Source organism: Luteimonas abyssi, assembly GCF_001482195.1.
Lineage (GTDB): Bacteria > Pseudomonadota > Gammaproteobacteria > Xanthomonadales > Xanthomonadaceae > Luteimonas > Luteimonas abyssi.
In genome coordinates, this window is record NZ_KQ759763.1 from 3,916,811 (window position 1) to 3,959,745 (window position 42,935).

Annotated in this window: 47 protein-coding genes and 2 pseudogenes (1 of these 49 cut by a window edge); 24 read left to right on the forward strand and 25 right to left on the reverse strand. The window is 67.6% G+C overall.

Annotation, left to right across the window (positions count from 1 at the left end; genetic code table 11):
• From RG19_RS16770 to RG19_RS16790, 5 genes and pseudogenes are all read right to left on the reverse strand, one after another.
• Positions 1 to 402: pseudogene (locus RG19_RS16770) on the reverse strand (YihY/virulence factor BrkB family protein); its annotated part reaches 444 nt to the left of the window's first position; the annotation flags it as partial.
• A gap of 91 nt (positions 403 to 493) precedes the next feature.
• On the reverse strand, positions 494 to 988 hold the full coding sequence (locus RG19_RS16775; protein WP_058836267.1) for a GNAT family N-acetyltransferase: 495 nt from the start codon (positions 986 to 988) through the stop codon (positions 494 to 496).
• A complete protein-coding gene (locus RG19_RS16780) occupies positions 988 to 1,434 on the reverse strand; it encodes a GatB/YqeY domain-containing protein (RefSeq protein WP_058836268.1) in 447 nt (148 codons plus the stop codon). The genes RG19_RS16775 and RG19_RS16780 overlap by 1 nt, the downstream gene beginning before the upstream one ends.
• A gap of 168 nt (positions 1,435 to 1,602) precedes the next feature.
• Complete coding sequence (gene rpsU / locus RG19_RS16785; RefSeq protein ID WP_024889019.1) at positions 1,603 to 1,818, reverse strand: 30S ribosomal protein S21; 216 nt, start codon at positions 1,816 to 1,818, stop codon at positions 1,603 to 1,605.
• 95 nt (positions 1,819 to 1,913) lie between these two features.
• Positions 1,914 to 2,579, reverse strand: coding sequence for a hypothetical protein (locus RG19_RS16790; protein ID WP_058836269.1), 666 nt, complete (start codon positions 2,577 to 2,579; stop codon positions 1,914 to 1,916).
• Between the two features lie 115 nt (positions 2,580 to 2,694).
• On the opposite strand from RG19_RS16790, the gene tsaD reads away from it, so the two are divergent.
• The 5 genes from tsaD to RG19_RS16815 all read left to right on the forward strand — a co-directional run bounded on the left by tsaD (position 2,695) and on the right by RG19_RS16815 (position 7,106).
• Positions 2,695 to 3,732, forward strand: a complete 1,038-nt coding sequence (gene tsaD / locus RG19_RS16795) for a tRNA (adenosine(37)-N6)-threonylcarbamoyltransferase complex transferase subunit TsaD (protein ID WP_058836270.1) — start codon at positions 2,695 to 2,697, stop codon at positions 3,730 to 3,732.
• 44 nt (positions 3,733 to 3,776) lie between these two features.
• Complete coding sequence (folB, locus tag RG19_RS16800) at positions 3,777 to 4,133, forward strand: dihydroneopterin aldolase (RefSeq protein WP_058836271.1); 357 nt, start codon at positions 3,777 to 3,779, stop codon at positions 4,131 to 4,133.
• 57 nt (positions 4,134 to 4,190) lie between these two features.
• Entirely contained in the window at positions 4,191 to 5,510 is a 1,320-nt protein-coding gene (locus RG19_RS16805) for a mechanosensitive ion channel family protein (RefSeq protein ID WP_082672752.1), read from the forward strand.
• Between the two features lie 162 nt (positions 5,511 to 5,672).
• The gene (gene folK / locus RG19_RS16810) at positions 5,673 to 6,200 is read left to right on the forward strand and encodes a 2-amino-4-hydroxy-6-hydroxymethyldihydropteridine diphosphokinase (protein ID WP_058836272.1); all 528 of its coding nucleotides are present in this window, start codon (positions 5,673 to 5,675) and stop codon (positions 6,198 to 6,200) included.
• A 75-nt stretch (positions 6,201 to 6,275) separates the two neighbouring features.
• Positions 6,276 to 7,106 carry a DUF6159 family protein gene (locus tag RG19_RS16815; protein ID WP_058836273.1) on the forward strand — a complete coding sequence of 277 codons (831 nt, stop codon included), beginning with the start codon at positions 6,276 to 6,278 and terminating at the stop codon, positions 7,104 to 7,106.
• A 1-nt stretch (position 7,107) separates the two neighbouring features.
• Here the strand turns inward: RG19_RS16815 and RG19_RS16820 are convergent, their stop codons facing one another.
• The gene (locus tag RG19_RS16820; protein WP_058836709.1) at positions 7,108 to 7,860 is read right to left on the reverse strand and encodes a pteridine reductase; all 753 of its coding nucleotides are present in this window, start codon (positions 7,858 to 7,860) and stop codon (positions 7,108 to 7,110) included.
• A 152-nt stretch (positions 7,861 to 8,012) separates the two neighbouring features.
• On the opposite strand from RG19_RS16820, the gene RG19_RS16825 reads away from it, so the two are divergent.
• From RG19_RS16825 to RG19_RS16840, 4 genes are all read left to right on the forward strand, one after another.
• A complete protein-coding gene (locus tag RG19_RS16825; protein ID WP_058836274.1) occupies positions 8,013 to 9,197 on the forward strand; it encodes a class I SAM-dependent methyltransferase in 1,185 nt (394 codons plus the stop codon).
• 11 nt (positions 9,198 to 9,208) lie between these two features.
• Positions 9,209 to 9,592, forward strand: coding sequence for a VanZ family protein (locus tag RG19_RS16830; protein WP_238376665.1), 384 nt, complete (start codon positions 9,209 to 9,211; stop codon positions 9,590 to 9,592).
• 111 nt (positions 9,593 to 9,703) lie between these two features.
• Complete coding sequence (locus RG19_RS16835) at positions 9,704 to 10,720, forward strand: aminoglycoside phosphotransferase family protein (protein ID WP_058836276.1); 1,017 nt, start codon at positions 9,704 to 9,706, stop codon at positions 10,718 to 10,720.
• Positions 10,721 to 10,794: 74 nt separating this feature from the next.
• Positions 10,795 to 11,628, forward strand: coding sequence for a DUF72 domain-containing protein (locus RG19_RS16840; RefSeq protein WP_058836277.1), 834 nt, complete (start codon positions 10,795 to 10,797; stop codon positions 11,626 to 11,628).
• A 34-nt stretch (positions 11,629 to 11,662) separates the two neighbouring features.
• Here the strand turns inward: RG19_RS16840 and RG19_RS16845 are convergent, their stop codons facing one another.
• The 3 genes from RG19_RS16845 to bla (RG19_RS16855) all read right to left on the reverse strand — a co-directional run bounded on the left by RG19_RS16845 (position 11,663) and on the right by bla (RG19_RS16855) (position 13,888).
• Positions 11,663 to 11,980, reverse strand: a complete 318-nt coding sequence (locus tag RG19_RS16845) for a hypothetical protein (RefSeq protein WP_058836278.1) — start codon at positions 11,978 to 11,980, stop codon at positions 11,663 to 11,665.
• Between the two features lie 149 nt (positions 11,981 to 12,129).
• Positions 12,130 to 13,002: a class A beta-lactamase gene (gene bla / locus RG19_RS16850; RefSeq protein WP_058836279.1), complete on the reverse strand. Its 873-nt coding sequence runs from the start codon at positions 13,000 to 13,002 to the stop codon at positions 12,130 to 12,132.
• A gap of 16 nt (positions 13,003 to 13,018) precedes the next feature.
• Positions 13,019 to 13,888: a subclass B3 metallo-beta-lactamase gene (bla, locus tag RG19_RS16855; RefSeq protein WP_058836710.1), complete on the reverse strand. Its 870-nt coding sequence runs from the start codon at positions 13,886 to 13,888 to the stop codon at positions 13,019 to 13,021.
• A 119-nt stretch (positions 13,889 to 14,007) separates the two neighbouring features.
• On the opposite strand from bla (RG19_RS16855), the gene RG19_RS16860 reads away from it, so the two are divergent.
• A complete protein-coding gene (locus RG19_RS16860) occupies positions 14,008 to 14,892 on the forward strand; it encodes a LysR substrate-binding domain-containing protein (protein ID WP_058836280.1) in 885 nt (294 codons plus the stop codon).
• A 36-nt stretch (positions 14,893 to 14,928) separates the two neighbouring features.
• Here the strand turns inward: RG19_RS16860 and RG19_RS16865 are convergent, their stop codons facing one another.
• Both RG19_RS16865 and RG19_RS16870 read right to left on the reverse strand, forming a co-directional pair.
• A complete protein-coding gene (locus tag RG19_RS16865; RefSeq protein ID WP_058836281.1) occupies positions 14,929 to 16,197 on the reverse strand; it encodes a multifunctional CCA addition/repair protein in 1,269 nt (422 codons plus the stop codon).
• Positions 16,198 to 16,219: 22 nt separating this feature from the next.
• Entirely contained in the window at positions 16,220 to 18,178 is a 1,959-nt protein-coding gene (locus tag RG19_RS16870; protein ID WP_058836282.1) for a lytic transglycosylase domain-containing protein, read from the reverse strand.
• A 194-nt stretch (positions 18,179 to 18,372) separates the two neighbouring features.
• Here RG19_RS16870 and RG19_RS16875 point away from each other — a divergent pair, with 194 nt between their 5' ends.
• The 3 genes from RG19_RS16875 to RG19_RS17750 all read left to right on the forward strand — a co-directional run bounded on the left by RG19_RS16875 (position 18,373) and on the right by RG19_RS17750 (position 21,743).
• The gene (locus RG19_RS16875) at positions 18,373 to 19,167 is read left to right on the forward strand and encodes a sulfite exporter TauE/SafE family protein (RefSeq protein WP_157515314.1); all 795 of its coding nucleotides are present in this window, start codon (positions 18,373 to 18,375) and stop codon (positions 19,165 to 19,167) included.
• Positions 19,168 to 19,419: 252 nt separating this feature from the next.
• Positions 19,420 to 19,887, forward strand: coding sequence for a GNAT family N-acetyltransferase (locus RG19_RS17390; RefSeq protein ID WP_202905358.1), 468 nt, complete (start codon positions 19,420 to 19,422; stop codon positions 19,885 to 19,887).
• Between the two features lie 461 nt (positions 19,888 to 20,348).
• Positions 20,349 to 21,743: a hypothetical protein gene (locus tag RG19_RS17750; protein WP_157515315.1), complete on the forward strand. Its 1,395-nt coding sequence runs from the start codon at positions 20,349 to 20,351 to the stop codon at positions 21,741 to 21,743.
• A 436-nt stretch (positions 21,744 to 22,179) separates the two neighbouring features.
• Here RG19_RS17750 and RG19_RS18540 read toward each other — a convergent pair whose 3' ends face one another.
• Entirely contained in the window at positions 22,180 to 22,455 is a 276-nt protein-coding gene (locus RG19_RS18540; protein WP_157515316.1) for a hypothetical protein, read from the reverse strand.
• Positions 22,456 to 22,972: 517 nt separating this feature from the next.
• Here RG19_RS18540 and RG19_RS16880 point away from each other — a divergent pair.
• From RG19_RS16880 to RG19_RS16915, 8 genes are all read left to right on the forward strand, one after another.
• Positions 22,973 to 23,638 carry an XAC0095 family protein gene (locus tag RG19_RS16880; protein ID WP_157515317.1) on the forward strand — a complete coding sequence of 222 codons (666 nt, stop codon included), beginning with the start codon at positions 22,973 to 22,975 and terminating at the stop codon, positions 23,636 to 23,638.
• Between the two features lie 232 nt (positions 23,639 to 23,870).
• The gene (locus tag RG19_RS16885) at positions 23,871 to 24,638 is read left to right on the forward strand and encodes a glutathione S-transferase family protein (RefSeq protein ID WP_238376666.1); all 768 of its coding nucleotides are present in this window, start codon (positions 23,871 to 23,873) and stop codon (positions 24,636 to 24,638) included.
• 3 nt (positions 24,639 to 24,641) lie between these two features.
• Positions 24,642 to 24,890: a DUF1272 domain-containing protein gene (locus tag RG19_RS16890; protein WP_058836284.1), complete on the forward strand. Its 249-nt coding sequence runs from the start codon at positions 24,642 to 24,644 to the stop codon at positions 24,888 to 24,890.
• A gap of 24 nt (positions 24,891 to 24,914) precedes the next feature.
• Entirely contained in the window at positions 24,915 to 25,658 is a 744-nt protein-coding gene (locus RG19_RS16895; RefSeq protein WP_058836285.1) for a DUF6624 domain-containing protein, read from the forward strand.
• Positions 25,659 to 25,783: 125 nt separating this feature from the next.
• Positions 25,784 to 26,086: a hypothetical protein gene (locus RG19_RS16900; RefSeq protein ID WP_058836286.1), complete on the forward strand. Its 303-nt coding sequence runs from the start codon at positions 25,784 to 25,786 to the stop codon at positions 26,084 to 26,086.
• A gap of 58 nt (positions 26,087 to 26,144) precedes the next feature.
• Positions 26,145 to 26,477, forward strand: coding sequence for a hypothetical protein (locus RG19_RS16905; RefSeq protein ID WP_082672757.1), 333 nt, complete (start codon positions 26,145 to 26,147; stop codon positions 26,475 to 26,477).
• A gap of 3 nt (positions 26,478 to 26,480) precedes the next feature.
• Complete coding sequence (gene gloA2 / locus RG19_RS16910) at positions 26,481 to 26,888, forward strand: SMU1112c/YaeR family gloxylase I-like metalloprotein (RefSeq protein ID WP_058836288.1); 408 nt, start codon at positions 26,481 to 26,483, stop codon at positions 26,886 to 26,888.
• A 278-nt stretch (positions 26,889 to 27,166) separates the two neighbouring features.
• Positions 27,167 to 30,040: a TonB-dependent receptor gene (locus tag RG19_RS16915; protein WP_058836289.1), complete on the forward strand. Its 2,874-nt coding sequence runs from the start codon at positions 27,167 to 27,169 to the stop codon at positions 30,038 to 30,040.
• 121 nt (positions 30,041 to 30,161) lie between these two features.
• On the opposite strand, the gene RG19_RS16920 is transcribed toward RG19_RS16915, so the two are convergent.
• The 3 genes from RG19_RS16920 to RG19_RS16930 form a co-directional block, all read right to left on the reverse strand.
• On the reverse strand, positions 30,162 to 30,953 hold the full coding sequence (locus RG19_RS16920; protein ID WP_058836290.1) for an endonuclease/exonuclease/phosphatase family protein: 792 nt from the start codon (positions 30,951 to 30,953) through the stop codon (positions 30,162 to 30,164).
• 331 nt (positions 30,954 to 31,284) lie between these two features.
• On the reverse strand, positions 31,285 to 32,118 hold the full coding sequence (locus RG19_RS16925; protein WP_058836291.1) for a thiol:disulfide interchange protein DsbA/DsbL: 834 nt from the start codon (positions 32,116 to 32,118) through the stop codon (positions 31,285 to 31,287).
• A gap of 32 nt (positions 32,119 to 32,150) precedes the next feature.
• Positions 32,151 to 32,795 carry a thiol:disulfide interchange protein DsbA/DsbL gene (locus tag RG19_RS16930; RefSeq protein ID WP_162267099.1) on the reverse strand — a complete coding sequence of 215 codons (645 nt, stop codon included), beginning with the start codon at positions 32,793 to 32,795 and terminating at the stop codon, positions 32,151 to 32,153.
• A 4-nt stretch (positions 32,796 to 32,799) separates the two neighbouring features.
• Here RG19_RS16930 and RG19_RS17950 point away from each other — a divergent pair, with 4 nt between their 5' ends.
• Entirely contained in the window at positions 32,800 to 32,979 is a 180-nt protein-coding gene (locus RG19_RS17950; protein ID WP_162267100.1) for a hypothetical protein, read from the forward strand.
• Between the two features lie 232 nt (positions 32,980 to 33,211).
• Here RG19_RS17950 and RG19_RS16935 read toward each other — a convergent pair.
• Positions 33,212 to 33,985 (reverse strand): annotated as a pseudogene (locus RG19_RS16935) (c-type cytochrome); the annotation flags it as partial.
• Positions 33,986 to 34,126: 141 nt separating this feature from the next.
• On the opposite strand from RG19_RS16935, the gene yihA reads away from it, so the two are divergent.
• Positions 34,127 to 34,771, forward strand: coding sequence for a ribosome biogenesis GTP-binding protein YihA/YsxC (gene yihA, locus RG19_RS16940; protein WP_058836712.1), 645 nt, complete (start codon positions 34,127 to 34,129; stop codon positions 34,769 to 34,771).
• Positions 34,772 to 34,968: 197 nt separating this feature from the next.
• Here yihA and RG19_RS16945 read toward each other — a convergent pair whose 3' ends face one another.
• Together RG19_RS16945 and RG19_RS16950 are read right to left on the reverse strand one after the other, a co-directional pair.
• A complete protein-coding gene (locus tag RG19_RS16945; protein ID WP_157515319.1) occupies positions 34,969 to 35,250 on the reverse strand; it encodes a hypothetical protein in 282 nt (93 codons plus the stop codon).
• Positions 35,251 to 35,425: 175 nt separating this feature from the next.
• Positions 35,426 to 36,421, reverse strand: a complete 996-nt coding sequence (locus RG19_RS16950; RefSeq protein ID WP_058836294.1) for a trypsin-like serine peptidase — start codon at positions 36,419 to 36,421, stop codon at positions 35,426 to 35,428.
• 415 nt (positions 36,422 to 36,836) lie between these two features.
• On the opposite strand from RG19_RS16950, the gene RG19_RS16955 reads away from it, so the two are divergent.
• Positions 36,837 to 38,201, forward strand: a complete 1,365-nt coding sequence (locus tag RG19_RS16955; RefSeq protein WP_058836295.1) for a glutamate--cysteine ligase — start codon at positions 36,837 to 36,839, stop codon at positions 38,199 to 38,201.
• Positions 38,202 to 38,359: 158 nt separating this feature from the next.
• Here RG19_RS16955 and RG19_RS17765 read toward each other — a convergent pair whose 3' ends face one another.
• The 7 genes from RG19_RS17765 to RG19_RS18070 form a co-directional block, all read right to left on the reverse strand.
• Positions 38,360 to 39,076 (reverse strand): M949_RS01915 family surface polysaccharide biosynthesis protein, encoded by a 717-nt coding sequence (locus tag RG19_RS17765; protein WP_157515320.1) that lies wholly within the window; start codon positions 39,074 to 39,076, stop codon positions 38,360 to 38,362.
• Positions 39,077 to 39,141: 65 nt separating this feature from the next.
• The gene (locus tag RG19_RS16970) at positions 39,142 to 39,699 is read right to left on the reverse strand and encodes a hypothetical protein (RefSeq protein WP_157515321.1); all 558 of its coding nucleotides are present in this window, start codon (positions 39,697 to 39,699) and stop codon (positions 39,142 to 39,144) included.
• Positions 39,700 to 39,941: 242 nt separating this feature from the next.
• On the reverse strand, positions 39,942 to 40,514 hold the full coding sequence (locus tag RG19_RS17400; protein WP_082672760.1) for a lysozyme inhibitor LprI family protein: 573 nt from the start codon (positions 40,512 to 40,514) through the stop codon (positions 39,942 to 39,944).
• A gap of 434 nt (positions 40,515 to 40,948) precedes the next feature.
• Positions 40,949 to 41,185 carry a hypothetical protein gene (locus tag RG19_RS16975; protein WP_157515322.1) on the reverse strand — a complete coding sequence of 79 codons (237 nt, stop codon included), beginning with the start codon at positions 41,183 to 41,185 and terminating at the stop codon, positions 40,949 to 40,951.
• 48 nt (positions 41,186 to 41,233) lie between these two features.
• Positions 41,234 to 41,788: a hypothetical protein gene (locus RG19_RS16980; RefSeq protein ID WP_157515323.1), complete on the reverse strand. Its 555-nt coding sequence runs from the start codon at positions 41,786 to 41,788 to the stop codon at positions 41,234 to 41,236.
• A complete protein-coding gene (locus RG19_RS18345; protein ID WP_338037923.1) occupies positions 41,775 to 42,404 on the reverse strand; it encodes a type VI secretion system Vgr family protein in 630 nt (209 codons plus the stop codon). The genes RG19_RS16980 and RG19_RS18345 overlap by 14 nt, the downstream gene beginning before the upstream one ends.
• Before the next feature lie 54 nt (positions 42,405 to 42,458).
• Positions 42,459 to 42,935: hypothetical protein (locus RG19_RS18070; protein ID WP_202905359.1), on the reverse strand; the 477-nt coding region annotated here is incomplete at its 5' end.

A 42,935-nucleotide genomic window follows, 5' to 3' on the forward strand; every position in this document is an offset into this window, starting at 1 on the left:
GCCGCCGGAGGTATGAAAGATCAGGTTCAGCACGGTCTGCAACTGCGCGAAGACCGTGGTCGCGCCGACGAACAGCAGCAGGGTGCCCCACAGACCGGCCAGCGAGCCCATGTCGGGCTGTTCCCGCGCATTGCGGATCACCGTGCCGGCGACCTCCTGTGCGCTGGTGCCGGCCAGCTCCCCGATCTGCTCGAGCAGCTCCGCCTGCGCTTCCGGATACAGCGAGGCCGCCAGCCACAGCAACAGGATCAGCAGCGGCGCCAGCGACAACAGTGCGAAGAACGACAGCGACGCGGCGTGGTTGATCAGGTCGATCTCGACGAACCGCTTGCCCAGTTCCACCGGCAGGCTCTGTTGCAGACGCTCGATGCGGCGTTTCAGCTTCGGGGACGGGCTGGGCATGGCGCGAGGATGAACGGGGTCGCAGCCAGCATGCCAGAGCCGCGTTGCCGCGCCGTGAGCGGGCGCACGGTCCGGGTGAGTGCGCGACGGCTCAGGCCGCGGCGGCGAGCCGGTGCAGCGCTTCGCCGTCCGCCCGTTGCACCGCCCAACCGTCCATTCCCACGGCGCCAAGGCTGCGGTAGAACGCCAGCGCGTCCCGGTTCCAGTCCATGACCGACCACTCGAAGCGCGCGCATCCGCGGGTCATCGCCAGTTGTGCCATGTGCCGCATCAACGTGCGACCGAGGCCCAGGCCGCGATGCGCCGGACGGACGTAGAGGTCCTCGAGGTAGAGGCCCTGGCGACCGGGGGAGGTCGAGACACTCTGGAAAAACAGTGCGAAGCCAGCCGCGGCGCCCTCGACGTCGGCGATCACCGCCTCGGCGGCGGGTCGCTCGCCGAACAGGCTGTCGGCCAGCACCGCCGCGTCCGCGACCCCCTCGTGCTCGAGTCGCCCGTCGTCGGCGAGCTCGCGGATCAGCGTCAGCAGTTCCGGCACATCGTCGCGGACGGCCGGGCGCAAGACCGCGGCGGCGGGTGCCGCCATCAGCCCGCCAGCCGCTGTTTGACCAGCTTCGACACCAGGCCCATGTCGGCCTGGCCGGCCAGCTGCGGCTTGAGCACGCCCATCAGCTTGCCGATGTCGGCAGGGCCGGCCGCGCCGGTCTGGGCGACGGCGGCGTCGATCGCCGCCAGGATCTCGGGCTCGCCGAGCTTCTCGGGCAGATAGCGCTCGATCACCACGATCTCGGCGCGCTCCACCGCGGCCAGATCCTCGCGGCTGGCGGCCTCGTACTGGGTGACCGAGTCCTTGCGCTGTTTGACCATCTTTTCCAGCACTGCCAGCACGGCGGCGTCGTCGAGTTCGATACGCTCGTCGACTTCGCGCTGTTTGATGGCGGCATTGATCAGCCGGATCACCCCGAGCGTGGGTTTGTCGCCGCCCTTCATGGCGGCCTTCATGTCGTCGGTGAGTCGCTGCTTGAGGCTCATGGAAAGCTCCTGTTCCGGGCGCCCGTCGGTGGGCGGCAAGAGAGCGACGGGGGCGGACCCCCGGACGCGAAAAACGCAGAAAAGCCGGTCACGCTCGCGCGTGCCGGCTCCTCTTCGGCGCTGCGGTGCGCGCGTGTGGACGCGCGACAACCGGCAGGGCGAACTGCCTCAGTACAGGCGCTGACGCTTGGTCACGTCGCGCGACACGCGACGGGCCTGACGCTTCACAGCGGCCGCGGCCTTGCGCTTGCGCTCCTGCGTCGGCTTTTCGTAGTACTCGCGCTTGCGGGTTTCGGCCAGCACACCGGCCTTCTCGCAGGTGCGCTTGAAGCGACGCAGGGCAAACTCGAAGGGCTCGTTTTCGCGGACTTTGACGCTGGGCATAGGAATCTCTGGAATGGGGTTGACCGGCCGGCGGGGCCGGCGCCTCCCTCGATCACGGCATCCGTGACGGCATCTGCCTTCGGGAGAGCCGCGCATCATAGCCGCTGATCTGGCCCCGATGCAAGATCGACGATTGCGGAGCCTGTTGCGGGGCCCACCGTCTCGCGCCGACGGGCGGCACGGTGCGCGACCCGCGTGAGCCAGCCGCCCATGGCCTGCCACGCGATGGGGGCCAGCAGCAGCGACCAGGGGGCATGCAGCAGAAAACCCGGCAGGCCGAGCAGCAGAAGCCAGCGCGTGCGGATCGTCTCCGGGCGCCCGTCGGCGGCGGCTGCCATCAACCCCAGGGTGCTCACGGTTCCAGCCAGCGTCATTGCGGAGACCAGCATGAACACGGGACCGAATCGGAGGAAGGCCGGCGCCAGGACCAGCACGTAGACCAGCGCGAACGCCGCCGCGCAGGCCAGCCCCAGGCGGTAGCGTGCAGGCTGAGGGAGGCCGCGCTCGTGCAGCACGGCGAGCAGGTGTTCGGACTGCGCGGGCGGTAGCCGGTCGGGCTTGACGAGGCCCTGGACGCCACGCTGGACAAGAAACGTCCGGCCGTCGTATGCCAAGCGAAGCGCGTTGGCGCGATCGGGTGTGCTTCGGAGGCCGAACCTGCGCCATTGGACTGCGGGGTCGATGCCGGATTCGCGCAGGCGTCGGATCAGGATGTCGAGCTGGGCCAGGTCCCAACGTGGCGAGACGTAGCGTCCGTGCATGGTGCGTCCTCCTTGGTCGTGAACGCGCATGGTAGCGGCCCGGTGCGATGTCCGACCGCGAGTCGCCATGCCGCCGCGCTTGCCTTGTCGCCGCGCAGTCCCCACCCTGCGCGTCATGCGAGTCCTCGGCATCGAAACCTCCTGCGACGAAACCGGCGTCGCCGTCTACGACACCGCCCTGCGCGGCGCCGATGCGCTGCGCGCGCAGGCGGTGTACAGCCAGATCGCGCTGCACGCCGAGTACGGTGGCGTGGTGCCGGAACTGGCCAGTCGCGACCATGTGCGCAAGCTGGTGCCGCTGGTCCGGGAGACGCTGGCCGAAGCCGGGATGACCCCGGCCGATCTGGACGGCGTGGCCTACACCGCCGGGCCGGGTCTGGTCGGTGCGCTGCTGGTGGGCGCGGGCGTGGCGCGGTCGCTGGCGTGGGCGCTGGACGTGCCGGCGCTTGGGGTGCACCACATGGAAGGGCACCTGCTGGCGCCGCTGATCGAGGACGACCCACCCGAGCCGCCGTTCGTGGCCCTGCTGGTGTCCGGCGGCCACACCCAGCTGGTGGCGGTGGAGGCGATCGGCCGCTACCGCCTGCTCGGCGAGACCCTGGACGACGCCGCCGGCGAGGCCTTCGACAAGACCGCCAAGATGATGGGCCTGCCGTATCCCGGTGGCCCGCAGCTGGCGGCCCTGGCCGAGCGGGGCACGCCGGGCGCCCACCGGTTCTCCCGGCCGATGACCGATCGGCCCGGTCTCGATTTCAGCTTCAGCGGCCTCAAGACCCAGGTATTGCTGGCTTGGCGCGACAGCGACCAGAGCGACGCCACCCGCGCCGACATCGCCCGCGGCTTCGAGGATGCCGTGGTCGACACCCTGGCGATCAAGTGCGCACGCGCGCTGGACGCGGCCGGCAGCGACACCCTGGTGGTCGCCGGCGGCGTCGGCGCGAACCGCCGCCTGCGCGCGCGCCTGACCGAGATGTGCGCCCAGCGCGGTGGCCGGGCCTGTTTCCCACGGCCGGCGCTGTGCACCGACAACGGCGCGATGATCGCCTTCGCCGGCGCCCTGCGCCTGCAGGCCGGCCAGCACGACGATGCCGCCGTGCGTGCGGTGCCGCGCTGGGACATGGCCAGCCTCTCGCCCCTGACGGCGGCGCCCTGAGCGCCCTGCACGTCAACGCCTCCACATCGCGGATCGACATCGTCATGGACAAGGTTTTCATCGAAGGGCTCGAGATCGAGGCCCTGATCGGCATCTACGACTGGGAGCGCCGGATCCGCCAGCCGTTGCTGTTCGATCTCGAGATGGCGTTCGACAACCGGGTGCCCGCGGCCAGCGACGACATCGCCCATACCCTCGACTACAAGGCGGTGAGCAAGCGCCTCATCGCCTTCGTGTCGGCATCGGATTTCGGCCTGGTGGAAACCCTGGCCGAACGGTGCGCGGCCTTGGTGATCGAAGAGTTCAACGTCGATTGGGTACGATTGAAGCTCAGCAAGCCGGGTGCGGTGCGCGGCGCGCGCGCGGTCGGCGTGATCATCGAACGCAGACGCCAGGGCTGATCCGCGGCCTGGCGCCGTGCCGTCCGCGGCGCGCCAGACCACAGGAGACCCCGCACGATGGAAACCCAGCTCGAACGCCTTCGCGACCTGCTCGCGCCTTACCCCTGGGCCTACACCCTGACCGTCCTCGCCGGCCTGATCGTGCTGGCCTGGCTGGCCAACTTCATCACCAAGCGGGTCCTGCTGCGCGGTCTGAAAAAGGCGCTGCAGCGCACCCCGCTCGGCGGCGCCGAGCACGATCACGATGTCCGCCTGCAGGTGATCCCGCGACTGGCGAACGTGGTGCCGGCGCTGGTGATCTCGGCCGGCGTGTCGGTGGTGCCCGATCTGCCGCCGCAGCTGGTGACCGTGGTCAAGGCGCTGTGCCAGGTGTTCGTGGTGGTCACCATCGCCCTGGCGGTCTCCAAGGCGCTGGATTCGATCAACCGCGTCTACGAACGCCGGCCCGATGCGCACAACAAGCCGATCAAGGGCTACTTCCAGGTCGTCAAGATCATCATGTTCGTGCTGGTCGGCATCTCGGTGGTGGCCACCCTGATCGGCGCCGAATTCCTGCACATCATCACCGGCCTGGGTGCGATGACCGCGGTGCTGATGCTGATCTTCCAGGACACCATCCTGTCGCTGGTGGCCAGCGTGCAGATCAGCAACGACGGTCGCGTGCGGATGGGCGACTGGATCGAGATGCCGGGCCAGAATGCCGACGGCGACGTCATCGACATCGCGCTGCATACGGTGACGGTGCGGAATTTCGATCGCACCGTCACCACAGTGCCGACCAAGAAGCTGGTCAGCGATTCGTTCAAGAACTGGCGCCAGATGTCGGAAGGCGGTGGGCGCCGGATCAAGCGCTCGCTGCTTCTGGACCAGCGCAGCGTCAGGTTCCTCGAACCCGACGAAATCGCGGAATTCCGCCACTTCACCGTGCTCGACGACTATCTCGACCGGAAGGCTAGCGAGTTGCAGGCATGGAACGCGAACCTGGCCGAGCGGGGAGCCGAGCCGATCAATCATCGCCGCGTCACCAACCTCGGCACCTTCCGCGCCTACATCGAGCACTACCTGCGCAACCATCCCGGCATCAACCAGGAGCTCACGCTGCTGGTGCGCCAGCTGCAGCCTACGGAAATGGGGATCTCGCTGGAGATCTACTGCTTTACCGCCGACACCCGGTGGGTTGTCTACGAAGGTATCCAGGCCGATATCTTCGACCACCTGCTCGCCATTCTTCCGGAGTTCGATCTGAAGGTGTTCCAGGGGTGCAGCGATGCGCCGGTAGATGTGAACCTGCGCCGGGTCGAGGCCGGGGATGATGGCGGCGGTCGCCCCCGGCCATTGCGTGCGCCACCCCCGGTGCCCGCCCCCGACGCTGGCTGAGCCGCATGGCATGGGCCGGGTCCGCGTGTCGCAGGCCCGGCCGCACGCTCGCGCCATTGGCGCGGGCGTCGCGAATCTCATCCTGATCCGCCGCCGGGCCGATCCACGGTCGCGCAGACCCGGCCGCTGCGCGATGATGGGCTATCACTGGAGACCCCGTCGATGTCGCACACCGCGTGCCTCAGCCTGGGCAGCAATCTCGATCCGGAGCGCCACCTGGCCGCCGCCGCCCGGGCGCTGCACGAGCGCTTCGACGATGTCGTGCTGTCGGCGTTCTATCGCACCCGCGCGATCGGTTTCGACGGGCCCGATTTCGTCAATGCCGCGGCCCTGATCCGGACCGATCTCGACGTGTACGCGCTCGACGCCTGGCTGCACGCGCTGGAAGACGCCCACGGCCGCGACCGCAGCGGGCCGCGCTACGGCAACCGCAGCCTCGACATCGACATCGTGCTGTTCGACGACCTCGTGGTCGACGGCCCCGGCCATCTACGCCTGCCGCGGTCCGAGTTGCGGCACGCCTTCGTGCTGCGGCCGCTGGCCGAGATCGCACCCGACCGGGTGGAGCCGGTCAGCGGCCGGACCCTGGGGGCGCTGTGGGCGGAGTCGCCCGAGCGCGAGGTGGCGATGGCGGTCGTGGCGGTCACATCCCACGCCCCGCCACGTCCTGGAATGACTTCCGGCGCTTGAGTGGCGCGCCCGGCCGGGAGCACGCTCCCGTGCAGGGGCATTCCGGCGCGCGTCGACCCGAGGAGGCGGTAGGCCATGTTCGAGACATTTTCCCGCAGCTGGACACTGGTGAAGGCCAGCGCATCGGTCCTGCGTTCGGACAAGGAGTTGATGCTGTTCCCGGTGATTTCCGGCGCCTGCACGCTGGCGGTGCTGGCGACCTTCGTCTTGCCGCTGTCGCTGCTGGGCGGCTTCTCGCAGGGGTTCGGCGGGTTGATCGCGGTCGGCCTGCTGTTCTACTTCTGCCAGTACACGGTGATCATCTTCTTCAATGTCGCGCTGGTCGCCGCGGCGATGATCCGCCTCGACGGCGGCGATCCGGACCTCGGGGACGGTCTGCGCGCCGCGCGCGCACGCCTGCCGGCGATCCTGGGGTACGCGGCCATCGCCGCGACCGTGGGCCTGCTGCTGCAGTCGCTGCGCAACCGCGAGGGCAATGTCCTGGTCCGCCTGGTCGGCGGTGCGTTGGGGGCCGCCTGGACGCTGGCCACCTTCCTGGTGGTGCCGGTGCTGGTGAGCCGGGACATCGGCCCCATCGAGGCGCTGAAGGAGAGCGTGCGCCTGCTCAAGCGCACCTGGGGCGAGAACGCCATCGGCAACGTCGGCATGGGCGCGGTGTTCGGTGCGATCAGTGCAGCGGTGGCGCTGATCGGCTTCGGCCTGGCCGTGCTCGCGGCGCAGGTCTGGTTCGGGCTGGGGATCCTGATCGGCGGCGTGTTCGCGATCGCGCTGCTGCTGTTGAGCGTGTTCCAGGCCGCACTGGGCGGGGTGTACTCGGCGGTGCTCTATCGCTATGCCAGGACGGGCGATGCGCCGGCCGGCTTCCAGCCCGCCGTCCTCGAGCACGCGTTCGAGCCGCGCCGCTGACTCAAGCGCCCACCAGCCGTCCGCCGTCCACGCGCAGGCTCTCGCCGGTGAGGTAGGTGGCATCGCGCAGCAACCACAGCACGGTGCCGGCGATCTCGTCGGGGGTGCCGGTACGCGCGAGCGGGGTGCGCGCGAGCATCGAGGCCTGGCGCGCGGGATCGTCGTCGCCGGCGCCCTCGCCCCACAGGATCGCCCCGGGCGCCACGCTGTTGACGCGGACCTCCGGCGCGAGATCGACCGCGAGCGAGCGGGTCGCGGCTTCCAGCGCGGCCTTGGCCATGCAGTAGAGCGCGTGATCGCGGCGCGGGTGGCGGGCGTAGATGTCGGTCATGTTGACGATGGCCCCGCGCGCCGCGCGCAACTGCGGCGCCGCGGCCTGGGCAAGGAAGAACGGCGCCCGCGCATTGCTGGCGAACAGCCGTTCCCAGTCGTCCGCGGTGGCCTCGCCCACCGGTGTGGCGAAGTAGGACGAGGCGTTGTTGATCAGGGCGTCCAGGCGCCCGAAGCGTTCGACCGTCGCGGCGACGAGGGTCGGCAAGCGGGCGACGTCGGCCAGTTCCGCCTGGAGACACAGGGTGCTGCCCGGGCGCGCCGCTTCCAGGCCGGCGACGAGCGTTTCGAGCTCCGGTCGCGCGCTGCGGTAGTGCAACGCCACGTCGTAGCCGGCCGCGTGCAGCCGCTGCGCGATGGCGTGACCGAGACGGTGCGCGGCGCCGGTGATCAGGGCAACGGGTGCGGGCGGGGCGTCGGACATGGGGCGGCCTTTCGGAAGCTGGACCGCCACGATACCGCCGCGCCGGTGGCGGGCGCGCATGCGCGCACGACGACATGCGGCGGATGCGCGTCGCAGGCGTCCGGTGTCGCCGGTCGCTTATCCTGTACGTCGTTTTCCGCGCTCGAAAGCCCATGTCCGACCGCACGCCCCTGCCCGACGAAGCCCTCGCGCTCAGCGCGCGCCTGGAGGCCCTGATCCGCGACGAGATCCGCGCCGCCGGTGGCGCGATTCCGTTTTCGCGCTTCATGGAGCTGGCGCTGTACGCGCCGGGGCTCGGCTACTACAGCGCCGGTATGGCGAAGTTCGGCGCCGACGGCGATTTCGTCACTGCGCCGGAGCTGGGCACGCTGTTCGCCGGCAGCGTGGCCGAGGCGGTGGCGCCGGTGTTGCGCGAGCTCGGCGAGGACGCGCAGTTCGTCGAGATCGGTGGCGGCAGCGGCCGTTTCGCCGAGTACGCGATCAAGCGACTGATGACGCTCGATGCGATGCCGGCGCGGTACGCCATCCTCGAGCCCAGCGCGGACCTGCGCGCGCGTCAGCGCGCGCATCTGCAGCAGCGGTTGACGCCGCCGGTGTTCGACCGCGTGACCTGGCTGGACGGGCCTGTGGCCGAGCGCTGGACCGGGGTGGTGTTCGCCAACGAAGTGATCGATGCGCTGCCCACGCCGCGTTTCGCCCTGCACGAGGGCGAGGTGTTCGAAGAGCACGTGACGCTGGATGCGCAGGACGGCTTCGCGATCGCCGACCGTCCGGCCGACGCGCTGCTGGCCGCCGCGGTGCGCCATGTCGAGCGCCGGCTCGAGACGCCGTTGCCGGACGGCTACCGTTCGGAACTGCTGCCGCAGCTGCCGTACTGGATCCAGGCCGTGATCGGCGGCCTCGATGCCGGGGCGATGCTGTTCGTGGACTACGGGCATCCGCGCGGCGAGTACTACATGCCCCAGCGCGACACGGGCACCTTGCGCGCCTTCAGCCGGCACCGGATGGGCGAGGACGTGCTCGGATTCCCGGGATTGCAGGACATCACCGCTTCGGTCGATTTCACCGCGCTGGCCGAGGCGGGCACCGGGGCCGGCTTCGATTTCGCGGGTTACTGCGCGCAGGGCGCGTTCCTGCTCGGCAACGGACTGGACCGGTTGCTGGCGGAGCTGGAGGCGCGGGCGCCGGACGAGGCCGCGCGCTACCGGCTGCGCCAGGAAGTGAAGCAACTGACCCATCCCGACCGCATGGGCGAGCGCTTCCAGGTCATGGGGTTCGCGCGCGACGTCGAATTCGGGCATGCGTTCCTGGCCGGCGATCTGAGCTATCGGTTGTGAGTCGAGGGGGCGTGCTCAAGCCGTTTCGGCGGCCGTCGTGGTGGGTCGCGTTGTGGGCGACGGCGATCGCGGTGACGGTGGGGTTGTCGTTGAGTCCGCCACCGCCGATGCCGCCGGTCGACGGCGGCGACAAGATCGGGCATTTGGTCGCATATGGCGCGCTGGCTGCCGCGGCGGTGCAGTTGTTCGCGCGCTGGCGCGGGGTACTGACCGCGGGTATCGGGCTGGTGCTGCTGGGGGTCGGCCTGGAGGTGGCGCAAGGCGCGCTGACCGAGACCCGGATGGCGGACCCGATGGACGCGCTGGCGAACACGCTGGGGGTCCTTATGGGCCTGGCGACCCGGTGCACGCCGTGGCGCGATCTTCTCCTGCGGCTGGATGCGCGCTGGCGATAGCGCAGGTTCCTGCAACGGCGACGGTATGCACGCAGGCGCCGTACCGTCCGCACCGCGGCCGCGATGGCGGCGCCTGATACCCTGCGTGCCTTTCCCGGACCCATCGCCCGCATGCTGCCGCCCCCTGCCGTCGTCGCCCATGTTCCCGATGCACTGCGGGTCGCACAGCGCCTGGCCTGGGCGCGCGAGGCGACCTGCGAGCCGGCGCTGACGCTGGAGCGCGCGTCGGTGGACGCGGGCTTCCGCAGTTACTGGCGTGCCCCGACCACGCAAGGCAGCCGGATCGTCATGGACTCGCCACCGGATCTGGAAGACGCCCGGCCCTGGCTGCGCCTGCGCACGCTGCTCGATGCGCACGGCATCCGGGTGCCCGCGCTGCTGGCCGAGGATGCGCAGGCCGGGTTCCTGCTGCTGGAGGACCTGGGGCCGTCGACCGCATTGCAGGCGCTGGCGCACGTCGATCGCGACACGTTGCTGGAGACCGCATTGCGCACCCTGGTGCGATTGCAGGCGATCCCGGTGCCCGACGATCTGCCGCGCTACGACGCGGCGATGCTGCAGCGCGAGCTGGACCTGTTCGAGGCATGGTTCCTCGGCCGCCATCTGGGCGTGACCTTGTCGGAGATCGAGCGCGTCGGCCTGCACGACGTGCAGGCGCGGCTGATCGACAACCTGCTCGCGCAACCGCAGGGCTTCGTGCATCGCGACTACATGCTGCGCAACCTGATGCCGGTGGGCGACGATCTGGCGGTGATCGACTTCCAGGGCGCGGTGCACGGGCCGCTGGCCTACGATCCGGTCAGCCTGTTCCGCGATGCGTTCCACAGCTGGCCGGACGCGGTGGTGGAGACGGGGCTCGATCGCCATCACGCGCTCGCCCGCGCCGCCGGCCTGCCGCTGCCGGCGCTGGTCGATTTCCGACGGGATGCGGATTTCGCCGGCATGCAGCGGCACTTGAAGATCCTCGGGCTGTTCGCGCGGCTGCACTATCGCGACGGCAAGCCGAAGTATCTGGCCGATGCGCCGCGCTTCGTGGGGTATCTGGACCGGGTGCTGCCTCGGTATCCGGAACTGGCGCCGCTGTCGGCGCTGCTCGACCGCCACGTGCGCGCGCACGTTCCGGCGTGATGCCGCGTGCGTCCACGCGCGCCTCACGGGCGGATGCAGGATCGTCGGTGCGCGTCTTCGAAACCGGAGCTCCGATGAACGATCTGTTCGCCAGTCCGCCGCCGCGGCCCGTGCATGGCATCCGCACCGGCATCGGGGGCTGGACGTTCGCGCCGTGGCGCGACAACTTTTATCCGAAGGGCCTGGTGCAGCGGCGCGAGCTCGAGTTCGCCAGCCGCCAGCTGACTGCGATCGAGATCAACGGGACCTACTACGGTGCGCAGACACCGGCCACGTATGCGCGTTGGCGCGGCGAGACGCCGGAGGGCTTCGTGTTCTCGGTGAAGGCGCCGCGTCGGATCGTCGAGGCGCGCCAGCTCGCCGCGGTGGCCGCGCGCGCCAAGGGGTTTCTCGAAGGCGGCCTGGCCGAACTGGGCGACCGTCTCGGGCCGGTGTTGTGGCAGTTCACGCCACGGCGCGCATTCGACCACGACGACCTCGCCGCGTTCCTGGATGCGCTGCCGCGCACGCTCGACGGTCGCGCGTTGCGCCATGTGCTGGAGGTGCGCCATCCCAGTTTCATGGACGAGGCGTACCTGGCGCTGGCGCGGACGCACGCGATCCCGACGGTGTTCACCGATTCGCCGGACTATCCGTCGTTCGCCGACCTGACCGGCGATTTCGCCTACGCGCGGCTGATGCGCAGCCGCGAAGACAGCGGCACCGGCTATCCCGGCGACGCGCTCGACGCCTGGGCCGGCCGCGCGCGTGCGTGGGCCGACGGCGGCGCGCCGGACGATCTGCCCTACGTAGGCGCGCCCGCCGATGGCACTGGGACGAGACGCGAGGTGTTCGTGTTCTTCATCGGCGCCGGCAAGGCGCGCAATCCCGCCGCGGCGATGGCATTGCAGGCGCGGCTGGCGGCCTGAGTCGCATCGGGCAGGCGTCCGACGCGTGCCGCGATCAGTCCGGCGCCACGCCGCACCACGCCGCGTAGGCATCCGCATCGTTGTCGAAGCCTTCGCGTTCGGCGAGTTCCCACGGACGCTCGCACTGGGCGGTGCGTTCGCACCAGCTGTAGCCGGCGGAGCCGATGCAACCGTGCGCATCGCGATCCGCGCCGGGCATGGCCGGCGGCGCGGGTGCGCCTGCGGTATCGGCTGCGGGGGCAGGCGCCGGCGCGGCCGGCTCGGCGGCATCCTGGGATGGCGCCGACGGCGTGCAGGCGGCCACCCCGAACACGAGACACGACGACAGCACGGCACGGGCAAACATTCGCATGGGTGCGCTCCGAAAGGGTCGTGCGCGCAGCTTGCCACGTCGCATGCGTGGACGCGCTCACAACTCGGGCATGCGCGTGGCGGTCCGCCGACAAGATATCGTTGGCTAGCCCGTGTCACACAGCCATCGCACGTCGCACGGGCGCCGCGTCAGACCAGCAGCCGCCGCGCGATATCGGCCTGCAGCGCGTCCAGCGGTGCGCCGGAGATCGCCGCGCCGTGTGCGTAGATGGCCAGCAGCAGCGGCGCGCGCTCGGGCGGATAGAGGACCGCCACGTCGGCTGCGGTGCCGCTGCCGCAGGTGCCGGTCTTGTCGCCGACGGCCCAGCCGGCCGGCGTGCCGGCGCGGATGCGCGCATCGCCGGTGCGATTGTCGATCAGCCAGCCGGCCAGCACCGCGCGGGAGGGCGCGCGCAACGCATCGCCGAACAGCAGGGCATGCAGGCTGTCGACGATGGCGCGCGGACTGGTGGTGTCGCGCGGGTCGCCGGCGGCGGCCTCGTTGAGCTCGGGTTCCCGGCGATCCAGCCGGGTGACCGGATCGCCGATCCCGCGCAGGAAGGCGGTCAGGCCGGCCGGGCCGCCGACCAGCGGCAGCAGCAGGTTGGCCGCGGCGTTGTCGCTCAGGGTCACGGTGGCCCGACACAGGTCCGCCACCGTCGCGTCGCCATCGGCCACGCGCGTCGCCACGTAGGGCGAGTGGGTGATCACATCGTCCGCGCGGACCGGCAGCGCATGATGCAGGTCGGCGCGGCCGTGGTCGACGGCATGCAGCACAGCACCGGCCAGCAGCGCCTTGAAGGTGCTGCACATGGGGAAGCGCTCGTCGTCGCGCCAGCCGATGCGGCGGCCATCGGCGGTGTCGAGCAACGCCACGCCCAGACGTCCGCCGGCCCCGCGTTCCAGGTCGGCGAGAGCATCGGAAGGGGCGGCGCCGGCGTCGAGGGCGGTGGCGAGCCGCGGCAGGGCGGCGGCCAGCAGCAGGCTGCCGGAGCCGGCGAGCAGTTGGCGACGGGTGGGCATGCGGGTCTCCGTGGGCTCAGGGGGAAGCAGGGTGGGCGCGCGTCGTGTCCAACGCTGCGTCGAGTGCGGTTTCCGCCGCATCGGCGTAGTCGCGGCAGGTCATCGTCCGGCTGCGCTCGGCCGTGGCGCCGAACCGCCAGCCGCTGGCGCCCGGATGCGGGGTGAGCAGCAGATCGCAGGGCAGCGCCCGCAGGGTCGCGAAGCTACCCCGGTAGGCCTCGACGATGCGCGGGTAGCGCGGATGGTCGAGCAGCCGGTATCCCGGCGCGCCCAGGCTGTCGGCGTACACGACCCGGACCGGCGTGCCGTCGGACTGCCGGTCGTCCCAGGTCCAGGTCATGCTGCCCGGCGTGTGACCGGGCGTGAAATGCACCTGCAGCCGCAATCCGCCCAGTTCGACCGTCTCGCCATCCTGCAGCAGGCGGTCGACGTGCAGCGGCGGATACAGCAGGTCGTCACCGTAATGCAGATCGTCGGCGCCGCCGCGGGCGAGCAGCTGCGCGGATTCGGCGTTGCTCAACACGCGTGCGCCGGTCGCGCGCCGCACCGCCGCCAACGGGCCGACGTGGTCGGCATGGGCGTGGCTGTGGGCGATCAGCTTCAGGTCCGACGGGGCCAGACCGAGCGCGGCCATGTTGACCAGCAAGTGGTCGGCCGCCTGCGGCATGCCGCCGTCGATCAGGATCGCGCCGGCGTCGTCCACCAGCAGCAGCGCGGTGAGTTCCGCAGTACCGATCTGCCAACTGCGTTCGGCGATCCGGAGCGGTGCGATCGGCTCCAGCCAGGCTGTCGGAACCTCGTAGGCCTGCAGTTGCGCCAGGGGCTCGTGCGCGTGCGTCGGCGCGAAGGGCCATGCGGTGCCAGCGGCCAGGACCAGCACCGACATGCAGAATGTCCGCTCGTTCATCGCGTCGCTCCCGAGGAATGGCGAGGATTCTTGGCGTCTTCGATACGGCCCACAAGCGACACGATCTCATCGAAGCCATGAACTGATCTAATGACGCGATGGACAGTCCTCATCTGCCGTTGACCGGTCTGCGCGCCTTCGAGGCGGCCGGGCGGCACCTGAATTTCACCCGCGCCGCGCTGGAGTTGCGGATCACCCAGGCCGCGCTCAGCCACCGCATTCGCGGCCTGGAGGCGCGGCTGGGCTGCGTGCTGTTCCGGCGCCTGCCGCGCGGGGTGGCGCTGACCGACGAAGGTGCGGCGCTGTTCCCGGCGATCCACGACGCGTTCGGCCGCATCGTCGGGGCGCTGGCGCCGTTCGAGGGTGGCGCGCCTCGTGCAGTGCTGACGGTGAGTGCGGTCGCCACCTTCGCCACCGGCTGGCTGTTGCCGCGGCTGCAGGCGTTCAACGTCGCGCATCCGGGCGTCGACCTGCGCCTGTCGACCCACAACAACCGCATCGACCAGGCGGCGGAAGGTCTCGATTTCGCGGTGCGCTTCGGAGACGGGCACTGGTCCGGGCTGGATGCGGTGCGCGTGTGCGCGGCACCGCTGTCGCCGGTGTGCGCGCCGGCACTGGTCCGGCGGATCCGGCGGCGGCGCGACCTGCTCGACCTGCCGCTGCTGCGCTCCTACCGGCCCGACGAGTGGTCGCGCTGGTGCGACGCCGCCCGGTTGCCGGCACCGCCACTGCGCGGGCCGATGTTCGATTCGTCGCTGGCGCTGGCCGCCGCCGCAGCGGCCGGTGCGGGCGTGGCGCTGCTGCCGGTCGGCATGTTCGCGCAGGACCTCGCCGACGGGCGTCTGGTGCGGGTGTCGCGGGTAGAGGTCGATGTCGGCGCCTACTGGCTCACGCGCCTGCGCTCGCGCGAGGAAACCGCGGCGATGGCGGCGTTCCGCGCATGGACGGTCGCGGCGGCATCGGCGCCTGGCGCCGCTGCATGAGTGTGGCCGCCGGTTCCGGCTCGACCGAAGTCCCGGTCAGGTCCGGGTTCCGGATGCGCGCGTCGGCGGCGGACAGGCGTCCTCGTCCGTACGGACCTGTGCGATCGCATCGATCCGCGCGCTGCGCAAGGCGTCGCCGACGGCCGGGCCGGTGAGGCCGTCGCGCAGCACGTCGCGCGCCTGCACGCCGCGTGCGGCGTCGAGCATGCGCAGCAAGCGGGCGCCCTGCGGATAATCCGCATCGGTGGCGCCGAGCCGGCCGCGTTTGTCGGCTTCGCACACCGTCACCAGCCGGGCGATGCGCTCCGGTTTGCGGAAACCGTCGCAACGCGCCAGCAGATCGTGCACGGTGCTGTCGCGCAGTTCGTCCAGGCGATGCACGTTGAGGTGTTCGCGGCAGGCCAGGACCGCCAGTTCGCGGTGCGCGGTGGGTACCCTCAGGCGGTCGCACAGCGCGGCCAGCGGCTTCAGGCCGCGCTGCTCGTGGGCGATGTGCCGGGGCCATTCCGCCTCCGGGGTGCGTGCCTTGCCCAGGTCGTGGGTGAGCGCGGCGAAGCCGATCACGGTATCGCCCGGCGCGAGCGTCGCGGCCATGTCGCAGACCATCTCGGTGTGCACCCCGGTGTCGACTTCCGGGTGGTACTCGGGCCGCTGCGGAACGCCGTACAGCGCCTCCACCTCCGGCAGCACCGTGCCCAGGGCGCCCGCGTTGTGCAGCGTGCGCAGGAAGGCGGAGGGCTGCTTCGCGCCCAGCGCACGCGACAGTTCCTGCCAGACGCGCTCGGGCACCAGGTCGGCCAGCTCGCCGCCGGCGGCCATGGTGCGCATCAGCGCACGGGTCTCGTCGGCCACGCGGAAGCCCAGCGGCGCCAGCCGCGCCATGAAACGCGCCGCACGCAGCACGCGCAGCGGATCTTCCACGAAGGCCGGCCCCACGTGGCGCAGCACGCGCGCGTCCAGATCGCGCGCGCCGCCGAACGGGTCGACCAGGCGGCCGTCGGCATCCTCGGCGATGGCGTTGATGGTGAAATCGCGGCGCTCGAGATCCTGTTCCAGCGTCACCGACGGATCGGCGTGCACCACGAACCCGCGGTAGCCGCGGCCGGACTTGCGTTCGGTGCGTGCGAGCGCGTGTTCCTCCTGGGTCTCGGGATGCAGGAACACCGGGAAATCGCGGCCCACCGGACGAAAGCCGGCGGCTTCCATCGCCTCGGGCGTGGTGCCGACGACGACGTGATCGCGGTCGCCCGGCGCCAGCCCGAGCAGCCGATCGCGCACCGCGCCGCCGACGAGATAGGTCTTCATGGGCCGACGATAGGGCGGGTCGTCAGGGGGCGTCGCCGCCGGTCGGGCACACGAACGGCTTGCGCGCCGCCGACACGTTGCCGCGCATGCGCTCGCTCACCGGCACCGCATCGCCGTCCAGACGCCAGTCGTAGATCACGCTGAAGGCCAGCACGCGCGCGACGTACTCGCGGGTCTCGCGGTAGCTGATGGTCTCGATCCAGAAATCCGCATCCATGCCGGCGCGCTGGTCGATCCAGCGGCGGGTCGGCGCGGGACCGGCGTTGTAGGCGGCGATGGCGATGTAGGGCAGGTCGTAGCGCTCCTTCATCTCGCGCAGGTAGGCGGTGCCCAGACGGATGCTCACCGCCGGGTCGTACAGGCTGTTCGGCCCGCCCCAGGGCTCGCCCAGCCGGCGCGCCACGCCCTGGCCGGTGGTCGGCAGCACCTGCATCAGGCCGCGCGCATCCGCGGGCGAGCGTGCGCGTGGATTGAAGGTGCTCTCGGCACGGATTTCCGCGGCGATCCAGGCGGGGTCCAGATTGTGCCGCCGCGCTTCGGCGCGGATCAGGTCGTCGTAGTCCAGCGGGAAACGCAGCGTGTACAGGCGCATTTCCTCCGGCTGCCGGCCGAGTCCGAACACCGCGCGATCGAACCAGCCGTTGTCCTGCGCGACCGCCACCGCCATCCGGCGCTGCTGGTCGTCGAACGTCGCCAGCGCCGCGTTCCACTCGCGCACCGCCCAGCCCGGGCGGTCGGCGCGGAACAATGCCATCGAGCGGATCATTTCAGGCGTGTTGGCTACGCGCGCGCGCGCCGAGGCGTCGTCGGGCAGTTCCATCGGGCACAGCGCGTACGGCTGGCCGAGGCGGTCGGCGGCGAGGAAGCCGTGGAAGTTGGGGTCCTGCGCGGCGCGCGCGTACAGCGGCTGCGCGGCGGCGTTGTCGCCGAGCAGTTCGTGCAGGCGTGCGGCGAAGTAGGTCCAGCGTGCGCTGTCGCGTTGCGCGGCGGGCATGCGCTGGATGGCATCGAGCGCGGTTTTCCAGTCCGACCGCGACAGGCCTTCGCGCGCCTGCCACTCGTGCAGGCGGTCGTCGTAGGCCGACAGCGGCACCGCGGCCAGCCGGCGCGCGGAATCGGGCAGGTACGAGGCCACCGTCCACAGCGCGATCTGGTGCAGCACGCGACCCCGTTCGGCCTCGTCGAAACCGAGCGCCTGCGCATACTGCGACCACTGCGCCTCGGCGGCGTCGGGGTTCTCGCGGCCGAACTTCGCCAGCCCGTGCGAGGCGACCAGCCGGCTGCGCGGCGTTTTCGGCCACTGCAGCGCGCGCGCGTGCGGCGCCTGCACGAACGCGGCGTAGTCGTCGGCCAGGGCGCGGTCCGCCTCGGGCAAACCACGCGCGGCCGTGCGCATCACCCCGGGGTTCCATTCCGCGGCGGCGAGGTCCAGACGCTCCCAGCGCAGCGCCGGGGTCATGCCGCCGCGCGCATCGAGCGCGGCGAACGGGGCGTCGCATTCGTCGGGCAACGAATTGCCGCTGCTGCGCCAGATCGCCGCGACCTCCTCGTTCCACGCGTCGTCGGCCGCGCCCAGCCGCTGGCGCGCGTCGAGCTCCATGCAGCGCAACGCAGGCGCGGCGATATCGGCGGACCAGGCGGCGCGCACACCGGCCCAGTCCTGGCGGCGGTGCAGGGCGCGGACCCAGTCTTCGCGGAAGGCGGCGGCCACCGGCTGACCGTCGTAGCGCTGCAGGAATGCGTTCGCCTGCGCGGCCGGCAGGTTCGCCAGGTCGCGTCGCAGCCCGGCGTACTCGATCCAGCCGTAGGCCGGATGACCACTCATGTGCGTCGGTGCCGGCTGCCCTCGCGCCGCAGCCTCGAAGGCGCTGCGCAGGGCGGTATCGGCGGCGGACGACGACTGTGCGGTGGCGGCGAATGGCGCGACGGACAACAGCGTCGCGGCGGCGAGAACGGAGCGGAATCGGCGTGTCGGCAGCATGCGACGGACTATAGCGAACCGGGCATGAAGCGCTCCCCCCGGCATGCCGTGGCGGTTTCCCTTCTCCCGTTCACGGGAGAAGGTGCCCCGAAGGGGCGGATGAGGGCATCCCGCACTGCGCGCCGCCCTCCACCCGGACGCCACGCGCTCGCGCGCGCTACCCTGCGCCGTTCCCCTTCGCCATCCAGACCGCCATGTTGACCATGCTCGCCTTTTTCCTCGCCATCGGTGCCGTTGCCGGTGTCCTCGGCGGCCTGCTCGGCATCGGCGGCGGCATGATCCTGGTGGTGGCGCTGGTGTGGTTCCTGCCGCTGCATGGCGTGCCCCAGGAGGCGGCCATGCACGCCGCGCTCGCCAGCGGCATGGCCAGCATCATCCTCACCTCGCTCTCGTCCGCCTACGCCCACCACCGCCGCGGCAGCGTGCTGTGGACCAGCGTCGCCTGGCTGGTGCCCGGCGTGCTGATCGGCGCCTGGCTCGGCAGCCGCTTCGCCATCTCGCTGGACGGCGAAGTGCTGCGCTGGTGCGTGGTGGCGTACTGCATCGTGATCGGCGCGCAGATGCTGCTGTCCAAGGCGCCCAAGGCGGGCGCTGCCGATGTCGTGCCGCGCGGTCCGGGCCTGTCGGCGGCGGGCACCGGCATCGGCGCGGTGTCGTCGGTGGTCGGCATCGGCGGCGGCAGCATGACCGTGCCCCTGCTGGTCTGGCTGGGCGTCGCCCCGGTACGCGCCGTGGGCTCGTCGTCGGCGCTGGGCTTCTTCGTCGCCCTGTCCGCCGCCTCCGGCTACGCCCTGCAGGCCCCGCCCGGCGCGCTGCCGGAGTACGCCATCGGCTACGTCTACCTGCCGGCCGCGATCGGCGTCGCCCTGGCCTCGGTGATCGCCGCACCCTTCGGCACCAGGCTCGCGCACGCCATCAGCGGCCACGCCTTGAAGCGGGTGTTCGGGTGTTTCATGTTCGTCATGGCGGCGAGCCTGGCGTTCTGGTGAGGGCGCTGCGCTGCGAGGCGCCCAGCGACCTTGGCGAACGCGGGCGTTACCGCCCTGAAAGTGCCGGTAACGCCGGATAGAGTGGTTTGCCTGATAACACCAGCGTGCCGTGAAGCCTCGTGACGCGGTGCCTCCCCGCAAAGGACTGATCTTTGTAGGATTTTTCTGATAGCGGGGCCGCGAGTGGCGGCGCATACTCCGGTGCAACACCCCATTTTTGGGGGCTAATAGTAGTTAGGCAACAAAGCAAGCATGTCGCTACTGATCCAAGAAGTTCCAACAGCAGATGTCCCGATGGATTTGCTGCTACTTGCCGATCCTTCGGAAGACAAGGTTCGCTCCTACTTGCCGAGGTCAAAGTGCTTCGTTGCTTCATATGATGGGGCTGTTGTTGGCGCGTGTGTAGTTCAGTCACTTGGCTCCGGCACATATGAACTTATGAACATTTCCGTACATCCAGCCCATCAGAAATTCCGCTACGGTACCGCGCTCCTGAAATGGGTCATTGATTTCTTCCGTGGATCTGGAGCAAGTCAAATGGAGGTAGGTACTGGCTCATTTGGGTATCAACTTGCTTTCTACCAGAGACATGGCTTTCGTGTTACGAGCATTGACCGTGACTTCTTCGCCAGAAACTACCCAGAGCCAATATTCGAGGACGGCATCCAACTCTTTGATATGCTGCGTCTCACACTGAGGTATTCTGGCAATGTTGCCTAACAATTCATTCAAGCCGACGCCGCTTCGCAGCGCGGCTTAATTCAGGCGTTAGGTGTGCAGCAAAAGAAGTCGCAGTTTGTGAGACTAGTGCTTGTCAGGCTTTACGAGCGGTAATGGCTCAACAATCTGATAACCCGGGAGAAGCACAATGCCAAACTTCATCCTCAACAGAAATGCTCAATCGAATGGCGATCATGAGGTTCATAACACCACATCGGGGTGTTCCTTCATGCCGGACAGCTCAAATCAGATAGACCTCGGTTGGCACTCAAACTGCCATGGTGCTGTATCTGAGGCAAAACGACGCTATCCAAACGAAAAGATCAATGGTTGTTACTACTGTGCAAATGACTGCCATACCACCTAGCCGCACGACTTGCACACCTAACAATTCATTCAAGCCGACGCCGCTTCGCGGCGCGGCTTAATTCAGTTGTTAGAACTCAGGGGAAGTTTTCGCAATGCTGACCTTCAAGACACAGTTTCCAATTTCATCATCTACAACGATGGAGGAGCTTCTAGAGTGCTGCCGCACTTGGATCAAGAAGAGCCCGCACACGAAGCTTTCGAACTCCATCCCCGAAGATGCCAGCAACGGGAAGTTTGGAGACGATGAGGAGTCTGCAAACTTTGCGAGCTACATTTCTGAATCAAATTCCACTGGTGGCGTCCGGTATGAGAAAACAGATAACGAAGACGTCCGGTGGGTAACGGACGTAGTAGGACATAAGACTGAAGACGCCTTCTGGGTGAGCATTCAGCTGAACGTGGACTCTGAGCTGCCAGTGGAGCGTCTTGAGCAAGGGAAACGCCCGTATATCGTAAAGCTCCTCATGGAGCGCTTCTCAGGAGGGCATGACGGCAGCCTTCCTGTGACTGACCAGCCAACTTATCTGGCGGAGACTGACACTGACCTTGCCGAGCAGATCATCTGTGCCAGCACTGGGAGCGTAATGCCGGTCGTCTATGCAAGCAGAGACTCCAAAGAAGAGCTGCTAATTGACCCATCTCGGCTGTCGAAGTGGATATCTGGCATGGCTCACGTGATTGTGGAGCCTAGCCGAAGGTTTTCATCTCAGATCATGCGGCAGGTGTACGGTGAGAATGTCTACGGAGGTGCCGTTGCCATCTATTGGCCGGACGGGATCGGAAAGTGGACTTATCTCCCAGGGAAGTGGAACAGCTCTGAAGCACTGAACGCCGCAATTTCTAGAAAGGTAAGAATGTCTCTTCTTTACCAACGTGCTCGACGCGAATGCACGTGGTCATACCTGCAAGAAATGGTATCTCGCCAGAAGCTTGATGAGCTAAGAGCGTCTGGCTCCGGAAACATCGACGAGTACATCGAACATTTCGATAGAGAGATTGCTGCGAAGGACGAAGAGATCCTGAGGTTAGAGGCAGAGATTATTAGAGTTCGCTATAGCAAGAGGGGAGAGCGATCCTCCCCTGGCAGCGGGGAGAATTCAATAGTTCTTCAAACGAATGAGACTGACCTCTACCAAGGCGAGCAACTTGGGCTGATTACAGACGCCCTTCAAGTAGCAGCAGAATCATCAGAGCAGCACTCCCGCAGGCGTCAGGTCTTCGATTCGCTGATTGATAACAATGAGAACCCGGGAGATCGAGAGGACCTACTAGATCGGCTTAAAGAGACGCTCCGGAACTACACATCGCTAACCTCTCCAGTGCGTTCTGAGTTAGAGGATATCGGCTTCGTGATCTACGAAGAAGGCAAGCACTACAAGCTTCTATTTCAAGACGACTCGCGCTATCCGTTCACACTACCTAAAACTGGGAGTGACTGGCGCGGCGGCTTAAATGCCTTCTCAGACTTGAAGAAGAAGGTCTTCTAGGCCTGAGTTCTAACAATTCATTCAAGCCGACGCCGCTTCGCGGAGCGGCTTAATTCAGGTGTTAGCGCCCATGAGCGAGACCAATGCGATTCGACCGATCAAATGACCCATCTCCTATCTCTGCAACTCTGGCCGTAGAGCGCGGGAGCCGTATGATCAATTGGCCGGTGAAACTGATAATGGCCGCGGGATTCGGGCTGGGCTGGCTTCTTCTCAACCGCGACAACTTGTTTGGGCTCTTGGCAGCTGCTGGAGGATTTCTAGGAGCTTGGTTTTGGTGGTCGTATTTCGTCCCCCAGTGGCGCAACTGGGCTCATTCTCGCGGCGCAGACCCGGACGAACTTCAGGCGCTCGGCGTGCAAGCCAATCTTCTTTGGCCAAGAGGATCCGTGTTTGAGCGCACCGAGATTCGTCGGCGTGGGCGCTAGTAATTCATTCAAGCCGGCGCCGTTTCGCGGTGCGGCTTCACTCTGCAACTGTCTTGCGCTAGGCGTGTTCGGATCGCCATCGACAATCCTCTCGCGACGCGCAGTTCGTCCCGCCGCCTGGCATTGACGATCGTCAGCAGCTTCCGCATGTAGGCGATCAGCGCGACCTTTCCGAGCTTTCCGCGCGCCCTGAGTTGTCGGTGGTGCGCACGCATCGTCGTATCCCGCCGCGCCGCCAGACCGGTGTCATGGCGTTGCGCATGCGGCTGGCGTACGAGTTGCATGTCGAGGCACTGACGGACGCGCCTGCGTGCGGCGATGAAGCGCCTGTGGCGTCTTCGATATGAGAGCGCAATGAGCGTGCGAGGAATTACCGAGCGACGGTGATCGGTGATGGTGCGGACGCGGCGCACGCCACACGAGCCCTGTTACGTCGGCCTGTACGTCCGAAGGGGAGTCCCGGAAGCGAGGTCTTCTGTCTGACCCACATTTCAGAAAAGTCCTACATGCCGTCGTCCAAAACGTGCCGTTTCCCCGCTTGACGCTCCCTCGCGCTCCGTAGCAGACTCGATCCCAAGGAGCGTAGAAACTCCCCAGGTAGCGGTTCCCACCTCCGTCAAACCGGTGGGTTTTTTGTGTCCGCATGTCTGCGGGCATGAGCTGACGCGATGTCTGCGTCGGGAGGGCGGCTAATACAACACCCTCCGGGGAAATACGCCCGCCGTCTACCTGCGGTTTCTAACCTCCCGACTTCCCGTCCACCCGTGTGGACGGGCACTTCATGGAATGAGGGAGACGACGATGTCGAAGTTCGAGACGGAAGACCGTGGTACGCAGGGTTACTTCCTGCCGGAGGAGAGCCATGCCCAGTTGCACACGCTGCAGCAGCACCTCGCGTCGCTGTCGCGTCTGTCGCCGCCGCGTGTGGACGACGAGGCGAACGGTCTGGAGATCGAGACGCTGACGCTTGCCGGCTGCATGAAACAGTTCGCCGAGCAGGTACAGGAGGTGCTGGACGCGATGGCCGGGCCGGCGCGGCTGCAGGCGGACGGGCGCGCGGTGGTGGCCGGGACGGCGAGCGACGCTGGGGACGATTCCCGTGAGGACGCCGAACCCGAGGCTGCGCAGGCCGACGACTTCAGGTTCGGCATGACGATGGATCAGCTGGACGAAGCCAACCGGCTTCTCGATCTGCTGGGGGCGCAAGGGGATCTGCTGATGGCCAGTGGCGGCGGCGATCTCGCGGACGGCACCGTCGTCGTGATCGGCGCGGCGATCTTCGACGGCGCGGACGCCATGAAGGACATGATCCATGAGATCGCATCGCAGCGGCTCGCAGCGAAGGCCAAGACCGGCAAGCGGGTGCGGGAAATGCCGGCCGGGTACGACCTCGACGCTGTGGCCTCGCCGGGGCAGCGTCTGACGGTGCAGGCCGTCGTGGAACCTCGCGCAACGCGCATGCATTGAGCCCCGCAGGCGCAGCGCGGCACAGTCGCGTTGCGCCTGGCGCACGAGGGCATGTTCCGCTGCCGCGCCGGCGGGAATATCCTACAGTCGCTTGCCGGACATCCGATCGAGGGACGCCATTGATCTGCTGGGCTTTCATCTTCGAAGCACCCAGGGCCGATCCACTGATCGATCGCGTCGTCATCGAACGGGGCGGTGTGCGCAGTACGATCGTGGCGATCCCGGACACGGCATGTTCCCGGTCGTACGCGCCATGCTGACGCTCTACATCGCCAACAAGAATTACTCGTCGTGGTCGCTCAGGCCGTGGCTGTTGCTGCACCAACTCGGCCTGCCGTTCGAGGAGCGGTTGATGCCGTTCGGATGGAACGCCGATGCGGAAGGCTTCCGCGCGTTCTCGCCGACCGGCCGTGTGCCTTGTCTGGTCGACGGGGATCGGGTGGTCTGGGATTCGCTGGCGATCGTGGAATACATCGCGGAGTCGGCACCGGGCGCCTGGCCGCGCGATGCGCACGCGCGCGCCTGGGCGCGGTCGGCGACGGCGGAGATGCATGCGGGGTTTTCCAGCATCCGCGACATCTGCACGATGAACCTGGGGTTGCGTGTGCGCCTGCACGAGGTGTCGCCGGCGTTGCAGGCCGAGTGGGAACGGGTGGATGCGCTGTGGCGGCAGGGACTCGACACCTTCGGCGGCCCGTTCCTGGCGGGCCCGGCGTTCACTGCGGTCGATGCGTTCTACGCGCCGCTCGCATTCCGCGTGCAGACCTATGCGCCGGATCTCTCGCCCGCGTCCCGGGCGTACGTGGATCGCCTGCTCGCGCTTGCGCACATGCAGGCGTGGTACGCGGCGGCCTTGCGCGAACCCTGGCGCGACGAGGCGCATGAAGCCGAGGCGCGGCAGGCAGGCGCATGGATCGAAGACTTCCGGGTCGCGGCGGGGCCGTCGCCCGGGACGCCGCCAGCGGCGGCTGCCGTACGTCCCCTGACGCGGAGGGAATAGGCGATGCTGGAACTGCGGCCGAACTGCGAATGCTGCGACCGGGATCTTCCGCCCGATGCGGCGGCGATGATCTGTACCTTCGAATGCACGTTCTGCGCCGAATGCGTGGCGACGGTGTTGGCCGGCGTCTGCCCCAACTGCGGCGGCGGCTTCTCGCGCAGGCCGGTGCGTCCGGCGCATCTGCTGGTGGTGTATCCGGCGTCCACCCGGCGTGTGCTCAAGACCGAGGGGTGCCGGCGAGGCAGCACCTGATCCAGCCGATACGAGGAGCGACACATGGCGGTTTTCAGCAATCTCTTGATCCTGGGGTACGTTCTTGTTCCGCCGATCATCGGCGCGTACCTGCTGATGTTGCTGTCGCGTTTCGTCAAGGCGCAGCAGCGCGCGACCGGTGCGCTGTGCGGATCGCCGACGGATCGTCCGACGACGCATGAGGTGCCGTGCATGAAACGATGGTTTGCAGGCCTGGCACTCGCCGCACTGCTGCCCCTGTCGGCAACGGCGCAATCGCCCCGTCTACCGGAGTTGCGCGACGAGCTCTTGCAGATGCGCGACGTCGATCAGGCCGTGCGTGCCGGCGCGTTGACCACGCCCGAGGAGATCGAGGCGATGAGCGCCGCCGACGCCCGTCATACCGCGCGGCTGAAGCAGATCGTCGCCGCGCACGGCTGGCCGTCGACGGCCCTGGTCGGCGAGGACGGGGCGCAGGCGGCGTGGTTGCTGGCCCAGCATGCCGACGCGGATCCCGATTTCCAGCGCGAGGTACTCGCGCTGATCGAGCCGCTGGTGGCCAGCGGCGACGTGCAGGCGGCGAACTACGCCTATCTGTGGGATCGCACCCATGCGCCCCAGCGCTACGGCACCCAGGGGCGCTGCGTGGGCGAGGACGCTTGGGCGCCGCGCGAGATCGAGGATGAGGAGGGTCTCGAGGCGCGCCGGGCCGAGGTCGGCCTGCCGCCGATGGCCGACTACATCCCGCGCGTGTCCACGCTGTGCCGGCTCGCCGATCCCACGCCTTGAGCGGTCGTGGGGCCGACGCCGCGCGTCGGACGGCGCCCGGACCCCGCTAGGCGACGCCATGCTCTCGGTGCAGAATCGCGCCTTGGTCTGATCGGCGGGGCAGGTGTCTGGTGGGATGGTCCAGGGTGTACGCAGTCGTGCTGGCGGCAGTGCTGTTGTCCGGCTGCCATGTGTCCGTCGACTCGGGCGGGCAGAAGATCGTGGGCGCCGGGGTCACGTTCGTGGTGCCGTATCGGACATCTCAGATCAGTAGCGGCCCCTCGCAGATCGACTACAGAAGCGAGGGGCTCAATGCGAGCACGGACGGAGACACGTTGCTCGTCGACGGACGGTCCTACGGTGGGCTCTCGCCCGGCGACGTCGTCGACCTGACCGAACAGGGCGTCGTCAAGGTCAACGGCGTCGCGCGTGCCGCGGACGACCGCTGACGATGCCGTCAGTCGACGAGGCTCTGCACGCCTGGCCGGCGGCGGCCGCGAGGATTCGATGAGAGCACTGGGAAGACTTTTCGATCGCTTTTCGTGGCCGCTGTACTGCCGCAGCTATCTCGCGACGTTGGGGGGCTTGCTCGCCGGCCTCGCGGGGCTGTTGATCGCGCACGAGGCGGGTGGTTACCAGGCGTTGTCCCCGGGTTGGCAGACCGGTCTCGCGCTCGCGTTGTTGGCGGGAGCCGCGTTGCTTCTGACGAGCGTGCTCGCGTCACCGCGGATCATCGAGCGCTGGAGCGACGCGCTGTCCAAGCACGAGGTCGCGCTGTTTCTCATGGTGCTCGCGCTTCCGCTGTACGGCCTGCTGCTGCTCTTGCGGTGGCGTCGCTAGCCCATGCTCCGTCGCATGCACCACGCCGCGATCATCTGCGCCGACTACGCCGTTTCGAAGGCGTTCTACACCGACGTGCTCGGCCTGCGGGTGATCGCCGAACATCATCGCGCCGAGCGCGATTCGTGGAAGCTCGATCTCGCATTGCCCGATGGCGGTCAGGTCGAGCTGTTCTCGTTTCCTGATCCGCCGGCGCGCGTGTCGCATCCCGAAGCCTGCGGGCTGCGCCACCTCGCGTTCGCGGTCGACGATGTGCGGGCCTGTGCCGCGATGCTGGTCGCGCGCGGCGTCGCGGTGGAAGCGGTCCGCACGGATCCGTACACCGGGCGGCGCTTCGTGTTCTTCGCCGATCCCGATGGGCTGCCGCTCGAGCTTTACGAAGTGCCACCCAGGACCGGGGACGCCACATGAGCGGTACGGCGAAGCCCGCATCGCAGATCCGCCGTCCCGGCCCGGACGATGCCGCGTCGGCGGCGCCGACATCGCGGTTCCTGTCCGGCGGCGGCCCCGACTGACGGCGCACGCGGTGGATCGCCGCACGCATGCGTCGATCGTCGTAGCCCCTGGATGGGCATTTCCAAAGGTGACGGCAATCGCAGTATCGCCTTAACGATTTCGTTACAACGGCATGTCGCCGTATGGACAGGGGCATCCGGCGCACCCCCACATCCTCTTTGGAGAGAGAACGTATGTCGTTGCCGAACCGTTGTCGGCTGGCCGCCGCCGTCCAGTTGTCCCTGATCCTCGCCTTACCGGCCGCCGCCATCGCCCAGGAGACCCCCACCCAGGCCTCCACCCGCACCCTCGACGCGGTGCAGGTCACCGGCACCCGCATCCGCCGCGCCGAACTCGAAGGCCAGGTGCCCGTGCACACGGTGAGCCGGCAGGACATCGAGCGCAGCGGTCTGACCTCCATCGGCGACGTGGTCCAGCAGCTGACCGGCTCGGGCTCGGCGCTCAACACCAAGTTCAACTCGTCCGGCAACTTCGGCTTTCCGCCCGACGGCAGCGGCGTGGGCGCGGGTTCGGCGCAGGTGGATCTGCGTCACCTGGGTTCGCGTCGCGTGCTGGTGCTGGTCGACGGCATCCGTTGGGTCAACGAATCCTCGGCCTCCGGCGTCGGCGCGGCGGTGGATCTCAACACGATCCCGATGTCGATCGTGGAGCGCATCGAAGTGCTGGAGGACGGCGCATCCTCGCTGTACGGATCCGATGCGATCGCCGGCGTGGTCAACATCATCACCCGTCGCGATTTCGAGGGCGGCCAGGTCACCCTCAACTACGGCGAGTTCGAGAAGGGCGACGGCGCGACCAGCGGCATCGACCTGAGCTGGGGCCGCACCACCGAGCGCAGCAGCCTGTTCCTGTCGCTGAGCCACACCGAGCAGGATCCGGTCTACGCGCGCGACCGCCTGCAGTCGCGCTTCCCGGTCCCGGGTACCGGCGTGGCGCTGGGCAGCTCCGGCACGCCCACCGGCCGCTTCATGGTGCGCGACCCCAACACCGGGGCGATGCTCGACCTCACCCCCAACACCGGCGACAACGCGCCCGTCTACGATCCCACCCAGACCGGCTGCGCCCGGACCGACGGCTTCCATTGCTTCGGCACCGACGACCGCTTCAACTTCGCCGAATACAACATGCTGATGACGCCGTCCGAGCGGACCGGCGTGTTCGGCCAGTTCCGCTTCGACATCAGCCCCAACCTGCAGTGGTACGCCAAGGCGCTGTACAACCGCCGCGAATCCACCAACCAGGCCGCCCCCGAACCGATCTTCCTCGGCCCCGAGGCCGGCACCGGCAATCCGCTGGCCGACGAGATCACCATTTCCGCGCGCAATCCCTTCAACCCGTTCGGCTTCGATCTGGTGTCGGGCGATACGCTGGTGATGATCGGCCGGCGTCCGGTGGAGGGCGGTGCGCGCGTGTTCGAGCAGAAGGTCGACACCCAGTACTTCAACACCGGCCTGGTCGGCAGCTTCGAGGCCGGGGATTCGCTGTGGTTCTGGGACGTCAACGCCGCCTACGGCCGCAACAAGGCGCGACAGACCAATTACGGCAGTTACAACATCTTCAACATCGCCCAGGCACTGGGCGATCCCGATGCGTGCGCGGCCGTGGCCGGCTGCGTGCCGCTGAACATTTTCGGCGGCCCGGGCACCATCACGCCCGAGATGCTGGCGTGGATCCAGCCCATCGTGCGCGACGAGAGCCAGAACGAACTCAGCCAGTTCTCGGCCAACATCTCCGGCGACCTGTTCGGCCTGCCGGCCGGCCAGGTGGCGATGGCGGCCGGTTACGAGTACCGCCGCTACGAGGGCTGGTACCAGCCCGACCCGCTGACCGTGCGCGGGCACTACAACGGTGTGCCGTCGCAGCCGACCTCGGGCTCGTACGACGTCAACGAGGTCTTCGTCGAATTCGACGTGCCGATCTTCGGCCAGGGCGCGCTCGGCGAGCGGCTCGACCTGAGCCTGGCCGGACGCTACTCGGACTACTCCACCTTCGGCGGCGAGTTCACGCCGAAGTACGGCCTGCGCTGGCAGGTCAGCGAGGACTTCCTGCTGCGCGCGACCTATGCCGAAGGCTTCCGTGCACCGTCGATCGGCGAGCTGTACGGGTCCGACAGCCGCTTCGACGCCCAGCTCGACGACCCCTGCTCGTCGCAGTTCATCAATGCCTCGGTCGAGGCCAACTGCCGCGCGCTGGGCGTGCCGGAAGGCTATGCGCAGGCGAACCCGCAGATCTCGGTGACCACCGGCGGCAACCCGAACCTGGAGCCCGAGCGCTCGCGCAGCTTCACCACCGGCTTCGTGTGGAGCCCGTGGTTCGCCAACAACGTGTCGTGGGCCGACCGCTTCGATTTCGAGGTGACCTTCTACCGTCACGACATCCAGGGTCCGGTGCAGGCGCTGTCGGCGCAGACCCAGCTCGACCTGTGCGTGCAGTCGCTGGCCGAGGAGTTCTGCGACGGTATCGGCCGCGCGACGACCGGCGGCATCAATGCGTTCAACAACCGGCTGACCAACCTCGGTTCGATCAAGACCGACGGCTGGGACGTGGACCTGTACTGGACCACGCCCGTCACCACGGCCGGCCGCTTCGCGTTCGCCTGGCAGAACAGCTTCGTCACCCGATACGAGGCTGTCGGCGGCGCCGGCCAGCGGCAGCCGCGACGCCCGGGGATCGAAGTCGAGGACAGCGCGATCCCGGAGTGGAGCTCGACCGCGTCGGTGGACTGGAGCTACAACGCCTGGAACGCCTCGTGGACGACGCGCCACATCTCCGATCTGATGGAGGACTGCGGCGGTGCGGCGACGTTCCCCGTGTGCAACATGCCCGAAACCGGTACCAACCGGCTCGGCTCGACCACCTACCACGACGTGCAGGCGGGCTACCGCTTCAACTGGCTTGAGGGTTTCACCCTGACCGCGGGCATCAACAACGTGTTCCAGAAGGAGCCGCCGATCTGCCTGTCGTGCTCGCTCAACGGCTACGACCCGTCCACCTACGACATCCCGGGCGGCCGGTTCTGGTACCTGCGGGCGGATCTGCGCTTTTGAGCATGTCGACCGGCCGGACCCGCCGACGGCGGGCGTCGGCGGTGGCCGCCGAGCCCCTTCTCCTTCAATGGGAGCAGGGGCCCGTCGCCAGGCGCGGTGAAGGCGCGCCTGGCGCTGCGGCTCAGGCCGCGTCGTTCTGCTTGCGGCGCAGGGCTTCCGCGGGCACGTCGAGACCGACCGACACCGCCAGATGATCCGACAACGCCGCCGGCATCGCCTGCATGTCGTTGCAGATCAGCGTGCCGGTGGCCAGCACGTGGTCGATGGCCTTGGCCGGACGCCAGCTCGGGAACGTGTGGATCGCGCACGACGGCGGCTGCAGCGACGTGTTGCGATACAGGATCTCCATCTCCGGGCGGTCGGCGGTGCAGTTGAAATCGCCCATCAGGACCGCGTTCGGATGTTCCGACAGCAGCTCGGCGATGAACGACAGCTGCGAGCGCCGCGACTGCGCGCCCAGTGACAGGTGCGCGACCGCCACCGTCAGCCCCTCGGCACCTTCGCCGAAGCGTGCCAGCAGCATGCCGCGGCCGGAGATGCGGCCGGGCAGCGGGTGGTCGTGCACTTCGACCGGCTCGAAGCGGCTGAGCAGGCCGTTCGCGCTGGAGGCGAGATTGCCCACCTTGCGGTTGGGCTGGTGGGTCCAGAAGTCGAACCCGCCGCGGTCGGCCAGATAGTGGGTCTGGTTGGTGAAGCCAGAGCGCCAGCTGCCGGGGTCGCTCTCCTGCAGGCCCACGATGTCGTGGGTGCCGGCGAGCTGGGCGATCTGGTCCAGCGCCCAGCGCTTGTTGCCCATCGGCAACACGTGCGACCAGCTGCGGGTGGCGTAATCGCTGTAGCGGCGCGTGCTGGAGCCGGCCTGGATGTTGGCGCTCAGCAGGCGGAGGCGTTGGGGAGCGGCATCGTTCGCCATGGGCGGCATGGAAGTGGCGTCGGCGTCACCGTAGCCGTCGGCAGGTGACGATGGCGCGGCGTGACCCGGAGCGCCCGCGCCGGCGGGTGCGAAACGGCCCGGCGTGCCGGCTCCGGGCGCCGCGGTGCGCGTGGGTGCGCCGTCCGCGAACGGCGCAGCGGCCCCGGGCGTGTCGCGTCCGAGGGGCGCCGCATTCCTGGGGGCACCAGTCCCAAGGGGCGCAGCATTCCTGGAGGCACCGGCCCCAAGGGGCACAGCATTCTTGGAAGCACCGGCCCCAAGGGGCACGGTGCGATGCACGGACAGGGGGGGCACGGCGTGGGGCGGGCGCTTACTCGGCGCCGCGCTCGCGGGCCACCAGATGATCGACGGTGCGCAGCACGTCGTCGAAGGAACGGCCACCGACGATGCGGTAACGGCCGTTCACCACCAGGGTCGGGGTAGCGTCCACGCCGGTGCGGGCGATGAACTGCTCGGCGCGCTTGAGGCGTGCGTTCACCGCGAAGCTCTGCATGGTGCTGGCGAACTGGCCGGCATCGGCGCCGTGCTGGGCGTAGAAGCCGGCGATCTGCTGGTCGCTCACGCCCTGCACCGGCAGGCTGCGCGAGACGTGCAGCGCCTCGAACATGGCCGAATGGGTGCGATCGATCAGGCCCATCGACTCCGCGGTGTAGAAGGCGCGCGCATACGGCATCCAGAAGCCGCCGAACGGCGCGGCCAGCGGGGTCACCCGCACGTCGGCCGGCTGGCGGGCCTTCCAGGCCGAGAACTGCGGTTCGAACGCGGCGCAGGCCGGGCAGGTGTAGCCGAACACTTCGACCACCTCGACCTGGCCCTCCAGCGGCTGGAAGGGCTGGCCGCCGCTGATCGTGACGTAATCCGTGCTCTCGACCGGCGCCGGACCCTGCGGTGCGACGGGCGCGGGGGCCGGGGCTGCGGCCTCGGCCGTGCCCGCATCGGTCGTCCCGGCGGATCCGCCGGTGTCCGCGCTCGTGGCGTCGGCGTCCGCATCGGCGGGCGCCGCCGCAGGCGCGACGGCCTCGTTGGCCGGCACGTCGGTGGCGCCTTCGGGCGAGGTCGCCGGGGCGGCGGTTTCTTCGCGCTGGCCGCACGCGGTCAACGCACCGGCCAGCAGCAGGGACAGGAACACGTGTTGCAACTTCATCGGGTCGGACCTCGTGTCGGACGGAAACCGGTTCAGGGCGCCGCGGCGCGTTCGCGCGCGATCAGCGCGTCGGCCGTGTCGAGCAGGCCACGCAGGGAGCGCGCCTGGATCCGGTAACGGCCGTTGATGATGAGGGTGGGGGTGCCCTGGGCGCCACTGCGGAGCAGGAAATCACGTGCGGCGTTCAGCTTCTGGCCGGTGGCGTCGTCGCGCATCGCCGCCTCGAATGCGGCCTGGTCGACGCCGTGCTGCGCATAGAACCACCCCAGCTCGGAGGGGCTGGCGTTGCGCGGCAGCCGGCGTGCGCGATGCATGGCATCGAAGGTGGCGCCGTGGGTGCGTTCCAGGGTGCCCAGCGCCTGCGAGGCGAAGAACGCGGCGGCGAGGTTGTCGCGGTTGCCGTAGACCACCGGCAGGTAGGTGAAGCGCACGTCGTCGGGCAGACGTCGCTGCCACGGGTCGATCAGCGGGTGCAGGTCCGCGCAATGACCGCAGGCATAGGAGAACAGTTCGACCACCTCGATGCGACCGTCCAGCGGCGCCAGCGGGCGGCCATCCTCGATCAGCGTGTAGTCGACGCCTTCCACGGGCGCGGCAGCGGTCTGGGCGACGCCTGGGCCGGCGACGAGCAGGCAGGCCACGACCAGGCAAGAGCGGAACCAGCGGGACAGCGACATCGACATGCTCCAGTTCGACCCGGCCGGGGGATGCGACGGCCATCCGGGGATTGTGACGCAGCCGTCGCCGGCGGGCATCCGCCGATCGTCGAACGACGGGTGGCGCGCGACGGACACCCGTCAAAAAAAGCGCCGGCCGCGTCTGCCGCGCCGGCGCATCGGATCCCGAAGGATCAAGGGCTGAGCGAGGTCCGACCCGCCCGCGGCCGGGACGTTCACGGCTCGGTGGTGGGGTCCGTATCGGTGTCGGTCTCGGCGTCGGTGCCGGTTTCGGGCTGCGGCGGATCCTGCGGCTCCACATCGGGTGCACCGGGTGCGCCGGCCGGGATCTCCTCGGCCTCGATCTCCACCGCATCGCCGGTGGCGCCGGGACCGCCGCGGGTGGGCACCTCGACGGTGCCGTCGAGCCGCGCCATCTGCGCGCGGGTCGCGGCGTCGGGTCGCGGATGCAGACCTTCCATGTAGCTGGCCAGCGCCTGGATTTCCTGATCGGTCAGGCGCTCGGCGACCGTGTGCATCACATCGAACAGGTGCGTGTCGCGCTCGGTGGTGGTGCCGCTGCGGAACTCCTCCAGCCGGCGCGCGGTGTACCACGCGACCTGCCCGCCGACGTGCGGATACGAGGGGCCCGGCATGCCGGCGCCGGTGGGGCCGTGGCAGGCCATGCAGCCCGGAATCTCGCGCGCGGTGTCGCCGCGGCGGTAGAGCTGCTGGCCGATCTCGTAGAACGCCATGCCCTCGTACGGGCCGCTGTCGACGACGCCGTCGTCGGCGATGCCGGCCTGCGCTTCCTGGGTGGCGAAGTACGCGCCGAGATCGCGCATGTCCTGCGGCGACAGGCGCGCGGCTTCGGGCTGCATGATCGCGTTGACGCGCTCGCCGCTCTTGAACAGCGCCAGCTGATGGGCCATGTACTGCTCGTTCTGACCGGCGATGCTCGGGTAGATCGAGCGGTCGGTGCCGTTGCCGTCGAGACCGTGGCAGGCGGCGCAAGCACCGGCGAGGGTCTGCCCGCGGGTCACGTCGCCCCACTCGGCCTCGGCCAGCTCGGCCACGGCATTGTCTTCCAGAGGCGCGGATTCGACCGGCGTCTCTTCAGGCAGCGGGACTGCAGTGGACTGCGCGAAGGCGACGGCGCCGACCACGAGGGCGGCGAGGCCGGCGAGACCGTAGGCACGGGCGTGGCGCATGGCTGGGCTCCGAACAACATGAATCGGACACAAACGCGCCCGAGGGACGCGCGATTATCGACGCCCCTCGCAAGCGGGGTCAAACGGCCGAATCCGCAAGCGTCGCCGCGCCCACACCGCTGCGCATGCGATCCTATGCCGATGTCGAACCCTCTTGCCCGCGCCCAGTACCGTCTGGCGGCGCACACGCCGGCCCAGTTGCCGCCCGATCTCGGCGCCGAAGTCGCCTTTGCCGGGCGGTCCAACGCCGGCAAGTCCAGCGCGCTCAATGCGATCTGCCAGCAGAACGCGCTGGCCCGGGTCTCCAAGACGCCGGGACGGACGCAGCAACTGGTGTTCTTCCAGATACCGCCGCACGAGGATCGCCATCTGGTCGACCTGCCCGGCTACGGCTACGCCAAGGTGCCCAAGGACCTGCAGGCGCACTGGCAGGCGTTCATCGCCGACTACTTCGCCCGGCGCGGCGCGCTCAAGGGGCTGGTGGTGGTGATGGACATCCGCCATCCGCTGCGCGAGTACGACCGGCAGATGCTGGGGTACGCCGTCGAACGCGGTCTGCCCGCGCATGCGCTGCTGACCAAGGCCGACAAGCTCGGCCGCGGCGGTTCCGGCAATGCGCTGCAGGCGGTACGCCGGGACTTGAAGCAGGCCTACGGCGACAGCGTCTCCGTGCAGACGTTCTCGGCGCTGCACAAGATCGGCCTGGACGAAGCGCGCGTGGTGGTCGGCGAGTGGCTCGGCCTGTTGCCGGCAGGCGATACGGCCGGGAACGGCAGCGGCGGCTAGCGCACGGCCCCGATCGAATCCGACGGGGCAGGGCGACACGATGGCCCGAACACCGCACCTGCCGCCGGTGCCGCGTTGCGCGGACGGGGTCTGGTGACCAAGCGTCGCGATGGTGCCGAGCCAAGCGGCGTCCGCGCAGTCGCTCGCGGTTCGCAGCCCCGCGCCCCGCAACCGCATGCGACGCGCGGTCCGATCGGTCAGGGCGCGCCGTCGATACGCGGGATCGCGGCGAGCTCGTCGATCACCGTCCGCGGGGCGCTCAGCTCGATCTGCACCGGAAACGACTCCATCACGACGACGTCCTGGACGAGGCCGTCCGCCTCGAGTGCGCGGACCCGCGCGAGCACCGGGTCCGGCGTTTCCGCGCTGCCGCGGATCATCACGCGCTCGAGCACGGGACGTGTCGGCTCGGAGGCACTGTCGACGCCATGCGTCACCGGCGCCGGCCGGTTGCCGGTGCCGCAGGCGGCGAGCGCCATCGCGGCCGAGACCAGGAGGGCGCGGGTGAGAGGCGCAGCCGGAACATTCGGTGCCATGCGGATTTCCCCATGTCTGGGCATTGCGGTCGTGCTGTCCGCCGACGCCCGGAAACAGGATGCGCCGCCGGAGCGACGCATCCCTTCGGTGTCGACGCCGACCGTGGTGTGAGAACGGTCAGGGATTCTGGGAGACCCAGTTCTGCAGCGTATTGACGACGGTACTGGTCAACCGGGTTCCGCAGTTCTGCGATGAGGAGCCGGTGGTGTGCACGCCGCGCACGACGTTGCCGCCATCGTAGATGCCGCTGCCGCTGTTGCCGCCGGTGGTGTCGATCGTGTAGCACAGCCGGAACGAACCGCTGGTCCACACGCCGCCGGAGTGGGTCCACATGGTGCCGAACGGCTTTTCGCCGGGATAGCCGGTGATGGTGTGATTGCCGCCGCCGTAGGTGCCGTAGGCCGCCCAGCCGCCATGCGCGGGCTGGCTGAGAATGATCAGCGCGTAGTCGTAGTTGGTATCGCGGCCGTTGTGCCAGGCCGACGGCGCGATGACGTTGCTCCACGAGGTCGTGCCCCAGGGCTCGTAGCTGCCGTTCTTGCCCGGGGTGAAGTTGAGGCTGGAGTACCAGGTGCCCGAGCCGTTGGACACGCAGTGACCGGCGGTGAGCACATGCTTGGGTCCGATCAGCGTGCCGCTGCAGCCCGAGGCGACGCGGCCGATGTTCCAGTACGGCGCCGCCACGGTGTTGGTGATCTGCACCCGGTCGTCGGTGCCGATGACCACGTTGGGCCGCATCATGTCGCTGCCGTCGACGGTCGGCCGGGTCGGTGCAGCGCCGGGAATCATCGCGGGCGTACGGCCGAGGGCCTCGAGTGCGCGTACCGCCTCCTCGAACAGCGCCACGTCTTCGGGATCGATCTCCGAGGTGTAGACGTCGCCGTCGCGGGAGACCATCACCGCGCTGAGACCGGCGGCCTTCTCCTGCGGCGTCTGCAGGCGCACGTCGGTGACGGTGCCGGGATCCGGCATCACGCCGGTGACGACATTGTCGCCATGGATGAAGCGCGCTTTTTCGCCGGTCTTCTGGAACGAGTTCTCCGCCGCGGTCGCGGTGCCGAGCACGGTGGCCGAACACAGCACCGCCAGACCTACTGCTGTCGAAATCCTCATTGCGAAGCTCCTTGTGGTTTGGGTTGTCCTTGCGCAAACGTTCGGGACCGACGCCACGACGCATCGACCCCTACCGATCTAGTACCCCACGGATCGCAGGAGCCACCGTGATTGGGGTCACAGATGCCCGGGGGGCGGACGCCCGGGCGAGCCGCTCTGTGCATTCAGTGCGGTACGTCGCATGCGGGGGCACGACCGCGTCGCGGATCGAGGCGCGGAAGACCCGCGCGTCCGATGCGAATGCTGCGCGGCACACGGGGTCGGCCGGCGGCCGGGATCGACGCCGGCTCGGTGGCGCGCGGAACGGAGCGGATCGCGCAGCGCACGCGCGTGGGTGCGGGGCAGCCGCTATAGTGCGCGCTGGCGATTCCGGGGCGCTCCGGAGCGCGTTCCCTTTGTCCGCGAGTCGATTCCCTTGTCCAGCCCCAGCCATGCCAGCGACGCTCCGATCCGCGATCGCGCCGCCCTGGTCGAGACCATCGCCGAGGGCGAAAAACCGCGCAGCGACTGGCGCATCGGCACCGAGCACGAGAAGTTCGGTTTCCGGCTCGACGATCTGCGTCCGCCGACCTTCGATGGCGACCGCGGTATCGAGGCCTTGCTCGACGGCCTGAGGCGCTTCGAATGGGAGCCGGTGCAGGAGCACGGACGCACCGTGGCGCTCATACGTGCCGGCGCCTCGATCACCCTGGAGCCCGCGGGCCAGCTGGAACTGTCCGGCGCGCCGCTGGAGACGATCCACGAGACTTGTCGCGAAGTCGGCACCCACCTGCTGGAGGTCAAGACCGTCGCCGACGAACTGCGGCTGGGCTTCCTCGGCATGGGCTTCCAACCCAAGTGGGCGCGCGCCGACATGCCGTGGATGCCCAAGGGGCGCTACGGGATCATGCGCGCCTACATGCCGAAGGTCGGCGACCTGGGCCTGGACATGATGACCCGCACCTGCACCGTGCAGGTCAACCTGGACTACGCCACCGAAGCCGACATGGTGAAGAAGTTCCGGGTGTCGCTGGCGCTGCAGCCCATCGCCACTGCGCTGTTCGCCGATTCGCCGTTCACCGAAGGCAAGCCCAACGGCTATCTGAGCTATCGCTCGCACATCTGGACCGACACCGACGCCGACCGCACGGGCATGCTCGACTTCGTGTTCGAGGACGGTTTCGGCTACGAGCGTTACGTCGACTACCTGCTCGACGTGCCGATGTACTTCACCTGTCGGGACGGTATCTACCACGATGCCGCGGGACAGAGTTTCCGTGACTTCATGGACGGCCGCCTGCCGGTGCTGCCCGGCGCGCTGCCGACGCTGCGCGACTGGTCCGACCACATGACCACCGCCTTCCCGGAAGTGCGGTTGAAGAAGTATCTGGAGATGCGCGGCGCCGACGGCGGCCCGTGGAACCGGATCTGCGCGTTGCCGGCCTTCTGGGTGGGTCTGCTGTACGACGATGCCGCGCTCGATGCCGCCTGGGATCTGGTCAAGGACTTCACCCTGGCCGAGCGTCATACCCTGCGCGACGGCGTGACCCGGCACGCGCTCGGGCTGCCGTTCCGTCGCGGCCATGTGCGCGATCTCGCCATCGAGGCATTGAAGATCAGCGTCGCCGGTCTGCGCCGCCGTGCCTGTCACAACGAACATGGTGTGGACGAGACCCGTTTTCTCGAACCGCTGATCGAAGTCGCCGAAGCCGGGGAGACGCCGGCCGAGCGGAAGCTCGCGCTGTTCAACGGCGAGTGGAAGGGCGATATCGACCGGGTGTTCCGCGAGTTCGCGTACTGAGGCGAGCGTCCGTCGGACGGCGGGCGTGGGCGCCGCCGAGGCGGCGATGGCCACGCATGCGGCCATGGGCGCGACGGCGGGAATCGATCGCGCGTGGATCGGTCACGTGCGTGTCGCCGTCGATGCGGCGAGCCCGCGTATCGTGGACGTGACCCCCTTTACTCGATGGACTGATGCTTGACGCGCTCCCACGCGTCGAGCAATGCGGTTCGCAACGGCGCCGGGATATCGACCTCTGCCGGCGTCGTCGCGTACGTGCCGCCGAAGGCCGGTGCATCGCCGGGCGGCTTGACCAGCGATTCGCCCTGCAACCTGTATTCGTGCTCGCCTGCGCGCAGGATCAGGGTGATCTCGCGCGGCTCGATGCCGCCGCCGCAGAAGCTGCTGTAGCCGAACAGGACCTCCGCACGACCGTCGCCGTCGAGGTCTTCGACACGCAGGGCATCGGGGAGGAAATCGGCGTCGAAGTCGAGGCCTTCGCATTCGAACGCATCCTCGATGTGCCAAGTCACTGAAGTCCGCGCGCCTGTTCGAGCGTCATGGGCCTGATCCACCTCGTACAGGTGGGTTGAAAGCACGATGTGCTCGATGTCGTCTTGATCCGACTTAGAAGCGCGGAAGGCGCGACGCAAGAGCAGAGCATGATCGCCCGCCGCATCGCGGTAGCCGAATATGCCCTCGACACCAGCATCGGGAAGATCCGGAGCACGCGGTCCATCGATCGCGGGCATGCGCATCCCTTCTCGGATTGTCACCTTCGGCGCTGTCTGGTCAGCATTGAAAGCAGCGATGTCCGCACTGCCGCTTGGCGCTTCTACGGCCGGCTTGGTCACGTCGTCCACGGGTGATGCATGACAACCGGTCAGCAGCAACACGGCTAGCGCGAGGTTCGGGCGCCAGTGGGAGTGATCTCGGAACCGATGGCGACTATCTGCCCTCATCAGTTCTGCATTGACGCCAGCACCTGCTCGACGGATCGGCCGGGCGGTGCGGCAAAGGTGTCGTCCTTTCGCAGGATCCATCGACTTTCGTCTTCGAGTTGCATCAACCTGTAGGCGCTCGCCCCGACATGAGCATCATCGTCGTAGGGGGTCCGCTCGTACTGCAATCGCGCAACGATCAGCGCAATGCCCGCGGCGTCCGCGACCACCAAGGCATCTCCGGTCGTGAAATCGGGAGTCGCCGTGCGGGCGACGACGAACGTCAGCTCGGGCTCGGCGGGATCCTCCACGATCGGCACCTGGTGCCAGGTCGTGTCACCGGCCGGCCGGAACATGATGGTGTAGGCGTGGAAGGAATGCGGCCCGAGGTGAGAGACGAAGCCCGAGCTCACGCGGACATCGCCAGCAGGCGAAGCAATCTCGTGCGTGCCGGGTGCATAGGTTTGTGCCATTACGGGACCGGGTGCCGACAACCACAGCAAGGGAATCAGCACAAAGTGAAGTGCCTGTCTTCGTGAAGCAGGAAGATTTTCAAAAATTGAGAGAGCGGGGTTCAAGTTACTATATCCAGTTCTACAACCACCGGCTGCCGCAATAAGGCGCTGGGCATGAAGAAATCCGGCGAAGCATGCGCTTTAGCGGCCTAGCCTGTGCAGGAGGCGCAGGACCATCATAACTATGTTTTCTGGGTCGTCGACAAGCTGATTCCCTGAGTGTCGCTGATCGGCTTGGCTGTGCCTTTCCGCGTTAGTTGTGTGATTCCCCTCCTTTGTACATAGGGCCGTCACAAACGGCCGTCTTAGTAGGTTCTTTCGAAATTAAGGCGAGCTTTACATGCGCTTATTTCAGAAGCGGAGACCTTACCAATGAACTCACAATTCTTGCCGGTGTACTCATTCCAATGAACGTCGTTCGGTGTAGAGGCGAGTTTGCTTATTAATTCTTGTCTGTTGTATCCAGCCCGTTCAAGTGAACGGATTGCCTTGAAGAAATCGGAATCGCTATCGGTGCTTCCAGCACTTTCGAGTTCTCCAATGCGATCCTCTGTAAGAGCAGCTAAGCAGAAATTTCCTTCAATATCCGCCTCATTTCCTCCCGCAGACTCTTCGCGAATACTATCGCAGTAGCTGTCTCGGAACCTGATCCACGATCTCTGCACTTCGCGGAGGTTGTTTTCTAGGTCGCCTGAACGTGAGAGTTTTTCCCTGTAGACAGAGTTTAGTTTTTCGTCGGCGCCAGCAAGCCGGCTGGATGCGCATCTCAGCAAGTCGGGCGTTGCTACGCTTTCGCATAGTGCATCACTTTCTACCTGTGCCTGTGTCGGCATGCAGGTTGAAGTGATGAAAAGCAGTATTATTCCCAGCAGTCGCATTTTAATCCCTCCTCGAAGAATGCAGCCTCTTTATCTCGTCTTGTGAGGAGGCCGCCCTGACCCTATCTCACCTACAGTCTTTTCGTGGGTATGATTCGTGCGGGAGTGTTCTTCGGCGTTCAGTGCGTCCGCAACGTCGCCATTTTCGTGGTAGGAGAAATGCTCGATATGCTGTGCGCAAGAGTGGATGCTGCCCGCCGTGAGCGTTGAACGTAGCGTAGTCGCGTTCTCCCATGCGATGTAACTGCTGACGAGATGCGAGAAACGGGGTTGCGCCTCTTCATCGTAGAACACGATGCTTGTGGCCAGTTCGGGGCCGGCTTCGCCGATGGCTGTGTACCCAAGGCACATCATCGATGACGCCTGCCGCGACATCCACGTGGGGTTTTATGTTTCAAGGTGACGCCACATCCTCGGGCCGCGCCACTTGGGTGTCAGCCGGAGCTGCAGCCCGACGCGAGCGGCTGGAGGGCATCGTAGGCGTGGATGACCGTTGTCGGGCCGAGTACTAATAAGCGCTCGATATCGAACTCCAACGCGTCCTGACCCGGTCGATACCTGAGATCTTCGATAAAAATGCGGCATGAGGGCGTCCGCTGTTCCACCGGGGTCTCTGCATCGCGCGCCTGCCACGGTAGTGCGAGCAGGAGCAGCAGGAATGACGGTAGCATGGTCATGGCTGGGCGAAGCACCGCCATGTTGGCAACAGGACGGTTCGGCTATTTACTTGCGGGAGCCCAGTTGATTTCATGAACTGCCGAGGCTCCACTACGCGCGTCCTCCTTGTAGGTCAAGACGTTCCCGAGTTCGTCACGCTCGAGCGGATCGAAGATCTCTTCTGTCGTCATGAATTGATGGCTGGAGTACACGAAGTCCCGGATGCGGATGGAGCCCTCGTATTCGTACCAGGACGAAACCGCCGGGAGGAGCCGGATCGGTCTACCTGACCTATCCAGTGCCAGCGCTGAAATTTCAGTTGTCTCGCCTTCGCCATCCAGCGTTTCGTAGTTTTTGTGCATGAAGAAGGCCAAGTAACCCTGGGGTGCCCTCCACGCCATGACAGGGTACATTTGCAATGAAGCGCCCTCGGTTAGGATGCCGTCGACCAAGATCGAGAATGAGAAGTGCAAGTTCTCTGTACATGCGCGCAGACCAGGCATCGTGGCGGCGCGTGACGTGATATCGGCATCCTCCAAGGCGACTTTGCCTTGGGAGGGTGGGAGATCGTTGAACGTTCCGAATGCACTTAGTGACTCTCCGTCATCGATGTCCATGGCGTCGTGGAGCGCCGAGAGGCAGTTGCCTTCTCGCTCCGAGACAACGGATACCTCTGCAGCGGTGGGCGATGGCGCGTCTGGGCGATCGCTCGCAGCGCACGCCTGGACCAAAATGGCGAAGGCGAGGATTGTTGGTTTCATTGATTCGTCTCGACGAGATTCGGGGAGTAGCCGCCGACATGCAGATTTCGCGGCCGTCGGCCGGCTTCATCGCAGGCTGACCGGCCACGCTGCCGCTGTAGGCGCCGTCGGCTTCGGGGTCGAGGGCTTCGCGCAGCGCGGCGAGCTGGGGATTGGCGTCGAAGCCCGGCACCTGCTGTTGCTGCAGAGTGTCGTGGAGCGCCTCGGCGGTGCGCTCGGCGCCCTTGAGCTGGGCCATCGCGTCGCCGATGTCCATTTGCGTCGAGGTGCCGTCGGGACGGGCGCTGGCCGACAGCAGCAGGCCCTGGGCGGCGTGCACGTTGCCCCAGCCGGCGCTCGCCAGCTCCACGCCCTGGCCGCGCAGGCCGCCGCGGCGGGCATCGTCGTGCTGGATCAGATAGCCCAGCTCCAGCCGGCTCTCGGCCAGGGTGGTGTGCAGGCGGTGGCAGCATCGTCGGCGTGCAGCCTCCACGAGCAGGTGGATGACAGAATCACTCGACTCATTGCCGACATGCTCGCCGTGGGCTCAGTCTTCTGTGGCTATCTCCGGTTTTGATCCATTGCAGATTATTTTTCTCCCAGTTTCCGAATCGGTTGTTCCTTCTACACTTTGTAGCGGAAGAATTGCATTAACGGCTGCGATGCTAGGGTCATAAAATTCGGAGACGACGTTGTCTAGGTTCGAATCAAAGACGATGCGATAGTAATTTCTACGATCACTTTCAGAGCTCGGGCTGGGGGCTATTTGAAGTACGAGGTCGATCGAGCTTGTGCCGCAGGGCTGGCTATCGATTGCAAAAATTCTCTCGACCCTTCCTACTCCTGCATCATCAATTGTGTGATCTATTTCTTTTCCGTTTGAACGTCTGCCACTAATCGAGTGGCTTCCGTCATTCTCGTACAGATAGAATTGGTAATCTTTCTTTTCTATTTTCATAGGGGCGTCCAGCCCCGCTATGGTATAAACTTCCACTCCGACAGGAAGCTCGGCAAAACAAGTGGC

What these genes read in the sequence shown, in the direction of transcription:
- RG19_RS16775 (WP_058836267.1), bottom strand. Translation starts at nt 988, where the DNA reads ATGGCGGCACCCGCCGCCGCGGTCTTGCGCCCGGCCGTCCGCGACGAT.
- RG19_RS16780 (WP_058836268.1), bottom strand. Translation starts at nt 1,434, where the DNA reads ATGAGCCTCAAGCAGCGACTCACCGACGACATGAAGGCCGCCATGAAG.
- rpsU (WP_024889019.1), bottom strand. Translation starts at nt 1,818, where the DNA reads ATGCCCAGCGTCAAAGTCCGCGAAAACGAGCCCTTCGAGTTTGCCCTG.
- RG19_RS16790 (WP_058836269.1), bottom strand. Translation starts at nt 2,579, where the DNA reads ATGCACGGACGCTACGTCTCGCCACGTTGGGACCTGGCCCAGCTCGAC.
- tsaD (WP_058836270.1), top strand. Translation starts at nt 2,695, where the DNA reads ATGCGAGTCCTCGGCATCGAAACCTCCTGCGACGAAACCGGCGTCGCC.
- folB (WP_058836271.1), top strand. Translation starts at nt 3,777, where the DNA reads ATGGACAAGGTTTTCATCGAAGGGCTCGAGATCGAGGCCCTGATCGGC.
- RG19_RS16805 (WP_082672752.1), top strand. Translation starts at nt 4,191, where the DNA reads ATGGAAACCCAGCTCGAACGCCTTCGCGACCTGCTCGCGCCTTACCCC.
- folK (WP_058836272.1), top strand. Translation starts at nt 5,673, where the DNA reads ATGTCGCACACCGCGTGCCTCAGCCTGGGCAGCAATCTCGATCCGGAG.
- RG19_RS16815 (WP_058836273.1), top strand. Translation starts at nt 6,276, where the DNA reads ATGTTCGAGACATTTTCCCGCAGCTGGACACTGGTGAAGGCCAGCGCA.
- RG19_RS16820 (WP_058836709.1), bottom strand. Translation starts at nt 7,860, where the DNA reads ATGTCCGACGCCCCGCCCGCACCCGTTGCCCTGATCACCGGCGCCGCG.
- RG19_RS16825 (WP_058836274.1), top strand. Translation starts at nt 8,013, where the DNA reads ATGTCCGACCGCACGCCCCTGCCCGACGAAGCCCTCGCGCTCAGCGCG.
- RG19_RS16835 (WP_058836276.1), top strand. Translation starts at nt 9,704, where the DNA reads ATGCTGCCGCCCCCTGCCGTCGTCGCCCATGTTCCCGATGCACTGCGG.
- RG19_RS16840 (WP_058836277.1), top strand. Translation starts at nt 10,795, where the DNA reads ATGAACGATCTGTTCGCCAGTCCGCCGCCGCGGCCCGTGCATGGCATC.
- RG19_RS16845 (WP_058836278.1), bottom strand. Translation starts at nt 11,980, where the DNA reads ATGCGAATGTTTGCCCGTGCCGTGCTGTCGTCGTGTCTCGTGTTCGGG.
- bla (WP_058836279.1), bottom strand. Translation starts at nt 13,002, where the DNA reads ATGCCCACCCGTCGCCAACTGCTCGCCGGCTCCGGCAGCCTGCTGCTG.
- bla (WP_058836710.1), bottom strand. Translation starts at nt 13,888, where the DNA reads ATGTCGGTGCTGGTCCTGGCCGCTGGCACCGCATGGCCCTTCGCGCCG.
- RG19_RS16860 (WP_058836280.1), top strand. Translation starts at nt 14,008, where the DNA reads ATGGACAGTCCTCATCTGCCGTTGACCGGTCTGCGCGCCTTCGAGGCG.
- RG19_RS16865 (WP_058836281.1), bottom strand. Translation starts at nt 16,197, where the DNA reads ATGAAGACCTATCTCGTCGGCGGCGCGGTGCGCGATCGGCTGCTCGGG.
- RG19_RS16870 (WP_058836282.1), bottom strand. Translation starts at nt 18,178, where the DNA reads ATGCTGCCGACACGCCGATTCCGCTCCGTTCTCGCCGCCGCGACGCTG.
- RG19_RS16875 (WP_157515314.1), top strand. Translation starts at nt 18,373, where the DNA reads ATGTTGACCATGCTCGCCTTTTTCCTCGCCATCGGTGCCGTTGCCGGT.
- RG19_RS17390 (WP_202905358.1), top strand. Translation starts at nt 19,420, where the DNA reads ATGTCGCTACTGATCCAAGAAGTTCCAACAGCAGATGTCCCGATGGAT.
- RG19_RS17750 (WP_157515315.1), top strand. Translation starts at nt 20,349, where the DNA reads ATGCTGACCTTCAAGACACAGTTTCCAATTTCATCATCTACAACGATG.
- RG19_RS18540 (WP_157515316.1), bottom strand. Translation starts at nt 22,455, where the DNA reads ATGCAACTCGTACGCCAGCCGCATGCGCAACGCCATGACACCGGTCTG.
- RG19_RS16880 (WP_157515317.1), top strand. Translation starts at nt 22,973, where the DNA reads ATGTCGAAGTTCGAGACGGAAGACCGTGGTACGCAGGGTTACTTCCTG.
- RG19_RS16885 (WP_238376666.1), top strand. Translation starts at nt 23,871, where the DNA reads ATGTTCCCGGTCGTACGCGCCATGCTGACGCTCTACATCGCCAACAAG.
- RG19_RS16890 (WP_058836284.1), top strand. Translation starts at nt 24,642, where the DNA reads ATGCTGGAACTGCGGCCGAACTGCGAATGCTGCGACCGGGATCTTCCG.
- RG19_RS16895 (WP_058836285.1), top strand. Translation starts at nt 24,915, where the DNA reads ATGGCGGTTTTCAGCAATCTCTTGATCCTGGGGTACGTTCTTGTTCCG.
- RG19_RS16905 (WP_082672757.1), top strand. Translation starts at nt 26,145, where the DNA reads ATGAGAGCACTGGGAAGACTTTTCGATCGCTTTTCGTGGCCGCTGTAC.
- gloA2 (WP_058836288.1), top strand. Translation starts at nt 26,481, where the DNA reads ATGCTCCGTCGCATGCACCACGCCGCGATCATCTGCGCCGACTACGCC.
- RG19_RS16915 (WP_058836289.1), top strand. Translation starts at nt 27,167, where the DNA reads ATGTCGTTGCCGAACCGTTGTCGGCTGGCCGCCGCCGTCCAGTTGTCC.
- RG19_RS16920 (WP_058836290.1), bottom strand. Translation starts at nt 30,953, where the DNA reads ATGGCGAACGATGCCGCTCCCCAACGCCTCCGCCTGCTGAGCGCCAAC.
- RG19_RS16925 (WP_058836291.1), bottom strand. Translation starts at nt 32,118, where the DNA reads ATGAAGTTGCAACACGTGTTCCTGTCCCTGCTGCTGGCCGGTGCGTTG.
- RG19_RS16930 (WP_162267099.1), bottom strand. Translation starts at nt 32,795, where the DNA reads ATGTCGCTGTCCCGCTGGTTCCGCTCTTGCCTGGTCGTGGCCTGCCTG.
- RG19_RS17950 (WP_162267100.1), top strand. Translation starts at nt 32,800, where the DNA reads ATGCTCCAGTTCGACCCGGCCGGGGGATGCGACGGCCATCCGGGGATT.
- yihA (WP_058836712.1), top strand. Translation starts at nt 34,127, where the DNA reads ATGTCGAACCCTCTTGCCCGCGCCCAGTACCGTCTGGCGGCGCACACG.
- RG19_RS16945 (WP_157515319.1), bottom strand. Translation starts at nt 35,250, where the DNA reads ATGGCGCTCGCCGCCTGCGGCACCGGCAACCGGCCGGCGCCGGTGACG.
- RG19_RS16950 (WP_058836294.1), bottom strand. Translation starts at nt 36,421, where the DNA reads ATGAGGATTTCGACAGCAGTAGGTCTGGCGGTGCTGTGTTCGGCCACC.
- RG19_RS17400 (WP_082672760.1), bottom strand. Translation starts at nt 40,514, where the DNA reads ATGCGACTGCTGGGAATAATACTGCTTTTCATCACTTCAACCTGCATG.
- RG19_RS16975 (WP_157515322.1), bottom strand. Translation starts at nt 41,185, where the DNA reads ATGCTACCGTCATTCCTGCTGCTCCTGCTCGCACTACCGTGGCAGGCG.
- RG19_RS16980 (WP_157515323.1), bottom strand. Translation starts at nt 41,788, where the DNA reads ATGGACATCGATGACGGAGAGTCACTAAGTGCATTCGGAACGTTCAAC.